Source organism: Modestobacter muralis (assembly GCF_010682105.1).
Taxonomy (GTDB): Bacteria; Actinomycetota; Actinomycetes; order Mycobacteriales; family Geodermatophilaceae; genus Modestobacter; species Modestobacter muralis.
In genome coordinates this window covers 54,886-106,389 of record NZ_JAAGWH010000052.1, presented here as the reverse complement: position 1 = coordinate 106,389, position 51,504 = coordinate 54,886, and the positions used below count along the sequence as shown (strand labels likewise).

The 51,504-nt window shown below is 74.3% G+C and carries 48 protein-coding genes (1 of these 48 only partly in view); 13 read left to right on the top strand and 35 right to left on the bottom strand.

What is annotated here, in order from left to right:
• The 10 genes from GCU67_RS17840 to GCU67_RS17795 all read right to left on the bottom strand — a co-directional run.
• The coding region (locus GCU67_RS17840) for a DEAD/DEAH box helicase (protein WP_246215297.1) at window positions 1–1,475 on the bottom strand (1,475 nt) is incomplete at its 3' end.
• Window positions 1,476–1,735: 260 nt separating this feature from the next.
• Window positions 1,736–2,812, bottom strand: coding sequence for an adenosine deaminase (locus tag GCU67_RS17835; RefSeq protein WP_163612693.1), 1,077 nt, complete (start codon window positions 2,810–2,812; stop codon window positions 1,736–1,738).
• Between the two features lie 45 nt (window positions 2,813–2,857).
• Complete coding sequence (locus GCU67_RS17830) at window positions 2,858–3,676, bottom strand: ABC transporter permease (RefSeq protein ID WP_163612692.1); 819 nt, start codon at window positions 3,674–3,676, stop codon at window positions 2,858–2,860.
• Window positions 3,673–4,575, bottom strand: a complete 903-nt coding sequence (locus tag GCU67_RS17825; RefSeq protein ID WP_338105122.1) for an ABC transporter ATP-binding protein — start codon at window positions 4,573–4,575, stop codon at window positions 3,673–3,675. The genes GCU67_RS17830 and GCU67_RS17825 overlap by 4 nt, the downstream gene beginning before the upstream one ends.
• Window positions 4,576–4,664: 89 nt before the next feature.
• Window positions 4,665–5,948 (bottom strand): thymidine phosphorylase, encoded by a 1,284-nt coding sequence (locus tag GCU67_RS17820; RefSeq protein WP_163612691.1) that lies wholly within the window; start codon window positions 5,946–5,948, stop codon window positions 4,665–4,667.
• The gene (locus GCU67_RS17815) at window positions 5,945–6,370 is read right to left on the bottom strand and encodes a cytidine deaminase (RefSeq protein WP_163612690.1); all 426 of its coding nucleotides are present in this window, start codon (window positions 6,368–6,370) and stop codon (window positions 5,945–5,947) included. Before GCU67_RS17815 ends, GCU67_RS17820 begins: the two co-directional genes overlap by 4 nt.
• Before the next feature lie 76 nt (window positions 6,371–6,446).
• A complete protein-coding gene (locus tag GCU67_RS17810; RefSeq protein ID WP_163612689.1) occupies window positions 6,447–7,724 on the bottom strand; it encodes an ABC transporter permease in 1,278 nt (425 codons plus the stop codon).
• Window positions 7,721–8,971, bottom strand: a complete 1,251-nt coding sequence (locus tag GCU67_RS17805) for an ABC transporter permease subunit (protein ID WP_163612688.1) — start codon at window positions 8,969–8,971, stop codon at window positions 7,721–7,723. The genes GCU67_RS17810 and GCU67_RS17805 overlap by 4 nt, the downstream gene beginning before the upstream one ends.
• Window positions 8,968–10,503, bottom strand: coding sequence for an ABC transporter ATP-binding protein (locus tag GCU67_RS17800; RefSeq protein WP_163612687.1), 1,536 nt, complete (start codon window positions 10,501–10,503; stop codon window positions 8,968–8,970). The genes GCU67_RS17805 and GCU67_RS17800 overlap by 4 nt, the downstream gene beginning before the upstream one ends.
• A 189-nt stretch (window positions 10,504–10,692) precedes the next feature.
• Window positions 10,693–11,775, bottom strand: a complete 1,083-nt coding sequence (locus GCU67_RS17795; RefSeq protein ID WP_246215296.1) for a BMP family lipoprotein — start codon at window positions 11,773–11,775, stop codon at window positions 10,693–10,695.
• Window positions 11,776–12,077: 302 nt separating this feature from the next.
• On the opposite strand from GCU67_RS17795, the gene GCU67_RS17790 reads away from it, so the two are divergent.
• Entirely contained in the window at window positions 12,078–13,388 is a 1,311-nt protein-coding gene (locus GCU67_RS17790; protein WP_163612686.1) for a D-alanyl-D-alanine carboxypeptidase family protein, read from the top strand.
• Here the strand turns inward: GCU67_RS17790 and GCU67_RS17785 are convergent.
• The 4 genes from GCU67_RS17785 to hisC are packed head-to-tail and all read right to left on the bottom strand — an operon-like array spanning window position 13,351 to window position 17,274.
• Entirely contained in the window at window positions 13,351–14,451 is a 1,101-nt protein-coding gene (locus GCU67_RS17785; protein WP_163612685.1) for a YhjD/YihY/BrkB family envelope integrity protein, read from the bottom strand. The two genes, GCU67_RS17790 and GCU67_RS17785, sit on opposite strands and share 38 nt — an antisense overlap.
• A gap of 58 nt (window positions 14,452–14,509) precedes the next feature.
• Window positions 14,510–15,100, bottom strand: a complete 591-nt coding sequence (locus tag GCU67_RS17780) for a 2'-5' RNA ligase family protein (RefSeq protein ID WP_163612684.1) — start codon at window positions 15,098–15,100, stop codon at window positions 14,510–14,512.
• On the bottom strand, window positions 15,097–16,122 hold the full coding sequence (gene trpS / locus GCU67_RS17775) for a tryptophan--tRNA ligase (RefSeq protein WP_163612704.1): 1,026 nt from the start codon (window positions 16,120–16,122) through the stop codon (window positions 15,097–15,099). Before trpS ends, GCU67_RS17780 begins: the two co-directional genes overlap by 4 nt.
• Window positions 16,123–16,149: 27 nt before the next feature.
• A complete protein-coding gene (hisC, locus tag GCU67_RS17770; RefSeq protein ID WP_338105120.1) occupies window positions 16,150–17,274 on the bottom strand; it encodes a histidinol-phosphate transaminase in 1,125 nt (374 codons plus the stop codon).
• A gap of 60 nt (window positions 17,275–17,334) precedes the next feature.
• On the opposite strand from hisC, the gene galE reads away from it, so the two are divergent.
• Window positions 17,335–18,288: a UDP-glucose 4-epimerase GalE gene (gene galE, locus GCU67_RS17765; RefSeq protein WP_163612682.1), complete on the top strand. Its 954-nt coding sequence runs from the start codon at window positions 17,335–17,337 to the stop codon at window positions 18,286–18,288.
• 140 nt (window positions 18,289–18,428) lie between these two features.
• Here the strand turns inward: galE and GCU67_RS17760 are convergent, their stop codons facing one another.
• On the bottom strand, window positions 18,429–19,751 hold the full coding sequence (locus tag GCU67_RS17760; protein ID WP_163612681.1) for a CNNM domain-containing protein: 1,323 nt from the start codon (window positions 19,749–19,751) through the stop codon (window positions 18,429–18,431).
• A gap of 194 nt (window positions 19,752–19,945) precedes the next feature.
• On the opposite strand from GCU67_RS17760, the gene GCU67_RS22080 reads away from it, so the two are divergent.
• Complete coding sequence (locus GCU67_RS22080) at window positions 19,946–20,731, top strand: CAP domain-containing protein (RefSeq protein ID WP_338105119.1); 786 nt, start codon at window positions 19,946–19,948, stop codon at window positions 20,729–20,731.
• A gap of 72 nt (window positions 20,732–20,803) precedes the next feature.
• Here GCU67_RS22080 and GCU67_RS17750 read toward each other — a convergent pair whose 3' ends face one another.
• The 13 genes from GCU67_RS17750 to GCU67_RS17690 form a co-directional block, all read right to left on the bottom strand.
• Window positions 20,804–21,739 carry an endonuclease domain-containing protein gene (locus GCU67_RS17750; protein WP_338105118.1) on the bottom strand — a complete coding sequence of 312 codons (936 nt, stop codon included), beginning with the start codon at window positions 21,737–21,739 and terminating at the stop codon, window positions 20,804–20,806.
• A gap of 123 nt (window positions 21,740–21,862) precedes the next feature.
• Complete coding sequence (locus tag GCU67_RS17745) at window positions 21,863–23,077, bottom strand: NADP-dependent isocitrate dehydrogenase (protein ID WP_163612680.1); 1,215 nt, start codon at window positions 23,075–23,077, stop codon at window positions 21,863–21,865.
• A gap of 83 nt (window positions 23,078–23,160) precedes the next feature.
• A complete protein-coding gene (gene mdh / locus GCU67_RS17740) occupies window positions 23,161–24,114 on the bottom strand; it encodes a malate dehydrogenase (protein ID WP_163612679.1) in 954 nt (317 codons plus the stop codon).
• Between the two features lie 47 nt (window positions 24,115–24,161).
• Window positions 24,162–24,491, bottom strand: a complete 330-nt coding sequence (locus tag GCU67_RS17735; protein WP_163612678.1) for a DUF3017 domain-containing protein — start codon at window positions 24,489–24,491, stop codon at window positions 24,162–24,164.
• Window positions 24,492–24,504: 13 nt separating this feature from the next.
• Window positions 24,505–25,374, bottom strand: coding sequence for a bifunctional methylenetetrahydrofolate dehydrogenase/methenyltetrahydrofolate cyclohydrolase (locus tag GCU67_RS17730; protein WP_163612677.1), 870 nt, complete (start codon window positions 25,372–25,374; stop codon window positions 24,505–24,507).
• A gap of 61 nt (window positions 25,375–25,435) precedes the next feature.
• Window positions 25,436–26,056, bottom strand: coding sequence for a pentapeptide repeat-containing protein (locus GCU67_RS17725; RefSeq protein ID WP_163612676.1), 621 nt, complete (start codon window positions 26,054–26,056; stop codon window positions 25,436–25,438).
• A gap of 73 nt (window positions 26,057–26,129) precedes the next feature.
• The gene (purH, locus tag GCU67_RS17720; RefSeq protein ID WP_163612675.1) at window positions 26,130–27,680 is read right to left on the bottom strand and encodes a bifunctional phosphoribosylaminoimidazolecarboxamide formyltransferase/IMP cyclohydrolase; all 1,551 of its coding nucleotides are present in this window, start codon (window positions 27,678–27,680) and stop codon (window positions 26,130–26,132) included.
• On the bottom strand, window positions 27,677–28,315 hold the full coding sequence (gene purN, locus GCU67_RS17715) for a phosphoribosylglycinamide formyltransferase (protein ID WP_163612674.1): 639 nt from the start codon (window positions 28,313–28,315) through the stop codon (window positions 27,677–27,679). Before purN ends, purH begins: the two co-directional genes overlap by 4 nt.
• 100 nt (window positions 28,316–28,415) lie before the next feature.
• Window positions 28,416–29,609, bottom strand: a complete 1,194-nt coding sequence (locus GCU67_RS17710; protein ID WP_163612673.1) for a cell division protein PerM — start codon at window positions 29,607–29,609, stop codon at window positions 28,416–28,418.
• 55 nt (window positions 29,610–29,664) lie between these two features.
• Window positions 29,665–30,213, bottom strand: coding sequence for a hypothetical protein (locus tag GCU67_RS17705; RefSeq protein WP_163612672.1), 549 nt, complete (start codon window positions 30,211–30,213; stop codon window positions 29,665–29,667).
• A gap of 228 nt (window positions 30,214–30,441) precedes the next feature.
• Complete coding sequence (gene sucD / locus GCU67_RS17700) at window positions 30,442–31,320, bottom strand: succinate--CoA ligase subunit alpha (protein WP_163612671.1); 879 nt, start codon at window positions 31,318–31,320, stop codon at window positions 30,442–30,444.
• 38 nt (window positions 31,321–31,358) lie between these two features.
• A complete protein-coding gene (gene sucC / locus GCU67_RS17695) occupies window positions 31,359–32,519 on the bottom strand; it encodes an ADP-forming succinate--CoA ligase subunit beta (protein WP_163612670.1) in 1,161 nt (386 codons plus the stop codon).
• A 97-nt stretch (window positions 32,520–32,616) separates the two neighbouring features.
• A complete protein-coding gene (locus GCU67_RS17690) occupies window positions 32,617–33,591 on the bottom strand; it encodes a hypothetical protein (RefSeq protein ID WP_338105117.1) in 975 nt (324 codons plus the stop codon).
• A gap of 411 nt (window positions 33,592–34,002) precedes the next feature.
• Here GCU67_RS17690 and GCU67_RS17685 point away from each other — a divergent pair, with 411 nt between their 5' ends.
• The 3 genes from GCU67_RS17685 to GCU67_RS17675 all read left to right on the top strand — a co-directional run bounded on the left by GCU67_RS17685 (window position 34,003) and on the right by GCU67_RS17675 (window position 36,442).
• Window positions 34,003–34,800 (top strand): esterase/lipase family protein, encoded by a 798-nt coding sequence (locus tag GCU67_RS17685; protein WP_338105116.1) that lies wholly within the window; start codon window positions 34,003–34,005, stop codon window positions 34,798–34,800.
• Between the two features lie 255 nt (window positions 34,801–35,055).
• Window positions 35,056–36,048, top strand: a complete 993-nt coding sequence (locus GCU67_RS17680; protein ID WP_246215295.1) for a M23 family metallopeptidase — start codon at window positions 35,056–35,058, stop codon at window positions 36,046–36,048.
• 37 nt (window positions 36,049–36,085) lie between these two features.
• On the top strand, window positions 36,086–36,442 hold the full coding sequence (locus tag GCU67_RS17675; RefSeq protein WP_163612668.1) for a VOC family protein: 357 nt from the start codon (window positions 36,086–36,088) through the stop codon (window positions 36,440–36,442).
• A gap of 79 nt (window positions 36,443–36,521) precedes the next feature.
• Here GCU67_RS17675 and pcrA read toward each other — a convergent pair whose 3' ends face one another.
• Window positions 36,522–38,813 (bottom strand): DNA helicase PcrA, encoded by a 2,292-nt coding sequence (pcrA, locus tag GCU67_RS17670; protein ID WP_163612667.1) that lies wholly within the window; start codon window positions 38,811–38,813, stop codon window positions 36,522–36,524.
• Between the two features lie 319 nt (window positions 38,814–39,132).
• Between pcrA and GCU67_RS17665 the strand changes: the two genes are divergently transcribed.
• The 3 genes from GCU67_RS17665 (at window position 39,133) to GCU67_RS17655 (ending at window position 41,680) form a co-directional block, all read left to right on the top strand.
• Window positions 39,133–39,393: a chorismate mutase gene (locus tag GCU67_RS17665; RefSeq protein ID WP_163612666.1), complete on the top strand. Its 261-nt coding sequence runs from the start codon at window positions 39,133–39,135 to the stop codon at window positions 39,391–39,393.
• 52 nt (window positions 39,394–39,445) lie between these two features.
• Complete coding sequence (locus tag GCU67_RS17660) at window positions 39,446–40,180, top strand: PIG-L deacetylase family protein (RefSeq protein ID WP_163612700.1); 735 nt, start codon at window positions 39,446–39,448, stop codon at window positions 40,178–40,180.
• 117 nt (window positions 40,181–40,297) lie between these two features.
• Window positions 40,298–41,680, top strand: coding sequence for an acetamidase/formamidase family protein (locus tag GCU67_RS17655; protein WP_246215294.1), 1,383 nt, complete (start codon window positions 40,298–40,300; stop codon window positions 41,678–41,680).
• Between the two features lie 39 nt (window positions 41,681–41,719).
• On the opposite strand, the gene GCU67_RS17650 is transcribed toward GCU67_RS17655, so the two are convergent.
• Both GCU67_RS17650 and GCU67_RS17645 read right to left on the bottom strand, forming a co-directional pair.
• Complete coding sequence (locus GCU67_RS17650; protein WP_163612665.1) at window positions 41,720–42,379, bottom strand: response regulator; 660 nt, start codon at window positions 42,377–42,379, stop codon at window positions 41,720–41,722.
• The gene (locus GCU67_RS17645) at window positions 42,376–43,599 is read right to left on the bottom strand and encodes an ATP-binding protein (protein ID WP_338105115.1); all 1,224 of its coding nucleotides are present in this window, start codon (window positions 43,597–43,599) and stop codon (window positions 42,376–42,378) included. The genes GCU67_RS17650 and GCU67_RS17645 overlap by 4 nt, the downstream gene beginning before the upstream one ends.
• 132 nt (window positions 43,600–43,731) lie before the next feature.
• On the opposite strand from GCU67_RS17645, the gene GCU67_RS17640 reads away from it, so the two are divergent.
• The 3 genes from GCU67_RS17640 to GCU67_RS17630 all read left to right on the top strand — a co-directional run bounded on the left by GCU67_RS17640 (window position 43,732) and on the right by GCU67_RS17630 (window position 45,421).
• Complete coding sequence (locus GCU67_RS17640) at window positions 43,732–44,022, top strand: PspC domain-containing protein (protein ID WP_163612664.1); 291 nt, start codon at window positions 43,732–43,734, stop codon at window positions 44,020–44,022.
• Between the two features lie 195 nt (window positions 44,023–44,217).
• Window positions 44,218–45,162, top strand: a complete 945-nt coding sequence (locus GCU67_RS17635) for a PspC domain-containing protein (RefSeq protein WP_163612663.1) — start codon at window positions 44,218–44,220, stop codon at window positions 45,160–45,162.
• Entirely contained in the window at window positions 45,155–45,421 is a 267-nt protein-coding gene (locus GCU67_RS17630; RefSeq protein WP_163612662.1) for a hypothetical protein, read from the top strand. Before GCU67_RS17635 ends, GCU67_RS17630 begins: the two co-directional genes overlap by 8 nt.
• A 149-nt stretch (window positions 45,422–45,570) precedes the next feature.
• Here the strand turns inward: GCU67_RS17630 and guaA are convergent, their stop codons facing one another.
• The 3 genes from guaA to guaB are packed head-to-tail and all read right to left on the bottom strand — an operon-like array spanning window position 45,571 to window position 49,838.
• A complete protein-coding gene (gene guaA, locus GCU67_RS17625) occupies window positions 45,571–47,151 on the bottom strand; it encodes a glutamine-hydrolyzing GMP synthase (protein ID WP_163612661.1) in 1,581 nt (526 codons plus the stop codon).
• Between the two features lie 5 nt (window positions 47,152–47,156).
• Window positions 47,157–48,326, bottom strand: a complete 1,170-nt coding sequence (locus GCU67_RS17620; protein ID WP_163612660.1) for a GuaB3 family IMP dehydrogenase-related protein — start codon at window positions 48,324–48,326, stop codon at window positions 47,157–47,159.
• A gap of 3 nt (window positions 48,327–48,329) precedes the next feature.
• Complete coding sequence (gene guaB, locus GCU67_RS17615; RefSeq protein ID WP_163612659.1) at window positions 48,330–49,838, bottom strand: IMP dehydrogenase; 1,509 nt, start codon at window positions 49,836–49,838, stop codon at window positions 48,330–48,332.
• A 190-nt stretch (window positions 49,839–50,028) separates the two neighbouring features.
• On the opposite strand from guaB, the gene GCU67_RS17610 reads away from it, so the two are divergent.
• Window positions 50,029–50,463 carry a DUF5319 family protein gene (locus GCU67_RS17610; protein WP_163612658.1) on the top strand — a complete coding sequence of 145 codons (435 nt, stop codon included), beginning with the start codon at window positions 50,029–50,031 and terminating at the stop codon, window positions 50,461–50,463.
• A gap of 85 nt (window positions 50,464–50,548) precedes the next feature.
• Here the strand turns inward: GCU67_RS17610 and GCU67_RS17605 are convergent, their stop codons facing one another.
• Window positions 50,549–51,504 carry the 3' portion of a type IV toxin-antitoxin system AbiEi family antitoxin domain-containing protein gene (locus GCU67_RS17605; RefSeq protein WP_338105114.1) on the bottom strand. The gene runs 58 nt beyond the window's last position, so only the last 956 of its 1,014 coding nucleotides appear in the window; the start codon falls outside the window, past its right edge; the stop codon is at window positions 50,549–50,551.

The following is a 51,504-nucleotide window of genomic DNA, read 5'->3' as shown; positions in this document are numbered from 1 at the left end:
CGATCCCGGTCGCCGTAGGAGCGCTCGCCCGAGGGGCGGTCTCCGTACGAGCGATCGCGGTCGCCGGCGGGACGACGGGGGGCACCACCGGAGCGGTACCCACCCGGACGGTCACCGGAGGGACGACGCCCACCGGAGGCACCGGCCGGACGGCTCGAGGAGCGCGCCGGACGGACGATCGGCTCGACGAACGTGCCGCCGGCCACCAGCTCGGTGATCGGCGCGTCGCCCGGACGGATCCGGGACACGGGCGGGTCGAGCTTGGCCTGGCGGAACCGGCGCTTGGCCTGTCCCACCTGGTCGGGCAGCAGCAGCGAGACGACGACACCCGCGGCACCGGCGCGCGCGGTGCGGCCGGAGCGGTGCAGGTAGGTCTTGTGGTCTGCCGGCGGGTCGTAGTGCAGGACCAGCGACACGTCGTCCACGTGGATGCCGCGGGCGGCGACGTCGGTGGCAACGAGCACCGGGCTGCGGGCGTCGGTGAAGGCCTCCAGCGCCCGACGACGGGCTGCCTGCGGCAGTCCACCGTGGATGGGCTCGGCGTTGATGCCGGCGTGCTGCAGGTTCTCCGCGAGCCGGTCCGCGCCGTGCTGGGTGCGCACGAAGATGATGATCCGGCCCGGACGGGCAGCCATCGCCTCGGCGATCTTCAGCTTGTCCGGGAAGGACACGCTGTAGGCCAGGTGCTCGGCCTGGGGACCGGAGTCCTCGGCCTTGGCGACCTCGTGGCGCGCCGGGTCCTTCAGGTAGCGGCGGACCAGGGTGTCGACCTCGCCGTCCAGCGTCGCCGAGAAGAGCAGGCGCTGGCCGTCGGGGCGGGTCTGGTCGAGGAGCTCCTTGACCACCGGCAGGAAGCCGAGGTCGGACATGAAGTCGGCCTCGTCGATGACGGAGACGACGACCTCGGCCAGGGTGGTCTCACCCTGGTTGATCAGGTCCTGCAGCCGGCCCGGGGTGGCGATGAGGACGTCGACGCCGCGGCGGAGCTGCTGGATTTGGCGGTACATCGAGGCGCCGCCGTAGACGGCCGCGAGCTGCACGCCCATCGACTGACCGAGGGGGGCCAGGTTGTCGTGCACCTGCTGGGCCAGCTCGCGGGTCGGGACCAGGATCAGCCCGCGCGGTGCGCGGCGACCCTGACCCGGCTCGGCGCCGAGGCGGGCGAGCAGCGGCAGGCCGAAGGCCAGCGTCTTGCCCGAGCCGGTGGCGGCCTTGCCCAGCACGTCGCGCCCGGCGAGGGCGTCCGGCAGGGCGGAGGTCTGGATGGCGAACGGGTGGCGGATGCCCTTGCGCTCCAGCGCGGTGACCAGCGGCTGAGGCAGGCCCAGCTGGGCGAAGGTCGGGCCGGTGGGCTCGGGGGCGACCTCGGCCTCAGGGGCCTCGATCTCGGAGACCTGGGTCTCCACGACGGCCTCGGGGGCGGTCGAGTCGTTCTGGGGGGTGTTCTGGGTGTCGACAGAGTCGAACGAGGACAAGCGGGGACTCCGATACGGATCGGTGCGCGTCCCGTGGTGATGCTGACCGCCGGGTGACCCGGCGTCCACACTGGTGATCGCGGCCGTCGTCGTCGACGCGTTGATCTGCACGGATGCGCTGTGCCCGGACAGGACCGCCCGGGAGGATGACCGGCACGCGCCGGCACACCCAGGCTAGCAGTGCGGGGCCCCAGATGATTCCCGTGTGATCAGGCTCCCTCGTGAGGGGCCCGCCGCGAGCGGGCGGACGGGGTCCTCCCTCAGGCGCGCAGCGCGTCGAAGCGGGGCCGGAGCACCTCGGTGGCGATCCGGGCCCGCACCGCGTCGTCGGCGAACCCGGCGCGCAGCGCCCGCTCGGCCACGGTCTGCACCTCGTCCCAGCCCCAGCCGAAGGTGCGCGCCACGTCGGTGAGCTCGCTGGTCGCCGACACCCCGCTCATCAGCCGGTTGTCGGTGTTCAGCGTGACGGCGAAGCCCGCCCGGTGCAGCCGGTCGACCGGGTGCTCGGCCAGCGAGGGGTACGCGCCGGTCTGCACGTTCGACGACGGCGCGACCTCGAGGGTGACCTGCTCGTCGCGCACACGCTCGGCCACCGGGCCCAGCGGGCCGTCGACGGGCACCTGGTCGGCGATCCGGACGCCGTGACCCAGCCGCTCGGCCCGGGCGCCGTCCAGGGCGGCGACGATCGAGTCGATGCCGGCGGCCTCCCCGGCGTGGATCGTGCGGTGCGCGTCGGCCCGGTCCAGGACGGCGATCGCCTCGGGGATCCGGTCCGGCGGGAACCCGTCCTCGGGTCCGGCCAGGTCGAAACCGACCACGCCCTCGCCGCGGCGCTCCACGACCTGCTCGGCGACCTCGACCCAGCGGTCGGCCTGGCGCATGGCGCACAGCAGCGTGCCGACGACGATCGGGTGCCCGGCCTCGGCGGCCTCCCGGCTGCCCTGCGCGTAGCCGTCGAGCATGGCCTCCACGACCTCGTCCAGCGACATCCCGCCGGTGGTCAGCAGCTCGGGGGCCATCCGCACCTCGGCGTAGACGACCCCGTCAGCGGCGAGGTCGAGCGCGCACTCCCGCGCCACCCGCTGCACGGCCTCGGGCCGTTGCATCACCGCGACGGTGTGCGCGAACGTCTCCAGGTAGCGCTCCAGCGACCCGGAGTCGGCGGACTCCCGGAACCAGCGCCCCAGCGCCTCCGGCTCGTCGGCCGGCAGGTCACGGTAGCCGGCCTCGTCGGCCAGCTCGATGACCGTCTGCGGGCGCAGCCCGCCGTCCAGGTGGTCGTGCAGCAGCACCTTGGGCGCGCGGGCGAGGGTCTCGGCGGTGAGCGGGAGTGCCATGCCGGAACCGTACTGACCGCCGCGCGAGGGGCCGACCACGGGCGGTCAGGTGTCGCCGCGCTCCTGCCAGCGGAACGTGCGCACGCACAGCACCAGGCCCACGACGCACCACAGGCCCAGCACGAGCGCGACCCGGCCCAGCTCGAAGGACCCGGCCGGCTCGCGCAGGGCGAGCTCGTCGGGCAGGAAGACCGAGCGCAGGCCCTGCGCCATCCACTTGAGCGGGAACAGCGAGGCGATCGTCTGCAGCCAGGTGGGCACCTGGTCGAAGGGCAGGAACACCCCGGAGATGAACTCCAGCACCAGCGCGATCGGGGTGACCGTCGCCGAGGCCGAACGGCTGTTGCGGGCCAGCGTGGAGACGGTGATGCCCAGCAGCGTGCAGGCCGCGGCCCCCAGCGCCGCGACCCAGGCGAAGGTCAGCCAGTCCCTGCCGGTGGGCAGCTCGATGCCGTACACGAAGACGCCGATGAGCAGCAGGATCACGATGGTCGCGACGGCGACCGCGAGCACCTGGACGACCTTGCCGATGAAGTAGGCGCTCTTGGGCATCGGCGTCCCGGACAGGCTCTTCAGCGTGCCGTCGGACCGCTCACCGGCGATGTGGATCGCCATGTTCTGCAGGCTGGCGCCGAAGATGCCGACGGCGATGATCCCGGCCATGAAGTACTGCGGGAAGTCGACCCCGGAGCCCAGGTCGTAGTCCAGGATCGCGCCCAGGGCCAGCAGCAGGATGACCGGGAAGAACAGCGTGAAGACGACGGACTCGCGCTGCCGGAAGAACTCCTTGAGCTCCACCCCCGCCCGGGTGCGGCAGACGCTGAGCAGCGACGGCAGCGGACGGTGCTCGGTGCTGGTGGTCATGCCGGGTCGCCGATCATGCGCAGGTAGACGTCCTCGAGGGTCGGGCGGGCCACGGCCAGGTCGGGCACCTCGCCGGGGAACCGGGCGGCCAGCGCGGCGACGAACGCAGTCGGGGTGGCAGTCTCCGCCGACCGCCGGGCGCCGTCCTCGGTCCAGTGCACGACCGCCGGCGCGGTCCCCCGCCCGCCCAGCTCGGCGGGGACGGCGACCTCGACCAGCCGGCCGCGGGCGATGACCCCGACCCGGTCGGCCAGCTCCTCGGCCTCGTCCAGGTAGTGGGTGGTCAGCAGCATCGTCGTCCCGAGCTCGCGCAGGGAGCGGATCAGCGACCAGAACTGCCGGCGCGCCTCGGGGTCGAACCCGGTGGTCGGCTCGTCCAGGAACAGCAGCCGCGGCCGCCCCACGATGCCGAGGGCGACGTCGAGCCGGCGGCGCTGGCCACCGGAGAGCGTGCGGCCCCGGGCGCCGGCCTTCTCGGTCAGCCCGACCAGGTCGAGCACCTCGGCGGGGTCGCGCGGGTCGGGGAAGTAGGCGGCCTGCGCGCGCAGCAGCTCGATGCAGCTGAGCTGGCTGTCCCCGGCGCCGGACTGCAGCACGATCCCGATGTCGGACTTCCAGCGCCGGTCACCGGTGGCCGGGTCGACGCCGAGCACCCGCACCTCGCCCCCGTCACGCCGGCGGTGACCCTCCAGGATCTCCACGATGGTGGTCTTGCCGGCGCCGTTGGGGCCCAGCAGCGCGAAGATCTCCCCGCGCCGGATGTCGAGGTCCACGCCGTCCACGGCGTTGCGGTCGCCGTAGCGGCGGACCAGGCCGCGCACCGAGATGGCGGCGTCCGGGTCCAGCGGCGTCGACGGGTGCACCGCGCCGGGAACGGTCGCAGCGGGCGTTCGGGTCACGGGGCGACAGTGTCCTCCTCGCCCCTGTGGCCCCCTCGCAGGGTCCCGCCGCGAGCCTGCGAGTGATTGGGGGGCGAGGGGGTCCTTCGTCAGGCGGTGATGCGGTCCAGGACCAGGGGCAGCGGGACGTCGTCGGTGTCGACGCCGATCGCCCCCTCCAGCGCCTCCAGGGCACGGGGGATGCGGGCCGGGTCGTCGGTCTGCAGCTCCAGCAGGGGCTGCCCGGCGGTGACCTGCTCCCCCACCCCCGCGGTCCACACGACGCCGGCCGCGGCCGACACCGGGTCCTCCTTGCGCGCCCGGCCCGCGCCCAGCCGCCAGGCGGCCACGCCCAGGGCGTAGGCGTCCAGCCGGGTGAGCGTGCCGGTCGCCGGGGCGGTGACCACGTGCCGCTCGGCCGGCTGCGGCAGCGGGGCGTCGGGGTCGCCGCCCTGGGCGCTGATCATCCGGCGCCACACGTCCATCGCGCGGCCGTCGGCCAGGGCGTCGGCGGGGTCGACGTCGGTGCGCCCGACCCCGGCGAGCATCTCCCGGGCCAGCGCCAGGGTGAGCTCGACGACGTCGGCGGGGCCGCCACCGGCGAGCACCTCGACCGACTCGGCCACCTCGACGGCGTTGCCGGCACTGCGGCCCAGCGGGCGGTCCATCGCGGTGACCAGGGCGACGGTGCGCACCCCGGCCGCCTCGCCCAGCCCGACCATCGTGCGGGCCAGGGTGCGGGCGTCGTCCGGGTCGCGCATGAAGGCACCGGAGCCGGTCTTGACGTCCAGCACCAGCGCGTCGGCGCCCTCGGCGATCTTCTTGCTCATGATCGAGCTGGCGATGAGCGGGATCGACTCGACCGTGCCGGTGACGTCGCGCAGCGCGTAGAGCAGCTTGTCGGCCGGGGCGAGGTCGTTGCCAGCGGCGCAGATGACCGCGCCCACGTCGCGCAACTGGGCCAGGTAGGCGTCCTCGTGCACGTCGGCCCGCCAACCGGGGACCGCCTCCAGCTTGTCCAGCGTGCCGCCGGTGTGGCCCAGCCCGCGGCCGGACAGCTGCGGCACCGCGACCCCGCAGGCCGCGACCAGCGGGGCGAGCGGGAGGGTGATCTTGTCGCCGACCCCGCCGGTGGAGTGCTTGTCGGCGGTCGGGCGGCCCAGCGAGGTGAGGTCCTTGCGGACGCCGGAGTCGATCATCGACTGCGTCCACACGGCCAGTTCGTCGGGGGACATGCCGCAGAAGAAGACGGCCATCAGCAGCGCGCTCATCTGCTCGTGGGGCACCTGCCCCGCGGTGTAGGCGCCGATCACCCAGCGGATCTGCTCGGCGCTCAGGCCCACGCCGTCCCGCTTGGCCCGGATGACGTCGATGGCGTCGAAGGGGGCGGTCACGCGGTCTGCCCCCGCTCGGCCGCCGCGACGAGGTCCTCGGGACCGAACGCGTCGGGCAGCACCTGGCTCATCGGCACGATGCCCAGCGACACCGTCTCGATCAGCATGTCGCGGCCGCCGTGCTCCCACAGCAGCTGACGGCACCGGCCGCAGGGCATCAGCGGCTGCCCGTCGCCGCCGACGCACGCCACCGCCACCAGCCGGCCGCCGCCGGTGCGGGCGAGATCGGAGACCATGCCGCACTCGGCGCACAGGCCCAGCCCGTACGAGGCGTTCTCGACGTTGCAGCCGGTGACCACCCGGCCGTCGTCGACCAGGCCGGCCACCCCGACCGGGAACTGCGAGTACGGGGCGTAGGCGTGCGCCATCGCCTCGCGGGCGGCACCGCGCAGGGCGTCCCAGTCGATGTCGGGCGGCGTCACGGGGTCGCTCCCACGGCTCGCTCCGCTCCTCGCTCGCTGGCGCTCGCTGCGATGCTCACGAACCGTTCCGCTCCCACTAGTGCTCTCCTCGTCGGTAGACCAGTCCGTCGGCCTTCGGTGGGCGGAGTCGCTGGGAGGCCAGCGACAGCACCAGCAGCGTGATCAGGTGCGGGGTGAAGGAGACCAGGCCCTCGGGCAGCTCGTCGATGGTCAGGTAGCCGACCAACGCGGCGACGGCGAAGACCCCGGCCACCACGGCCTGGGTGCGCTTGCCCCGGGTGGCCTGCCAGATCGCCACGCCCAGCAGCAGGACGGCGATGAGCAGGAACAGCGCGACGACGGCCGTCCGGCTGCGCAGCTGCAGGGCGTCGGAGAAGCCGAACAGGCCCGCGCCCGCGGCCAGCCCGCCCGGCCGCCAGTTGCCGAAGATCAGCGCGGCGAGGCCGATGAACCCACGGCCACCGGTCTGGCCCTCGCGGTAGATCGTGGCGATGAAGACCAGGAAGACACCGCCCAGGCCGGCCAGCGCACCGGAGATGACCACGGCGATGTACTTGAGCCGGTAGACCGGCACGCCGAGGGAGTCCGCCGCCGCCGGGTTCTCCCCGCACGAGCGCAGCCGCAGCCCGAAGGCCGTGCGCCACAGCAGCAGGTAGACCAGCGGCACGAGCAGGACGGCGAGCACGGTGAGCACCCCGACGCCGCTGGTGAACCCGCGCAGCAGCCCGGCCAGGTCCGACAGCAGGAACCAGTGCTCGTTCTCCAGGTCGCCCAGCAGGTCCGGCCCCGACGACAGCACCGGCAGCGAGAAGCTCGGTGGCGACGACGACAGCGACGGCGACTGCGTGACGCCACCGCCGGCGGGGTTGTCGGTGTAGACCAGCTCGGACAGGAAGCGGACGACGCCGTCGGCCAGGATGTTGATCGCCACGCCGGAGACCACGTGGTCCACGCCGAAGGTGACCGTGGCGATCGCGTGCAGCAGCCCGCCGGCGGCCCCGAACACGGCCCCGCCGATCAGCGCGCCGCCCCAGCCCCACTGGTAGCCGGCGTAGCCCGCGCCCCAGGTGCCCAGCACCATCATGCCCTCGAGGCCGATGTTGACCACGCCCGCGCGCTCGGAGAACAGCCCGCCCAGCGCGACCAGCACCAGCGGGACGGCGAGCAGCAGCGCGGCGGAGAACGTCGAGGACGACGTCAGCGCCTGCTCCCCGGAGACCACCCGCACCGCGGAGACCAGCACGACCAGGCCGACCAGCAGGTAGGCCAGCTTGCGCGAGCGGGACCCGCCGAACACCCGGTCGGTCAGCGTCCCGCGACCGGCGGCCGCCGGCGTCTTCATCGTGGTGCTCATGCCCCTGCTCCCTCACGGTGGTCGCTGCGGCCGCCGGCGCCGGTGGCGGTGCGCAGCCCCGGTCCGGTGCCCGAGCCCGGGCCGTCGTCCGGCGGGGGGCCGCCGTCGGGGCCCTGCCCGCCACCGGTGCTGCCGTCGCCGGCGGTCGGCGGGGCGACGGCGTTGCCGCGCTCGGCGGAGCGGCGGGTGAGCCGGCGGGACACCTCGTTGGCCACGACGACCGACAGCACGATCGTGCCCTGGATGATCGTGACCACCGAGGCCGGGATGTCGGCGAACTGCAGCGGGATGGCCGCTCGGTCGAGGAAGCCGAACAGCAGCGCGCCGAACGCGATCCCGAGAGGGGAGTTGCGGCCCAGCAGCGCGACGGCGATGCCCAGGAAGCCCAGCCCGGCGGTGAACTCGGTGCCGTAGCTGTGCTGGTCGCCCAGCAGGTCCGGCAGGCCGATCAGCCCGGCGATGGCGCCGGAGATGAGCATCGTCTTGATGACCATGCCGCGGGCGTCGACGCCGCTGGCGGTGGCCGCGGAGGGCGACAGGCCGCTGGCCCGCAGGTCGAAGCCGAAGCGGGTGCGCTTGATCAGCACCGAGACCACGATGCCGGCCACGACCGCGACGACGAGGAAGCCGTAGAGCTGGGTGCGCGGCTGGGCCAGGCCCAGGGCGCCCAGCAGCCCGTTGAGGCCGGGGAACCAGCCCGACTCCGGGATCGGCGTGGTGGTGATGATCTGCGCTCCCTCGGGGCTGCCCCGCAGCGGGCCGGTGAGCAGGAACGAGGCGATGCCCAGCGCGATGAAGTTGAGCATGATCGAGCTGATCACCTCGCTCACGCCGCGGGTCACCTTCAGCACCGCGACGATGCCGGCCCAGATCGCCCCGACGGCCATGGCGACCACGATGATCAGCAGCACGTGCAGCGGGCCGGGCAGCGCGACGGCGGCGCCCACCGCGGCGGCCATGATCGTGGCGAGCCGGTACTGGCCCTCGACCCCGATGTTGAACAGGCCCATCCGGAAGGCCACCGACACCGCGAGGCCGGCGAGGAACAGCGGCACGGCCCGGTTGAGGACCACCACGATGCCCTGCGTCTGCTGGCCCGGGGTGTCGCCGAAGTCGAACATGACCCGGACGGCGTCGAACGGGTTCTGCCCGATCAGGGAGATGACGACCCCGGAGATGAGCAGGGCCACGACGATGGCCAGCACCGGCGCGAACAGCGCCAGGCCGAGCCTGCGCAGGAGGTTCACGCCGCACCCGCCGTCGAGCCGGCGCCGGTCATGTGCGAGCCGAGCTCCTCCGGCGTCAGCGAGGCCGGGTCCAGGGTGGCGACCAGCGCCCCGCGGAGCATGACGTGCAGCGTGTCCGACAGGCCGATCAGCTCGTCGAGGTCCGCCGAGACCAGCACGATCCCCATCCCCTCAGCGCGGGCGTCCTTGAGCAGTTCCCAGATGACCGACTGGGCGCCGACGTCGACGCCGCGGGTCGGGTGGGCGGCGATGAGCAGCCGCGGTGAGGCGCTCATCTCCCGCCCGACGATCAGCTTCTGCTGGTTGCCACCGGACAGCGCCACGGCCGCGGTGTCCGGGCCGGGGGCCCGGACGTCGTACTCGCGCATGATCCGGGCGGTGTCGGCGCGGGCGCCCTTGCGGTCGATGAACGCGCCCTTCACCGCCGGCGGACGGGTCTGGTGGCCCAGGATGCGGTTCTCCCACAGCGGTGCGTCCAGCAACATGCCCTGACGGTGCCGGTCCTCCGGGATGAAGCCCAGGCCCTGCTCGCGGCGGCGGCGGGTCGACCAGGTGGCGATGTCGTCGGCGCCCAGCACGATGCTGCCGGCGGCCAGCGGGCGCAGTCCCATGACCGCGTCGACGAGCTCGGCCTGGCCGTTGCCCTCGACGCCGGCGATGCCGACGACCTCGCCCTCCCGGACGGTGAGCGAGACGTCGTCGACCAGCGCCCGGCCGCCGGGGGCGGAGACGGTCACGCCCCGCAGCTGGAGCACGGGGACGTCGCGGACGGTGGAGGTACGGGTCTGCGGCGTGGGCAGCTCGGCGCCGACCATCAGCTCGGCCAGCTGCTTGGCCGACGTCGTCGCCGGGTCGGCGGTGCCCACCGTGGTGCCGCGGCGGATGACGGTGATGGAGTCGGCGACCTTGCGGACCTCGTCCAGCTTGTGCGAGATGAAGATGACGGTGAGGCCCTCGCGCTTGAGCTCGGCGAGGTTGCCGAACAGCTCGTCGACCTCCTGCGGGACCAGGACGGCGGTCGGCTCGTCGAGGATCAGCGTGGTGGCGCCGCGGTAGAGGACCTTGGCGATCTCCACGCGCTGGCGGTCGCCGACGCCGAGGTCCTCGACCAGGGTGTCGGGGTCCAGCCCGAGGGAGTACCGGTCGGAGATGTCGCGGATGCGGCGGCGGCCCTCGGCCCGGTCCAGCCGCACGCCCCGGGTCGGCTCGCTGCCGAGCACGACGTTCTCCAGCACGGTGAAGTTGTCGGCCAGCATGAAGTGCTGGTGGACCATGCCGATCCCGGCGGCGATGGCGTCGGCCGGGCTGCGGAAGGTCACCGCGCGGCCGTCGATGAGGATCTCGCCCTCGTCGGGGCGGTGCATGCCGTAGAGGGTCTTCATCAGCGTCGACTTGCCGGCGCCGTTCTCCCCGACGATGGCGTGCACCTCGCCGCGGGCCACCCGCAGCTCGATGTCCTTGTTGGCCACCACACCGGGGAAGCGCTTGGTGATGCCGCGCAGCTCGACCGCCAGCGGTGCCGACTCGTTCAACAGGTTCTCCAGGGTGCCGGGGTGTTCGCGGGACCAGGGGCGGGCACGGCGAACGGGGACAGGACGTCCTCCGGCCGCGAGCCGGCCGGACGTCGTCCGACGCGCAGACGGTACACACGGAAAACGGCGGGCCGGGTGGCGTGTACCGCCACCCGACCCGCCGCGTCCGCGCTGATCAGCAGGAGCTGATCACGGAGCCGTGGGCACCGTGATCGCGCCGGAGGTGATCTGGGTGGCGTACTCGTCGATCTGGCCCTTGATGTCGTCGATGAAGCCGCCCGTGTAGGACAGGCCGACGCCCTCGGTGGACAGGTCGTTGACGATGTCGCTGCCGCCGGTGACCGAGCCCTCGCTGAAGTCGGTGATGAACCCCTGGACGGCGTTGTCGACCCGCTTGAGCATCGAGGTCATGATCACGGCCTTCTGGGCCGGGTCGTCGACGGTCTCGTACTGGTCGGAGTCGACACCGATCGCGCGCTTGCCGGAGGCGGCGGCGGCGGTGAAGACACCACCACCGGAGGCACCGGCGGCGTGGTAGACGATGTCGGCGCCGGCGTCGAAGATGCCCTGGGCCACGATCTGGCCGCGCGCGGGGTCGGCGAACCCGGAGAAGTCACCGGCCGGGGAGATGTACTTGACGTCGACGGTGATGCCCGGCTTGGCGGCCTCGGCACCGGCGGCGAAGCCGGCCTGGAAGCTCTGGATCAGCGGGGTCTCCACGCCACCGACGAAGCCCACGTGGTTCGCGGTGGACTTCAGCGCCGCGGCGACACCGGCCAGGAACGAGCCCTGCTCGGCGGCGAACTGCAGGCCGGTCACGTTGCCCGCACCCAGCGGCTGCCCGTCGGCGCCGACACCGCTGGAGTCGACGATCGCGAAGGTCGTGTCGGGGAACTCGCTGGCGACGTCGCCGATGATGTCGCCGTAGGCGAAGCCGACCGCGATGACGGGGTTGAAGCCCTGCTCGGCCAGCTGCGAGAGCAGCTCGGGCCGGTTGGAGGCGTCCTCGTTCGGGGTCAGGTCGCGCAGCTCGCCGCCGAGCTCGTTGACCGCGTTCTCCATGCCCAGGTAGGCGGAGTCGTTGAACGAGTTGTCGCCGCGGCCGCCGGTGTCGTAGGCCAGGCCGACCTTCAGGGCGGCGGCGCTGGCGCTGCCCCCGGCGCTGCCGCTGCTGGCGGTGCCGCCGCTGGTCTCGTCACTGGCACAGGCCGACAGGGCCATGCCACCGGCCAGCAGCAGTGCTGCGGCCTTCATCCCACGCGCTCGGCGCAAGACGCTCTCCTCTCTCAGAGGGCGCGCCCGACGGTCGTCGGTCACGCCCCGGTGCGGTGTGTGGTGCAGTTCCCCGCCGTCCGGACACCGCTGATCGAGCGGTGCGACCTGGCGACGGCGACCCAGGCACGCTAACTGCGGCCCCGGTCGACATGACCCCCGGAGAACGGATAGAGACCCGATCGTTGCCAACGGGCGACACACCGGACACACCGGGCGCCCGTCCGCGAGACGGTGCCCACACCCGGTGGGCGGACCGGTCCGTCCGGGCCGTCCCCGGCGCGGCGGGTTAGCGTCCGGTCATGCGCCTGTCCCTGCCGCTGCGCCGGCGAGCCGGCGTGCTGCTCGTGGCCGGGGCCGTGCTGCTCGGCCCGGCCGGCCCCGCCGTCGCCCAGGGCGCCGCGCCGGCGGTCGACCTGTCGGCACCCACGCCGACCGCACCCGTCGCCGGCGCCCCGCCGCAGGGGGCGGCCCCCGACGGGAGCACCGTGGGCGGTGCCGCGCTGGGCACCCGCGACCTGGTGACCGTGCCCGGTGCCCCGCCGCTGCCCGAGGGCATCGACGCCCGCGGCTGGCTGGTCGCCGACGCCGGCACCGGGCAGGTGCTCGGCGCGCGTGACCCCCACGGCCGCTACTACCCGGCGAGCACGCTCAAGACGCTGACCCTGCTCACCCTGGGGCCGGTCCTGGACCACGGGCAGGTCGTCGAGGGCACCGCCGAGGACGAGGCCGTCGAGGGCAGCCGGGTGGGCCTGGTGCGCGGCGGGCAGTACCCGGTCGACCTGCTGTTCCGGGCGCTGGTGATGCAGTCGGGCAACGACGCTGCCAACGCCCTGGCCCGCACCGCCGGCGGGGTGCCGGCGACCCTCGCCGCGATGAACCGCACGGCCGCCGAGCTGGGCGCCTTCGACACCGTCGCCGGGACGCCGTCCGGTCTCGACGTCGCCGGGCAGTCCTCCTCGCCCTACGACCTGGCGTTGATCATGCGCCGGCTGGTCGAGGACCCCTACGCCCGCGACGTCCTGCAGACCCGCGTCGCCGACATCCCCGGCGTGCCCGGGGGCGCCCTGGGCTACCAGATCCAGAACCAGGACACCCTGCTCGCCGACTACCCCGGCACGCTGGGCGGCAAGACGGGGTTCACCGACGCCGCCCGGCACACCTTCGTCGCCGCGGTCGAGCGCGACGGCCGACGGCTGGTGGTCAGCCTGATGCAGGCCGAGCGCCGTCCGGTGCACGAGCTGGAGCAGGCCGAGCGGCTGCTGGACTGGGGCTTCGCCACCCCGGCGGGTGCGGGCGGGGTGGGGCGGCTGGTCGACCCGGCGGAGGCCGCGCGGCTCACCACCCCGCCGCCGCCGGGCCCGTCACCGAGCCCGGCCCGCGCGGCCCCGACCCCGGCGGCCGCGGCACCGACCGCGCCGCCGCCGGTGGGGGGTGCGCAGGTCGCGACCCGGGCCGGCGAGAGCCCACTGGTGCCGGCCGGTCTGGCGGTCGGGGCACTGGCGGTCGTGGCCGCCACGCTGGTGGGGTGGCGCCGGGCACGGCGCCAGTCGGTCCCGGCACCCGGTGGTGCCGTCAGGCGTCCTCCGACGGACGCCGACGGCCTGCGCTGACCGCCCGCCGGTCGGACAGCCGGCCGGCCAGCCGGCTGCCCACCGCTCCCGCCACCGCCCCGGCGCCCAGCAGGCCCAGCGCCAGCCGGACCGGTGACGGGCCGGGGCCGCACTCGTGGACCCCGGCCACCTCCGGCAACGGGGTCGGCCCGGGCGGGACGGGGGTGTGCGCATGCTCGATCGAGCGGATCGTCGCCGTCCACGAGGCGGTGAAGAAGGCGAACCGCGCGACGACGTTGATCCACACGACCAGCCCGACGAAGCTGCCGAGGGTCTGCGCGGTCACGTTCTGCCCGATGCGGCTGAGGTACCAGTTGCCGACCAGCTTGAGCACCTCGAACCCGACCGCCCCGAAGAGCGCCCCGGGGAGCAGCTGCCGGAGACCGAAGGGGTTGTCGGGCACGCCCTTGAGCACCCAGAGGAAGACCAGGGTGTCCCCCACCAGCGCCAGCCCGATGGCCAGGCCGCCGGTGAGCAGGAACGAGCCGGGCTGCTCGTCCAGGCCCAGCAGGTCCAGCACCCGCGACGACGCGGCGGTGGCCCCGGCGGTCAGGGCGATGCTCAGCGCCCCGGCCGCACCCAACCCGAGCAGGGCGCCGAGGTCCTTGAGCCGGTCGCCCAGGAAGTCCGGCGGGTCGGGGCGCCCGCGCCACACGACGTCCATGCCGACCCGCAGCTTGTCCATCGCGCCCAGCCCGACGAGCAGGAAGCCGGCCAGGCCGACCAGCCCGAACGTGCCGGCGCTGTCGACCGCGCCGTTGACCTGGTCGGCGAGCTGCCGGCCGGTGTCACCGGGCACCGCGTCGCGGATGCCGGACACCAGCTGGTCCTCCAGCAGCGGGTCCCCGCGCAGCACGAAGCCGGCCACGGCGGCCACCAGCAGCAAGACCGGGAAGAGCGCCAGGAAGACGTAGTAGGTGACGCCGGCGGCCAGCACGTCGCCCTGGGCCCGGTTGTAGTGCCCGCCGGCGTGCACCAGGTGGTCCAGCCACGGACGGCGGTCCCGCTGGCGCCGCAGCAGCCTCCGGGCGGCGCCGACGACGCGGCCGATCGGGTCGCTCACCGGGCCGAGTCTGGACGGTGGTGCCCGCCCGCGCGCAGCCGGGACGGCGCCGGGAGGGTCAGCGGGGGGTGCCGGAGAGGCGGTACTCGGCGGCCACGGCCCAGGCGCCGTCGGGGAGCTGCTCGAACTCGGTGAACGACTCGACCCGGAACTCCCTGTGCAGGTCGGCCAGCCCCTCGGCGGCCATGTCGAGCATCTCCGACGGGACGTCGTGGGCCACGGTGACGTGCGGGTGGTACGGGAAGCTCAGCGACCGGGTCAGCGGGCCGGAGCGCACGGCGCCGGCCAGCAGCTCGCAGTCGACCCCGCCCCGGGCGACGGTGAGGAAGACGACCTCGGAGACCGGTCGGAAGGTGCCGGTGCCGGTCAGGTGGACGTCGAAGGGCGGGTGGGTCGCCGCGACCTGCTCCAGGTGCATCCGGATGGCCGGGCGCTCACCGATCGGCACCTCGGTCGGCGGCAGCAGCGTGACGTGCGGCGGTACCAGGCTGGCCTGCGGGTCGCCGCACTTGCCGCGCCACTCGATCATCAGCTGGGCCAGCGGCTCGGGCAGCGCCACGACCACCCCCAGCACGGAGGTGCCGGCCGAGATCGCGGTGCCCGGCCGGTGCACGAAGGTGTCGTCCGCGCGCAACGGTCGTCCGGTCACCGTGGTGCACCACCCAGTGGCGGCAGGAAGCCGACCCGCTCGTAGACGGTGGCCAGCGTGGGGGCGGCGACCCCGCGAGCCCGCGCGGCGCCGGCGGCGAGCACCCGCTCGAGCTCGGCGGTGTCGGCCAGCAGCTCGGCGGTGCGCGCCTGCACCGGCGCGAGCGCCTCGGTGACGACCGCGGCGACCTCCTTCTTGAGGTCGCCGTACCCGGAGCCGGCGAAGTGCTGCTCCAGCTCGGCGACGCTCTGCCCGGAGAAGGCGGAGTGGATCGTCAGCAGGTTGGTGACCCCGGGCTTGCCCACCGGGTCGGCGACGACCTCACGGCCGGTGTCGGTGACGGCGGATCGGATCTTCTTGGCCGTGGCCCTGGCGTCGTCGAGCAGGTTGATGCAGCCGGCGTCGGGCAGGCTCTTGCTCATCTTCTTGTCCGGCGACTGCAGGTCCAGCACCTTCGCCGTCCCCTGCGGGATGTAGGGCTCGGGCATGGTGAAGGTCGGCCCGTAGCGGCTGTTGAAGCGGGTCGCCAGGTCGCGGGTCAGCTCCAGGTGCTGGCGCTGGTCCTCGCCCACCGGCACCCGGGCCGCCTGGTACAGCAGGATGTCGGCCGCCTGCAGGACCGGGTAGGTGAACAGCCCGACCGACGTCGGCCCGGCGCCCTCCCGGGTGCTCTTGTCCTTGAACTGGGTCATCCGGCTGGCCTCGCCGAACCCGGTGAGGCACTGCATCACCCAGCCGAGCTGGGCGTGCTCGGGCACGTGGCTCTGCACGAACAGCGCGCTGCGCTCGGGGTCGACGCCCAGGGCCAGCAGCTGCGCGGCCGAGACCAGCGTGCGCCGCCGGAGCACCGCAGGGTCCTGCTCGACGGTGATCGCGTGCAGGTCCACGACGCAGTAGAAGGCCTCGTGGTCGTCCTGGAGCGCCACCCACTGCCGCAGCGCACCGAGCAGGTTGCCGAGGTGGAAGGAGTCAGCCGTCGGCTGGATGCCGGACAGCACGCGGGGAGCAGGCACGCCCACCATCGAACCACGCGCCCCAGCGGTCACCGGTCAGGCTCCGGCGACGCCGGCCGCGGTGCTGGTCAGGACGTCGTCCAGCGCGCCGAGGAAGACGTCGTCCTCGGCGGGGCTGCCCACGGTGACCCGGAGCCCCTCGCCGGGGAACGGGCGGGTGATGACCGCGCGGGCCTCCAGCGCCGCGGCGACCTCCACGGTGCGCTCGCCCAGCGGCAGCCAGACGAAGTTCGCCTGGCTGTCGGCGACGCCGATGCCGCGCCCGCGCAGCGCGGCGGTGAGCCGGGTGCGCTCGGTGGTGACCGCGGCGACCCGCTCGCGCACCTCGTCCTCGCTGGCCAGCGCGGCGACCGCGGCGGCCTGGGCGAGGCTGGAGACGCTGAAGGGCACCAGCGTCCGACGGACGGCGTCGGCCACGGCCGGGTCCTCGGCGATCAGGTAGCCCACCCGGAGCCCCGCCAGACCCCACGCCTTGGAGAAGGTGCGCAGCACGGCGACGTTGGGCCGCCCGCGCATCAGCTCGACGCCGTCGGGCACTCCCGGGTCGGTGACGAACTCGCGGTAGGCCTCGTCCAGCACGACCAGGGTGTCGGCGGGGACGGCGTCCAGGAACGTCTCCAGCTCCGCGCGGCGCACCGCCGTCCCGGTGGGGTTGTTGGGGTTGCAGACGAACACCAGCCGGGTGGTCTCGTCGACCGCGGCGGCCAGGGCAGTGAGGTCGAAGGTGTCCGCGGTCCCGCCCGGGGTGCCCGGGACGAGCGGCACCTGCTGGGTGCGCCCGCCGGCGACCTGGGCGAGCAGCGGGTACATCTCGAAGGAGCGCCACCCGAAGGCGATGGACGTGCCCGGGTCGACGAAGGCCTGGGTGAGCTGCTGGCAGACCGTCACCGCGCCGCAGCCCAGGGCCAGCTGCTGGGGGGCGACGTCGTAGCGGTCGGCCAGTGCGCGGGTGAGCACCGCGGCGCCGTTGTCGGGGTACCGGGTGGTCTCCGCCGCGGTGGCGGCGATCGCGGCCAGGACCGCGGGCAGCGGCGGGAACGGCAGCTCGTTGCTGGCCAGCTTCACCGCCGTGGGCACGCCGATCTCGCGGGCCAGGTCGGCGGCGTTGCGGCCGGGCCGGTAGGCCGGCATCGCGGCCACGGCGGGACGTGCGCTGACCACGGGGCTCCTCCTGAGCGCGGTGGGCCGCATCCCGGGCGGGGTGCTGTCTAGGCTCGCACCATGCGCGTTCTCGTCACCGGCGGAGCCGGGTACATCGGCAGCGTAGTCACCGCTGCCCTGCTGGAGTCCGGCCACGAGGTCACCGTGCTCGACGACCTGTCGACCGGACACGAGGACGCCGTCCCCGACGGTGCCCGCCTCGTGCAGGCCTCCCTGCACGACTCCGCACCCGTGCTGGCCGACGTCCGGCCCGAGGCGGTGCTGCACTTCGCGGCCAAGAGCCTCGTCGGGGAGAGCCAGGTCGCCCCGGAGCTGTACTGGGAGAACAACGTCGGGGGCTCGCTGGCGCTGCTGGAGGCCATGCGCGCCGCCGACTGCCGGCGGATCGTCTTCTCCTCCACCGCCGCCGCCTACGGCGAGCCCGAGGAGGTGCCGATCCTGGAGACGGCGCCGACCCGGCCGACCAACACCTACGGGGCCAGCAAGCTCGCCGTCGACGCGATGCTGACCTCCTACGCGACCGCGTACGGCTTCGCCGCGGTGAGCCTGCGCTACTTCAACGTCGGCGGCGCGGCCTACGGCGTCGGCGAGCGGCACGCCACCGAGACCCACCTGATCCCGATCGCCCTGCAGGTCGCCGCGGGCACCCGGGAGTCGCTGACCGTCTACGGCTCGGACTACCCGACGCCCGACGGCACCTGCATCCGCGACTACGTGCACGTCGTGGACCTCGCCGCAGCGCACCTGCTGGCGCTGCCGGCCCCGGCGGCCGGTGAGCACCGCATCTACAACCTGGGCAGCGGCACCGGGTTCTCGGTGCAGGAGATGGTCGACGCCGTCCGCACCGTCACCGGGCACGAGCTGCCGGTGGTCGTGGGCGACCGCCGGGCCGGCGACCCCGCGCGACTGGTGGCCAGCTCGGCGAAGATCCACAGCGACCTCGGCTGGGCCCCGGTGCACACCGACCTGACCGAGATCGTCTCCGACGCCTGGGCGTTCACGCAGTCCCGCTGACGGCCCTGTCGCAGGGGCCCGCCGCGAGCCTGCGAGTGGTGGGGGGCGGGGGGGTCCTTCGTCTCGGGCCCCGTCACGCGCACGCGCGGCGGGGCCCTGCGAAGGTCCCTCAGCCGCCCGGGCCGTGCCCGGGCGGCGGCCTAGCCGGCGCTGGCCTCGGCGGTGGTCTCGTCCACCGGCTGCGGTGCCGCGCCGACCGAGATGCGGGCGATCCGCCGGCCGTCGAGCTCCAGCACGGTGAGCGTGCGGCCCTCGACCGTGGCGACGTCCCCGAGGACGGGCAGCCGGCCGAGCTGGGCGAGCACGAACCCGGCCACCGTCTCGTAGGGGCCCTCGGGCAGCTGGACGCCGGTCGCCTCGGCGAAGTCGTCGAGGTTGAGCAGCCCGTCGACCTCGTGCGGGCCCTCGGCGGGGTCGTCGTTGTCGGTGGTGACGTCGTCGTCGTACTCGTCGTAGATGTCGCCGATGACCTCCTCGATGAGGTCCTCGAGGGTGACGATGCCGTCGGTGCCGCCGTACTCGTCGACCACGATCGCGAAGTGCTGGTTCTCCCGGCGCATCCCCGACAGGGCGGTGAGCACGCCGACGGTGCCCGGCAGCCGCTTGACCTCCCGGGCGAGGTCACCGACGGTCGCCGCGCGCCCGGCGGCGTGGGTGGGCAGCAGCAGGTCACGCACGTGCACGAAGCCCACCACGTCGTCCTCGCTGCGACCGGCGACCGGGTACCGCGACCAGCTGGAGTCCGCGACCTGCCTGGCCGCGCGACTGGCGGTCATCGAGGCGTCCAGGAAGTGGACCTCGGTGCGCGGGGTCATCACCTCGCGGACCTCGCGGTCGCCGGCGCGGAAGACCTCGTCGATCAGCCGGCGCTCGTCGCTGGACAGCGACTCGTGCGCGGCGACCAGGTCGCGCAGCTCCTCCTGGCTGATCGACTCACCACTGGCCTCGGGGTCCCCGCCCAGCAGCCGGACGAGCACGTTGGTCGAGCTGGACAGGAACCAGATGATGGGCCGGAACAGCTTGGCGATCGCGTTCAGCGGGGCGGCGACGACCAGCGAGAAGCCCTCGGCGCGCTGCAGGGCCAGCCGCTTGGGGGTCAGCTCGCCGACCACCAGCGACAGGTAGCTGATCATGATCGTGACCAGCACGAAGGCCAGCGGCTCGGCCAGGCCCGGGCCGACGCCCCGGGCGATGAGGAACTCGCCCAGCGGGCCCGACAGCGTGCTGGCACCGAACGCGGCCGAGAAGAACCCGGCCAGCGTGACGCCGACCTGGACGGCGGCGAGGAACTGGTTCGGGTCACCCAACAGCTTGTTGAGCGCCTGCCCGCGCCGGCCGGTCTCGGCCAGGGCGCGGACCTGGGACTCGCGGAGGGACACCAGGGCAATCTCGGCGCCGGAGAAGGCGCCGCCGATCAGCACGAAGGCGAAGACCATGACGATGTTGAGCCAGACGTCGCTCACGAGCGGCGTGCTCCTCCAAGGGTGGGGTGTGCCGGGGACGTCCCCGGCCGCTCCACGGTAGTGGCTGCGCCGATGCGCGGTCCTCGCTCACCAACGGCGGGCACCCGCCCGGGTGTTCCCCGGCCTCCCCCATCCGGGGCCGCCGGCCGCCTGGCCTCGCCCGGTACCGACCTGCCCGAGGCGAGGACGACACCGTGCGCACCCTGCTGACCGCGCTCCCCCGGCGGGTGTGGCTGCCCGTGCTGATCGCCCTCGCCGTGGCCGCGGTCGCGGTGGGGGCCCTGCTGACCAGCCGGGACGACGCGGTCCCCCGCCCCGCCGCCGCGCCGGCCTCCCCCACGTCCTCGCCGACGTCGTCGCCCGCGGTCTCCCCCGCGCCGTCGTCGGTCGCCGTCCCGCCGTCCGCTGCGCCGCCGTCGTCCTCCGCTCCGCCGCCGTCCAGCTCGGCCGCGCCGGTGACCACCGCCGCCCGGACCTCCAGCACCCCGACGCCGCGGAGCACCAGCCGCCCGCCGACACCGGCCACCTCGACCCCGCCCGCGCCTCCCCCGCCGCCGGCCCCGGCCCCGCCCCCGCCGCCTCCGCCGGCACCGGCACCGGCCGCGCCCGGACCCGAGGGGCAGGTGCTCGCGCTGGTCAACGCCGCGCGTGCGGACGCCGGGTGCGGCGTCGTGGCCGCGGACGGCGGGCTCGCCGGTGTGGCCCGGGCGCACAGCGCCGACATGCGCGACCGCGGCTTCTTCTCCCACACCGACCCCGAGGGCCGCTCACCGTTCGACCGCGCCGCGCAGGCGGGGGTGGACGACGCGCGGGCGGAGAACATCGCCCGTGGCCAGCCCGACGCCGATGCCGTCGTCCGTGCGTGGCTGGACAGTCCCGGTCACCGGCAGAACGTCCTGGACTGCTCGTACCGCACGATGGGCCTCGGCCTGGCCACCGGCGCCGGCGGCCCCTGGTGGACCCAGCTCTTCGGCGTCTGACGCCCCTCGGGTTGATCACCTCGGGCTGGTGGCGGTCATCCGCCGCCGATGACCACCGCCAGCCCGTGCTGATCACCGCAGCTCGGCACGCAGCAGGCGGAGGAGCCGATCCGGGCGGTGCAGGTCGGCCGCGGTGGCGAAGACGACGCGCCAGCCGGCGGCCGTCAGCCGGTTGAGGCGCTCGCGGTCGCGCCGGAACTGGGCTGGGTCGGCGTGCCAGAGCCCGTCGTACTCCAGCGCGACCTTCTGCGCGGGCCACGCGAAGTCCACCCGCGCGACGAAGGCCCCGGCGTCCCGCACCTCGAACTGCGCGACCGGACCGGGCAGGTCGCTGGCCGCCAGGAGCAACCGCACCCTGGTCTCCTGCGGGGACTGCGCCAAGCCGTCGGCGCGGGCCACGACCTCCCGCGCGGTCCGGCTCCCCCGACACCGGGGCAGCGCGGCGACTGCTGCCCGCACCGCGGCCAGCTCGACGACCCGCGCCTGGACCAGCTGGTCCAGGAGCACGACCGCCGCCGGCACAGGCCCTCGGCGAGCGAGGTCGACCGCGGTGCGCACCGGCGCAGTCCAGCGCAGGAAGGGGCCGAGCCCGACGACGTCGCCGTCCAGCTCGGCCGCTCGCACGAACACGCCCGGCGGGTCCCACCGGACGGTGGTCGGCAGCACCACCTCGACCGGGTCGTCGGGTCCGGCGGCGTCCGGCAGGCCGCTGAGCACGGCTGCCGTGCGGCCCCCCAGCGCCGCACCCGGTGGCATGACGAGGCTGACGGCGCGGGCGTGCAGGCGGTGGGTGTCGGGCTCGGCGGCGTCGGCGTAGACGTCCTCCCGGATGCGGCGCCAGGCGCTGCTGCGCAGCTGGGCACGGGTGAGCACCCCACTGTTCGTGGCCCACGAACCGCGGAACACGCGCCCGTGCAGCACCTGGGGGCGGTGGGGCGGCCGGGACACGACCGGCAGCCTCCCCGAGGACGCCGGCACCGCGCTGGCGCCGTCCACAGGTGTGATCACCTCGGGTTGCTGGCGGTCACCCGCCGTCCGTGGCCACCACCAGCCCGAGGTGATCACGACCCGGACGCGGGACGGCCCCCTCACCCGAGGGGTGAGGGGGCCGTCCGTGCTACGCCGCTGTCGTCAGGCCATGGCCTTCTGCAGGTTGCTGTCGATGGCCGCCAGGAAGTCCTGGGTGGTCAGCCACGGGGCGTCCTTGCTGATCAGCAGGGCGAGGTCCTTGGTCATCTGGCCGCTCTCGACGGTCTCGATGCAGACCCGCTCGAGGGTCTCGGCGAACCGGGTGACCTCGGGGGTGCCGTCGAGCACGCCGCGGTGGGCCAGGCCCCGGGTCCAGGCGAAGATCGACGCGATCGGGTTCGTCGAGGTCTCCTTGCCCTGCTGGTGCTGGCGGTAGTGCCGGGTGACCGTGCCGTGGGCGGCCTCGGCCTCGACGGTCTTGCCGTCCGGGGTGGCCAGCACGGAGGTCATCAGGCCGAGCGAGCCGAAGCCCTGGGCCACGGTGTCGGACTGCACGTCACCGTCGTAGTTCTTGCAGGCCCAGACGTAGCCGCCCTCCCACTTGAGCGAGGCGGCGACCATGTCGTCGATCAGCCGGTGCTCGTAGGTGATGCCGGCAGCGTCGAAGCGCTCCTTGAACTCGGCCTGGAAGACCTCCTCGAAGATGTCCTTGAAGCGGCCGTCGTAGGCCTTGAGGATCGTGTTCTTCGTGGACAGGTAGACCGGGTAGCCGCGGTTGAGGCCGTAGTTGAGCGAGGCCCGCGCGAAGTCGTAGATCGACGCGTCGAGGTTGTACATGGACAGCGAGACACCGGCACCGGGGGCCTGGAAGACCTCGCGCTCGATCGGCTCGCCGCCGTCCTCGGGGGTGAAGACGACCTTCAGCGTGCCCGCGGTCGGGAACGTGAAGTCGGTGGCGCGGTACTGGTCGCCGTAGGCGTGGCGGCCGATGATGATCGGCTTGGTCCAGCCCGGCACCAGACGCGGCACGTTCTGCATGATGATCGGCTCACGGAAGATGACGCCGCCGAGGATGTTGCGGATCGTCCCGTTCGGGGAGCGCCACATCTTCTTGAGGCCGAACTCCTCGACCCGCGCCTCGTCCGGGGTGATCGTGGCGCACTTGACGCCCACACCGTGCTTCTTGATGGCGTTGGCCGCGTCGATGGTGACCTGGTCGTCGGTGGCGTCCCGGTTCTCCATGCCCAGGTCGTAGTACTCGAGGTCGACGTCGAGGTACGGGAGGATCAGCTGGTCCTTGATGAACTGCCAGATGATCCGGGTCATCTCGTCGCCGTCGAGCTCGACGACCTTGCCCTCGACCTTGATCTTGCTCACGCGGTTCTCCTTTGTGCTGGTATGGCCCCGCTGCAGGGCCCCGCCGCGAGCCTGCGAGCGGTGGGGGGCAGCGGGGTCCTTCTTCAGAGGTCGGCTACGTCGGCCTGCTTGGAGCGCACGGCGTCCGCCGCCTCGCGCAGGCCTGCCAGCTCACTGTCGGACAGGTCGCCCTCGACGACCCTCCGGACACCCTCGCGGCCGATCTCGGCCTCGACTCCCAGGTAGACCCCGGAGATCCCGTACTCGCCGTCGACCCACGTGCACACCGGCATGACCGCACCGGAGTCCTCGATGACCGCGCGCGCCATGCGGGCAGCAGCGGCCGAGGGGGCGAAGTAGGCCGAACCGGTCTTCAGCAGCGCGACCACCTCGGCGCCGCCGTTGCGGGTGCGCTCCACCAGGTGCGCGATCCGGTCAGGGGGCAGCACGTCGGCCAGCGGGCGGCCGTCGACGGTGCAGCGCGAGGGGACGGGGACCATCGTGTCGCCGTGCGAGCCCAGCGTCAGGGTGCGCACCGAGGCGACCGGGACGCCGAGCTCCTCGGCCACGTTGTTCGTGAACCGGGCGGTGTCGAGCATCCCGGCCTGGCCCATCACCCGGGCGTGCGGGAAACCGGTGGCCAGCTGGGCCAGCGCGGTCATCTCGTCCAGCGGGTTGGAGACCACGATGACCACGGCGTCGGGCGAGGTACGGGCGATGGCCTCCGCGACCGAGCGCACGATCCCGGCGTTGGTCTCGAGGAGGTCCATCCGGCTCATGCCGGGCTTGCGCGGCAGGCCGGCGGTCACGACGACGACGTCGGAGTCCTCGGTGCCGGCGTAGGAGCCGCCGCCGACGCCCACGACCCGGGTGCCGAAGCCCTCGATCGCGCGCGACTGGTTGATGTCCAGCGCCAGCCCCTCGGGGCGGCCCTCGACGATGTCGGTGAGCACGACCGTGTCGAACACGTCGTACTCAGCCAGCCGCAGTGCGGTCGTCGAGCCGTAGAAACCGGCACCGACGACGGTCACCTTGCCGTTCCGGGCCCGATCCGCCATGCCCGTCAACCTAGCCCCGAGCACGGTCGGGGGGCCATGCGGCCCGGTCAGGTGCGCGGGATGGTCAGCACGCTGAGGACCAGGACGGCGCCCGCGCCCAGCATCAGGGCGATGTCGGCGGGCCGGCTGCGGACGGCGAGGAAGCCGATCCGGCGGACCGGCAGCAGCAGCCGGAACAGCCCGGCCAGCACCAGCGCCAGGCCCATCAGGACCAGCCCGGCGCGCCACCGCTCGGCGGCGACCAGCAGCAGCCCGGCGGCCACCACCACGATGCAGGCCAGCAACGGCCACTGCCGCAGGAACCCGGCCAGCAGCGGGCGCCGCAGGTACAGCGGCGGCCGGGCGCCGGGGCGGGTCGCGGGCCGGGGGCGGGTCATGCCGACAGGGCCGTCATGCCGAGAGCACCTGGGCCCCGGCCGCCTGCTCCGCGGCCAGGACGACGTTGGCCAGCAGCATCGCCCGGGTCATCGGGCCGACACCGCCGGGGTTGGGGGCCACGTGGCCGGCCACCTCGCGCACGTCGGCGGCGACGTCCCCGGCGATCTTGCCGTCGACCCGGCTGACGCCGACGTCCAGGACGGCGGCACCGGGCTTGACCATGTCGGCGGTGATCAGGTCGGGCACCCCGGCCGCGGCCACGATGACGTCGGCGGTGCGGGTGTGCGCCGCCAGGTCGCGGGTGCCGGTGTGGCAGAGGGTCACGGTGGCGTTCTCGGTGCGCCGGGTGAGCAGCAGGCCCAGCGGGCGGCCCACGGTGATGCCGCGGCCGACGACCACGACCTCGGCGCCGGCCAGCGGGACGTCGTAGCGGCGCAGCAGCTCGACGATGCCGACGGGGGTGCAGGGCAGCGCACCGGGGACCCCGAGCACCAGCCGGCCCAGGTTCACCGGGTGCAGCCCGTCGGCGTCCTTGGCCGGGTCGATCCGCTCCAGGACGGCGCTGTCGTCGATCCCCTCGGGCAGCGGGAGCTGGACGATGTAGCCGGTGCAGGCCGGGTCGGCGTTCAGCTCGTCGACGACGGCCAGGACCTCCTCGAGGCTGGCGGTGGCGGGCAGCTCGCGCTGGATGCTGGCGATGCCGACCTGCGCGCAGTCGGAGTGCTTGGCGTTGACGTACCAGCGGCTGCCCGGGTCGTCGCCGACCAGCAGGGTGCCCAGCCCGGGGCGCCGTCCCATCGCGGCCAGGGCGGCCACCCGCTCGGTGAGCTCGCCCCGGATCGCCGCCGCGGTCGCCTTGCCGTCGAGAGTCGTCGCTGCCACGTCGTCCAGTCTGCCCGACAGGTGCACCGGCCCGGGACCGGCGGCACCGGCGGCCGCGGGGTCAGTCGACGAGGGCGCCGTGGGCGGCGGTGAACTGCACCGCCTGGCTGAGGTCCACCCGCACCCCGGTCAGGTCCAGGGCCTGCCAGTTGAGCCCCTCGGTGAGGGCACCGCGCAGGTCCGCGCCGCGCAGCTGCGTCGTCTGCACGCGGGCGTGCCGCAGGTCGGCCTGGCGCAGGTCCGCCTCCCGCAGGTCGGCGTCGGTGAGGTCGGCCTCGGTGAGCCGCTGCCCGGAGAAGTCGGTGCCCGACAGGTCCGCGCCCCGCAGCGAGGCGTAGGACCAGTCGGACTCGACCGTCGTCATCGGCCGCATCGTGACGTTGGGGAACTGCGAGCCGGTGAGCTTGCACCCCGTCAGGGAGACGTCGAAGAGCTTCGCCCGGTCGAACCGGCACGAGAGGAACGCCGTCCCCTCGTGCCGGGAGCCCGACAGGTTGACCCCGGTGAGGACACAGCGCTCGAACACGCAGCGCCGGGTCACCAGCTCGGCGAGCTGGGCGTCGTCGAACCGGCAGTCGAGGAACGTGACCTGGTCCAGGACGGCGGAGTCCCAGTCGACCCGGGCGAGGTCCTCGTCCTCCCAGACCGACCCCGGCTCGGGCGGTTGGACACTGCGGTTCACGAGGCGCCCCTCCGGCCCCGCTGCAGGGCCCCGCCGCGAGCTCGCGAGTGGTGGGGGGCAGCGGGGTCCTTCATCAGTGGGCGAAGTGGCGGGTGCCGGTCAGGTACAGCGTCACGCCGGCGGCCTCGGCCGCGGCGACCACCTCGGCATCGCGCACCGACCCGCCCGGCTGGACGACGGCCTTCACGCCCGCGTCGAGCAGCACCTGCAGGCCGTCTGCGAAGGGGAAGAACGCGTCGGAGGCCGCGACCGAACCCGCGGCCCGCTCGCCGGCCCGGGTGACCGCGAGCCGGGCGGAGTCGACCCGGTTGACCTGCCCCATGCCGACGCCGACGGTGGCCTTGTCGGCGGCGAGCAGGATGGCGTTGCTCTTCACCGCGCGCACCGCCCGCCAGGCGAAGACCAGGTCGTCCAGCCCGGCGGCGTCCAGCGGAGTGCCGGTGGCCAGGGTCCAGCTGGTCGGGTCGTCGCCGGGGGCGTCGATCCGGTCGGCGGTCTGCAGCAGCAGGCCGCCGCTGACCGGACGCAGCTCGATCGACAGCCGGGGTGCGGTGGGCATCTGCAGCAGCCGGATGTTCTTCTTCTGGGCCAGTACGCCCAGCGCGTCCTCGGTGAACGACGGTGCGACGACGACCTCGGTGAACACCTCGGCGATCTGCTCGGCCAGGGTCAGGTCGACCTCGCGGTTGGCGGCGATGACCCCGCCGAAGGCCGAGACCGGGTCGCAGGCGTGCGCCTTGCGGTGCGCGGCGGCGATGTCGGCGCCGACGGCGATCCCGCAGGGGTTGGCGTGCTTGATGATCGCCACGCAGGGGTCGGCGTGGTCGTGCGCGGCCCGCCAGGCGGCGTCGGTGTCGACGTAGTTGTTGTACGACATCTGCTTGCCGTGCAGCTGTTCGGCGTCGGCGAGCCCGGGCTGGCCGCTGCGGTACAGCGCGGCGCCCTGGTGCGGGTTCTCCCCGTACCGCAGGACGTCGGCGCGCTCCCAGCTGCCCCCGACCCAGGCCGGGAAGCCGCTCTCGTCGTCGGGGGCGAGCACGTTGCCCATCCACGAGGCCACGGCGACGTCGTAGGCCGCGGTGTGCCGGAACGCCTCGGCGGCCAGGCCCTGCCGCTGCGCGAGGGTGAAGCCGCCGGCGGTGACGGCCTCGACGACCTCGTCGTAGCGGCCCGGGTCGACCACGACGGCGACCGACGGGTGGTTCTTGGCGGCCGCGCGCACCATCGCCGGGCCGCCGATGTCGATCTGCTCGATGCACTCGTCGGGGGTCGCACCCGAGGCCACCGTGTCGCTGAACGGGTAGAGGTTCACCACGACCAGGTCGAAGGCGGCGATGCCGAGCGCCTCGAGCTGCGCGACGTGCTCGGGCTTGCGGCGGTCGGCCAGGATGCCGGCGTGCACGGCCGGGTGCAGGGTCTTGACGCGCCCGTCGAGGGTCTCGGGGAAGCCGGTGACCTGCTCGACCGGGGTGACCGGCAGGCCGGCCTCGGCGATCCGGGCGGCGGTCGCGCCGGTGCTGACCAGCTCGACGCCGGCCGCGACGAGCCCGCGGGCGAGCTCCTCGACGCCGTTCTTGTCGTAGACCCCGAGCAGTGCACGGCGGACGGGGATGCGGTCGCTCATCGGGTGCTCTCCTGAGGTCGGTCGTGGGTCGTGTCGGCCGGCACCTGGGTCACCAGGTCGGCCAGGGTGTGCACCAGGAGCTCGCGCTCCACGGTCTTGATCCGTTCGTGCAGCCGCGCCTCGTCGTCCCCGGGGAGCACGGGGACGACGCGCTGGGCGACCACCGGCCCGGTGTCGAGACCGGCGTCGACGAGGTGGACGGTGGCACCGGTCGTGGCCACCCCGGCAGCCAGGGCGTCCCGGACGGCGTGCGCGCCGGGGAACGCCGGCAGCAGCGCCGGGTGGGTGTTGAGGACCCGGCCGCCGAAGGCGTCGAGGACGGCGGGGCCCAGCAGCTTCATGAAACCCGCGCTGACCACCCAGTCCGGACGCCGGGCGGACAGCTCCGCGGCCAGCGCCCGGTCCCAGGCCGCCCGATCGGGGTGGTCGCGCAGCGGGGTCACGAAGGTGTCGATCCCTCGGGCGCGGGCGGTGGCCAGCCCGGCAGCGTCCGGGCGGTCGGCACCGACGGCGACGACCTCGGCCGGGTAGCCGGCGTCGTCGGTGGCGACCAGCAGCGCGGCGCACAGGGTGCCGGCCCCGGAGAGGAGGACGACGACCCGGGACCGCGGTGCGGCGGGCGCGGCGGCGGGCACGAGCAGACCCTAGCCGGGCGGCAGGAGGACCTCCCTGCCCCCCGCCACTCGCACGCTCGCGGCGGGACCCTGCAGGAGGCCGGGGCGAGGAGGCCCTCGGTCAGCCCCGGGAGCGCCAGCGGCTGACCGGGGCCGCCAACGTGGCGGCGATGCCCGCCTGGGCCGCGATCGCCAGCCCGGTGGCCAGGGCGGGAGCCCCGACCTCGGCCAGGGCGCCGTCGCCGAGCTGTGCGCCGGCCACGAGCACGACCAGCCCGGAGGTGACGCCGACGCCCACGCCGGCCACCACGCCCCAGAGCGCGGCCGTGACGCTGCCGCCGTCGTCGTCGCCCAGCCGCCGGCCGAGGACCACCCCGGCGGCCAGCCCGGCGACGGCGGGCAGCGCCTGGGAGAGGAAGGCCAACAGCGGCACGGCCTGGGTGTCGGGCAGGGCGGCCATCAGCGGCAGCGCCGGCACCGCGGCCAGGCTCACCCCGCTCGCGGAGACGAGGGTGCCGGCGCCGACGAGGAAGCCCGGCCCGGCGGCCAGCCCCATCACCGCGGCGGTCGCATTCGGCAGCAGGAGCATGCTCAGCCCGACCTGGCCGGCGGCGCCGGCACTGGCCCCACCGAGGCCGGTGGCCAGCCGGCCCACCGCGGCGATGTCGTCGACCAGCGCGACGGCGAGGACGGCCGTGCAGCAGGCGGCGAGCACGAGGGTGCCGGCGGCGACGGCCTGCCAGAGCGCCCGGCCGGGGCCGGGGAAGCGGTCGGCGACCGTGGCGCTGAGGCCGGAGTCGCGCAGCACGCCGAGGCCGCCGGCGACGAGGGCGAGCACCAGACCGCCCAGGACCGGCCGGAGCAGACCGACCGACGCCGCGGGGCCGTCGGCGAGCAGCGCGAGACCGGCGGTGGCGGCGACGTGGACGGCGACGACCACGCCGAGCACCCGCGCCGCTCCGCCCACGGTCTGCACGGCGCGCACCGAGGCCACCGACCCGGCCGCGCGGCTCAGGCCCCAGGCGATGAGCAGGGTGAGCAGCAGCGGCGCCACCCGCAGCGGGCCGGAGGACAGCTCGAGCTGGGCGCCCTGGGCGAGCAGCCACAGCTGGGTGGCCAGCCGCGCCGAGGAGCCCACGGGCATGCCGCCGTCGGGGTCGAGGGTCTGGACGACGACGAGCGCCAGGCCCAGCCCGAGCAGGCCCAGCACCTGGACGGCGAGGGCGGCGGCAGCGGCCAGCCACGCGGTGGTGGAGCTGCGCGACTCCCCGTCTCCGGGCCCCAGCGAGGGCAGACGGGCGAGCAGGGACGTCACTCCCCCACTGTCCCAAGGCGCGCCGCCGGAGGCGCGGTGCACGCGCCGGGGCGAGTCACGTCACGTTCGGAGGGCGCTCGGCGGCGACCCACGCCCGCGCCTGCGGGACCAGCGCCCGGACGGCGACGGCGAACACGACGGCCGCGGTGAGCACGGCCAGCAGTCCGGGCACGCTGAGGCCGATGTCCAGGGTGGTGAGCCACTCCAGCAGCGTCAGCAGGAGGGCCAGGGCCGTGAGCCCGGCGGTGACCAGCTCCCGCGGGAACGGCGGGCGGACGTCGGCGACCGCCGGGAGCAGCCCCCAGCAGCTGGCCAGCACGAGCAGCACCAGCGCGGTGACGAGCAGGCCGGAGTCCAGGCCGTCGGCGGTGGCGGCCTCGACCCGGTGGCCGAAACCGAGGTCGCGGGCCTCGGTGCGGAACCACGGGGCGAGCAGGAGGAGCGCGAACAGCACGGTGCCCGCGGCGACCAGGACGTCGGCCAGGTGCAGCCGTCCCGAGCGCACCCACGGGGGGCGTGCGGGGACGTCCGGGCTCGACAGCTCAGGACTGGACCGTGTCGGCTCGGGATCGACCCCGGCCGGGTCAGGTGCCGTGGACGTCATCGGGGCTCCTCTCCGCCGGCGGTTCCTCCGCACAGTCTCCCGCGCCCGCCCGTCCCCCGGCACGCCGCTGCCCGGCACCCCCCGTGGAGGCTGCCGGGCAGCGGTGACGTCCCGTCAGGCCCTCGCACGGGTCGCGCCGCGAGCGTGCGAGCGGCGGGGGCGAGGCCAGGCCCCCGTGCAGGTCCCTGCCCTGAGCTGGCGAAGGGTGGGGGGCACGGGGGTCCTTCGTCAGGCGCCGACGATCTCCCGCATGAGGCGCGCGGCCTCCGAGGGGGTCTTGCCGACGCGCACGCCGGCGGCCTCGAGGGCCCCCTGCTTGGCGGCGGCGGTACCGGCGGAGCCGGAGACGATGGCACCGGCGTGGCCCATGGTCTTGCCCTCGGGGGCGGTGAAGCCGGCCACGTAGCCCACGACGGGCTTGGTGACGTTGGCCTTGATGAAGTCCGCGGCGCGCTCCTCGGCGTCGCCACCGATCTCGCCGATCATCACGATGGCCTCGGTCTCCGGGTCGTCCTGGAAGGCCTTGAGGCAGTCGATGTGCGTCGTCCCGATGACCGGGTCGCCGCCGATGCCGACGGCGGTGGAGAAGCCGATGTCACGCAGCTCGTACATCATCTGGTAGGTCAGCGTGCCGGACTTGCTGACCAGCCCGATCTTGCCGGCCTGGGTGATGTCGGCCGGGATGATGCCGGCGTTGGAGCGCCCGGGGCTGATCAGGCCGGGGCAGTTCGGGCCGATGATCCGGGTGGCGCCGCCCTGGGCGTGGGCCCAGAAGTAGGTCGAGTCGTGCACCGGGATGCCCTCGGTGATGACGACGGCCAGCCCGATGTGGGCGTCGACGGCCTCGATGACGGCGTCCTTGGCGAACTTCGGCGGCACGAAGACGACGGTGACGTCGGCCCCGGTCTCCTTCATCGCCTCGGCGACCGAGCCGTAGACCGGGACGGACGTGCCGTCGAAGTCCACGGTCTGGCCGGCCTTGCTCGGGTTGACGCCACCGACCACGGCGGTGCCGGAGGCGAGCATGCGCGCGGTGTGCTTGCGCCCCTCGGACCCGGTGATGCCCTGGACGATGACCTTGCTGTTCTCGGTGAGGAAGATCGACATCTCGTTGAGTCCTGTTCAGGCTGAGGTGGGGGCGGCGATCAGGCGGCGAGTTCGGCGGCGCGGCGGGCGGCGCCGTCCATGGTGTCGACCACGGTCACCAGGGGGTGGGCGGCCTCGGCGAGGATCCGCCGGCCCTCCTCAACGTTGTTGCCGTCCAGCCGGACGACCAGCGGCTTGGTGGCCTCGTCGCCGAGCTGGCCGAGCGCGGCCACGATGCCCTTGGCGACCTCGTCGCAGGCGGTGATGCCACCGAAGACGTTGACGAAGACGCTCTTCACGTCGGGGTCGGACAGGATGATGCCCAGGCCGTTGGCCATGACCTCGGCCGAGGCACCGCCACCGATGTCGAGGAAGTTGGCCGGCCGGACGCCGCCGAACTCCTCACCGGCGTAGGCGACGACGTCCAGGGTGCTCATGACCAGGCCCGCACCGTTGCCGATGATCCCGACCTGGCCCTGCAGCTTGACGTAGTTGAGGTCCTTGGCCTTCGCCGCGGCCTCGAGCGGGTCGGCGGCGGCGGCGTCCTCGAGGGCGGCGTGCTCGGGGTGCCGGAAGCCGGCGTTCTCGTCGAGGGTGACCTTGGCGTCGAGTGCGAGGACCCGGCCGGCGGGGTCCTTGGCCAGCGGGTTGATCTCGACCAGGGTGGCGTCCTCCTTGGTGAAGACGTCCCACAGCTGGACGGCGATGGCGATCACCTGGTCGCGGACCTCGGCGGGGAACCCGGCGGCGTCGACGATCTCGGCGGCCTTCGCAGCGTCGACGCCGACGGAGGCGTCGACGGGGATGCGGGCGAGGGCCTCGGGGCGCTCGACGGCGAGCTGCTCGATCTCCATGCCACCCTCCTTGCTGGCCATGGCCAGGAAGGTGCGGTTGGAGCGGTCGAGGAGGTAGGAGAAGTAGTACTCCTCGGCGATGTCGCTGGCCTGGGCGACCATGACCTGGCGGGTCACGTGGCCCTTGATGTCCAGGCCGAGGATGTCCTCGGCGCGGGCGCGGGCGGTCTCGGGGTCGTCGGCGAGCTTGACGCCGCCGGCCTTGCCGCGGCCGCCCACCTTCACCTGGGCCTTCACCACGACCGGCGCGGCGATCTCCCGCGCGATCGCCTCTGCCTGCTCGGGTGTCTCGGCTACGCCGCCGGGCAGCACGGGCACACCGTGCGCGGCCAACAGGTCACGGGCCTGGTACTCGAAGAGATCCACGAGCAGGGACCGTAGCCCGCCTGGCGCCGGTCCGCGTCACGCGCCTCCGGGACCGGCCCGTGTCAGCGCTCCCACGGCACGGGACGGGCGCGGCGGGTCAGTCCTCGGACGTGCTGCCGAACCGCTCGGCGTCGGTCACCGCGGCGGGCGCGGCCGCGTGCGCGCGCCAGGCGACCACGGTCAGCGCGACCAGCCCCAGTCCGAGCACCAGCAGCCCGGCGCCGGTCACCGTCCAGTCCAGGTCGGGGCCGTGCAGGGCGTCGCGCAGGCCGCTGAGCCCGGCCGCCAGCACGAAGACCGCGACCCCCAGCAGCCCGCCGACGGCGCCCAGCCGCGGCCGAAGCGACGGCGCGGTGACCGCGCACAGCAGCAGCGCCCCGGCCAGCAGCAGCCCGCCGAGCAGGGCCAGGCCGGGGCGTTCCAGCAGCGCCGGCGGACCCTGGGCGGTGACGACCGTCTCCAGGCCGGTGACCGGGTCGACCACCACCCGGTCCGGGACGTCGGCGGCCGGCGACGCCAGGCACAGCACCGCGCCGACGCCCAGCAGTACCGAGGCACCGGCGAGCACCGGCCGCAGCGGGTCCAGCGAGCCGCCGTCCTCCATGACCGTGCGTCCCCAGGCGACCAGCGCCATCAGCCCGGCGAGGACGGTCAGGACCAGGGCGACCACCCCGAGCACCCAGCCGGCGCCGAGGTCGACGGAGCTGGTCACGACCCTCTCCCCGGCCAGCACCTCGACGGCCGGGCGGGTCGTCGAGCCACGGCCCTGGTAGAGCTCGATGAGCAGCCGGCCCACCGCCAGCGCACCGCAGACCGAGGCGTAGGCCAGGCCCAGCCGCGGCACCCGGCCGAGCGCCAGCCCGGCGCCCACGGCGACGGCGGCCACCGGCGCCACCAGCGCCACGAGCGCGGAGACCGGCCCGGTGACCGGGTCGACGGCCTGCCCGCCCACGACGAGGTAGGTGGGGAAGACGGCGACGGCGCCGACCAGGCCGGCCAGCAGCAGGAGCGCCCCGGCGGCCCGGGCGAGCAGCGGGACGGTGCCGACGACCAGCCGGTCGGGACCCTGCACACCGGCGGCGCCCGAGGGGCGTCCGGGGCCGGACGCGGCCGGGCCACCCGGGCGCGGAGTGGTCCGGCGGGCGGCACCGGGGCGGCCGGACGCCGACGCACCCCCCTGGCCGGGGCGGGCGGGAACGCGGTCACGGGCGGGCACTGGTCGGCTCCTCGAGGTCGGCGGTCAGGACGCGGGCGCGTGTCGGACGACGGTGTGTGATGCCTGGCACATCAGGGCACTACGGTCCCCCGAGTCCGGCGCAGCACGTGCGCGGCACCGCCCAGCGCGGTGCCGGAGCGGACAGGGAGGGAGACCGGCGTGCACTCGACCGACCCCCCCTCCTCCCCAGCCTGGCACGCCCCGGGCGCCGGAGCCGGGAGCGACCCGGCAGCCCCGGGAGGTCCGCCCCGTGGCGGGCTGCGCTCGGTGGTCTCCCCGGTGGTCCTCGCCGGCACGCTGACCGAGCTCGCCTGGGTCGGGGCGCACGCGCTGCTCTACCCGCTGGGCGCCCGGGCCGAACGGCTGCGGCCCGATCCCGGCTACCGCCCTGCCGACCGGTCACCGGCGGTCCGCGCGCTCTTCGCCGACGACCCGCTGGCCGCCCGCGTCCCCGTCGTCCTGGTACACGGGCTGGTCGACAACCGGTCGGTGTTCTCGGTGACCCGGCGCGCGCTGCGCCGGCGGGGGTTCACCCAGGTCTGCTCCTGGAACTACAGCCCACTGCTGCGCGACGTCGAGACCGCCGCGGTGGCGCTGGGCCGGCACCTGGAGCAGGTGTGCCAGGACACCGGGCACGAGCGGGTCCACGTGGTCGGGCACAGCCTCGGTGGACTGGTGGCCCGCTACCTGGTACAGCGGCTGGGCGGGGACGCCCTGGTCGACTCCCTGGTCACCCTCGGGACGCCGCACGGTGGCAGCCGCTGGGCGCACGTGCTGCCGACCCCGCTGGTCCGGCAGCTGCGGCCGGGCTCGCCGCTGCTGCAGGAGCTGGCCACCCCGGCGCCGGGCTGCCGCACCCGGGTGACCGCGGTCTACAGCGACCTGGACCAGATGGTCGTGCCCTCGACGTCCGGGCGGTGCGAGCACCCCGACCTGAGCGTCCGCAACGTGCTGGTGCGCGGCGTGGGGCACATGTCCCTGCCGATCCACCGGTCGGTGCTCGACGAGATCGCCGCCACCCTGGCCGCGCCCCGGCCGGCGACGGAGCGACTGCCCACCGCCTGAGCACCCTGCGCCGGCTGGGGTCGGTGTGACTCCGGAGGGGGCTGGTGGGACGGATGGGGTCACTGTGCGTCGAGGGGAGCGACACGCGGCGTGAGGTGATGGTCCCTCTCCGTAGCTCTCCGTAGCGTCCGGGGACGACAGCAGCAGGATCTGCCACCCGGTGGTCCCACTGCTCCGCGCACCTGCCGATCACTTGACCGTCTGGTGCACGTCAGGCCCACGGCTCCCCCCGTGGCGTCCCCGGGAAGGTGCCTGTTGTCCCGTCTCCGTGAGCTCGTCGGCCGCACGCGGCCCGAGGACGGCCTCGATGCCGTCCTGTCCGTCGAACCGGCCGGCCCCGGCTGGGCCGAGGCCCTGGTCGCCGACGTCGACTGGGACGGCGAGTGGGCCGCGACCCAGGGCGCCACCGGCACCGACACCCCACCGGCCCCCGCCGCAGCGGCCCCCGGGACCACCGAGTCCCCCGCTCCCCTCCCCCCGACGCCGGCCCCGGCCATCGCCCCGGCCGGTGCCATCGCCCCGGCCCCGGCCCCGGTCGCCGGCCCGGCCACGGCACCCACCGCCCTCGCTGCTGTCGCCGCCACCGCTCCAGCCCACCGGGGTGTGCGCCCTCCGGCCCGTCGCGCGCCGCTGCTGCTGGCCGCCGCCGTCGTGGGCGCCATCGCCGCCGCGCTGCTCGGCAGCGGCACGGCGGCACCGGTGTCGGTCGTCTCCGGCCAGGACTACGGGCTGGGACTGGGCGACGCCAGCTTCGCCGGTGGCGTGGACGTCGAGGGCGCCCGCGGTGAGATCAGCCAGGCGGAGGCCCAGGCCCGGCTCAGCGAGATCGCCGCCTCCCGGGCCGCCCGCGAGCCCGACTTCGTCGTTCCCACCGACGGCTGGCTCAGCACCTGCTTCTGCCAGCGCTGGGGCACCATGCACTGGGGCATCGACCTCGCCGCCCCGCTGGGCACGCCGATCTTCGCGGCCGCCGACGGTGTCGTGCTGCGGGCCGGCGCGGCCTCGGGCTACGGGTACGCCGTCTACGTCCAGGACGCCGACGGCAACGTCCACATCTACGGGCACATGCGCTACTACAGCGTGAAGGCCGGGGACGTCGTCTCCGCAGGCCAGCAGATCGCCAAGGTCGGCAACGAGGGCCAGTCGACCGGGCCGCACGTGCACTACGAGATCCACAGCGGCGGCATGAAGGGCAAGCCGATCGACCCGGAGGAGTGGCTGGGCGAGCGGGGCCTCACCGTCAGCTGAGGCGGCGCCGGCGCCGGCGCCCCTGCGCTGCGGGCGCATGACCGCCCCGACGCCGTACCTGCACCTGCCCGGCACCGCGCGCGCAGCGCTGCCCTCCTACGCGGAGGTCGTCGGCTGCGGGTTCGCGGTGCACTCCTTCGCCGACCTCGGGCGCGAGGACGGCCCGGCCGACGCGGTGGGCCACGGGTACCTGGTCGACGGCCCGGTCGCGCTGTTCGCCGCCGACGTGGCCGGGGACGAGCCGGTCTTCACGTCCGCGGGCCTGGTGTGGGCACTGCTGGGCGCCGCCGATCCGGCCACCCTGCGCGCCTGGTTCACCGACCTCGCGGCCGGCGGCCGGGTGGTCGACCGCTTCGGCGTCCACTGGCTCATCGGCTTCGAGGGCGACGGATGAGAGGACCCCGCTGCCCCCGGCCCCGGCGCAGGGGCCCGCGCCGCGCGCAGCGTGGCGTGGGGGGCGCCGAGGTCCTTCTTCAGAGCTTGACGAGGGGGGCGTAGCGCAGCACGAGCCGCTTTGTGCCGCCGGAGCCGAAGTCGACCGTGGCCTGCGCCTTGTCACCGGCGCCGTTGATCTCCACGACGGTGCCCAGCCCGAACGCGTCGTGGCTGACCCGGTCGCCGATCTCGACGTTGATCACCGGGCGGTTGCCCGCCCCGCCGCGCAGCCCGCCGGTGGACAGGCCCGTGGCCGCCACCCGCGACTGCGCCGAGCTCATCGGCGAGCTGCTCACCGGCTGCGAGCCGGTCCACTGGACGGCGTCGGTCGGCAGCTCGTCGAGGAACCGGGACGGCGGGTTGTAGGCCGGCTGCCCCCAGCTGGTGCGGATGGTGGCCCGGGACAGGAACAGCCGCTGGCGGGCCCGGGTGATGCCGACGTAGGCCAGCCGCCGCTCCTCCTCCAGCTCCCGCGGGTCGCCGAGGGCACGCAGGTGCGGGAAGACGCCGTCCTCCAGCGCGGTGAGGAAGACGACCGGGAACTCCAGGCCCTTGGCGGTGTGCAGCGTCATCAGGGTGACGACACCGGCCTCGTCGCCGGTGACCGGGATCTGGTCGGCGTCGGCGACCAGGGAGACCTGCTCGAGGAAGTCGGTGACCGTGCCGTTGGGGTTGGCCGCCTCGAACTCCGCGGCCACCGAGACCAGCTCGTTGAGGTTGTCGACCCGGCCCTCGTCCTGCGGGTCGGTGCTGACCGCCAGCTCGGTGAGGTAGCCGGTGCGCTCGAGGATGCTCTCCAGCAGGGCGGCCGGGCCGGAGCCGGTGGCGACGAGGTGCTCGAACTCCTCCAGCAGGGACACGAACTCCGCGATGGCCTTCGCCGAGCGGGTGGCCAGCTCGCCGATCTCCGACGTCCGGCGCAGGGCCGAGGCGAACGGGATGCGCTCCCGGTCGGCGAACCGCTCGACGGCGGACTCGGCCCGCTCGCCGATGCCGCGCTTGGGCGTGTTGAGCACCCGGCGCAGGCTGACGACGTCGTCGGGGTTCGCGACCACCTTGAGGTAGGCCACGGCGTCCCGGACCTCGCGGCGCTCGTAGAAGCGCACCCCGCCGACGACCTTGTAGGGCATGCCGACCCGGATGAACACCTCCTCGAAGACGCGGGAGGCGTTGTTGGTGCGGTAGAAGACCGCGATGTCCTTGGGCTGGGCCAGCCCCTCGTCGGTGAGCGCGTCGATCTGCTCGGCGACCCAGGCGGCCTCGTCGTGCTCGTTCTCGGCGACGTAGCCCTGGATCATCTCGCCGTCGCCGGCCTCCGACCACAGGTTCTTCGGCCGGCGGGCGGTGTTGCGGGCGATGACCTGGTTGGCCGCACGCAGGATCCGCTGGGTGGAGCGGTAGTTCTGCTCCAGCACGATCGTGGTGGCCTCGGGGTAGTCGCGCTCGAACTCGTCGATGTTGCGGATCGTGGCGCCGCGGAAGGCGTAGATCGACTGGTCGGCGTCACCGACCACGCACAGCTCGGCCGGCGGGACCGGGCCGCCGGCGGTGCCGACCAGCTCGCGGACCAGCACGTACTGCGCGTGGTTGGTGTCCTGGTACTCGTCGACCAGCACGTGCCGGAACCGGCGCCGGTAGTGCTCGGCGACGTCGGGGAAGGCCTGGAGCAGGTGGACCGTGGTCATGATCAGGTCGTCGAAGTCCATCGCGTGGGCCTCGCGCAGGCGGCGCTGGTAGAGCGTGTACGCCTCCTTGAGCACCTTCTCCGGCGCCGTCTCCGGGGCGTAGGACTCCTCGTCGATGAGCTCGTTCTTCAGGTTCGACACCTGGTTGGCCAGGCTGCGGCCGGGATACCGCTTGCTGTCCAGGTCCAGGTCGCGGGCCACCATCGTCATCAGCCGGACCGAGTCGCCCTGGTCGTAGATGGTGAACGAGGTCTTCATGCCGAGCTTGGCGGCCTCGGCGCGCAGGATCCGCACGCACATCGAGTGGAACGTCGAGACCCACATCGCCCGGGCACGCGGGCCGACGAGAGAGGCGACACGCTCCTTCATCTCGCCGGCGGCCTTGTTGGTGAAGGTGATCGCCATGATCTCGCCGGGCTGCACGCCGCGGGCGCCCAGCAGGTAGGCGATCCGGTGGGTGAGCACCCGGGTCTTGCCCGACCCCGCACCCGCGACGATGAGCAGCGGGCTGCCCTCGTGCACGGTCGCCTGGCGCTGCGGGCCGTTGAGGCCGGCGAGCATCCGGTCCAGCTCGCGACCGATCTGGCCGGACGCCTGACGGTGGACGGTCTCGGTGCCGGGGAGAGAGATCTGCGAGCTGCTCATCTCGGGGCCCCCGCGACAACGCGGAGCGCCAGCGGAGCGTCTTCGTGGGGTGAGTTCATGACCCCGCCACTGTAAGCCGAGGGGCCGACGTTCCCCGCCCCTGTGGAACGGGTGCGACGGGCGTGACCGGTGGCGCGCCGGACGCCGTCCGTGCCAGACTGCCGACGTGCTCAGCCAGCGACGCTTTTCCTACGGCCACCGGTCCCCGGTGTCCGTGACCGCTGGCTGACCAGCCACCGCACACGACGCCCCGGGCCGACGGCCCCGGGGCGTTCCTCGTCTCCGGGTTCCGACGGCCACCACCGCCCCGGAGGACCTGATGACCACCAGCACCGACCCGGCCGCCCAGATCGACGCGCTGCGCGGCGAGATCGACTCCTGCGACGCCCAGATCATCGAGCTCGTGCAGCGCCGGCTGGCCGTCTCCCAGCAGATCGGCGCCCTGCGCTCGGCCAGTGGTGGCACCCGGTTGTCGCTGTCGCGCGAGCAGCGGGTGCTGGACCGCTTCCGCACCGCGCTGGGCCCGGACGGCGTCGCGCTGGGGATGATGCTGCTGCGCCTGGGCCGCGGCCGCCTGTGACGGCGGACCCCGTCCCGGGGTGCCCGGACGGCTGCTTAGGCTCGCGGGCGTGATGCCGCTGCCGACCGCCCCTGCCGAGCACGTCGAGCGGGCCCTGTGCGTGCTCGCCCACCCCGACGACGTCGACTTCGGCAGCGCCGGCACCGTGGCCCAGTGGACCGCAGCCGGCACCCAGGTCAGCTACTGCCTGGTCACCGACGGGGACGCCGGCGGGTTCGACGAGACCCCGCGCGACCAGATGCCGGTGCTGCGCCGGGCCGAGCAGACCGCCGCGGCCGCCGCGGTGGGCGTGACCGACCTCCACTGGCTCGGCTACCCCGACGGCCGGCTGGAGCCCACGCTCGGACTGCGCCGCGACATCAGCCGGGTCATCCGGCAGGTGCGCCCGCAGCGGGTGCTGACCAGCTCGCCGGAGCGGTTCTACGAGCGGATCGGCGCCAGCCACCCCGACCACATGACCGCCGGGGAGTCGACGCTGCGCGCCGTCTACCCCGACGCCCGCAACCCCTTCGCCCACCCCGAGCTGCTGGCCGACGAGGGCCTGGAGGCGTGGACGGTCTCCGAGGTGTGGCTCGGCGGCGGCCCGCACCCGAACCACGTCGTCGACGTCACCGACGTGGTCGAGCGCAAGTGGGCCGCGCTGATGTCCCACGTCACCCAGGTCAGCCACCTGCCCGAGGGCCAACTGCAGGAGTTCGTCGGCGGCTGGATGCGGCAGACCGCGAAGGACCACGGCCTGCCCGAGGGCCGGTTCGCCGAGGCCTTCCAGGTCGTCCACACCGGCTGACGGACCGCGCGGCGTCCGTGCGTGGCGTGTGACGGAACGTCTCGCCACCGACTCCCAGCGGCAACACAGCGTCCGTAGACATCTCCCGACCGCCAGGACCAGGCACCGGGAGAGACGTTGACCGACCGCTCGCACGACCTGCCCACCGACCAGCCCGACCCGGCCACCGCAGCCAGCGTGCTCGAGCGGGGGCTGGGTCGGCGCTCCTTCGTCCGGGCCGCCCTGGCCACCGGCGCCGTCATGGCGGCCGGTGTCGCCAGCGCGTCACCGGCCGCAGCCACCCCCAAGCCCCGCACCCGGCTGCCCGGGCAGGTCCTCCAGCCGGACACCGGCCCGATCGACGGCGACGTCTACCTGCCCTCCCGACCCGAGGAGGTGCTGTGGGGCTACCTGCCGCGCACCACGGACCTACCGGTCGTCCGGATGCGCTCCGGACAGACGATCACCATCGACACGGTGAGCCACGAGGGCCTGCTGGAGGACCAGGGCCGGGACCCGGCCGCCTGGTTCGCCGGCAAGGGCGTGCCGCGCGACCAGGTGCTCGACGATGCCGTTGCCATCGCCGCGGGGTACGCCCGGCACAAGCGGGACTTCGACGCCGACGGGCCGCACGTCATCACCGGACCGGTGTACGTCGAGGGCGCCCGCCCCGGGGACGTGCTGAAGATCGAGCCCCTCTCGGCGATGCCCCGGGTCCCCTACGGCGTCATCTCCAGCCGGCACGGCAAGGGGGCGCTGGCCGTCCAGTTCTCCCCCGACCAGGGCATCAGCGCGGCCGAGACGATGCCGCGGACGAAGGACGGCCGGAGCACGAAGGACCCGCTCCGCTACGGCAACGTCTCCGTCTTCACCCCGGTCCGGCGTGCCCGTGGCGGCGTCCCGACCGCCCACCTGCCGGTGGGCACCAGCGGCGAGGTCGCCTGGCCGCTGGACCCCTTCGCCGGGCTCATGGCGGTCGCCACCGTCGGCGACGCCGCGAAGCTCAACGACCCGCTGGTGAACTCGATCCCGCCGACGCTCGGTGGCGGCAACATCGACGTGAAGCACCTCAACGTCGGCTCGGCCTTCTACGTGCCGGTGGTCGCCGAGGGGGCGCTGTTCTCCACCGGCGACCCGCACATGTCGATGGGCAACGGCGAGGTGGCCCTCACCGCGATGGAGGGGTCGCTGCGGATCACCTACCGGCTCACCGTCTGCAAGCCCGGCTCGGGCGACGCACCGTCGGTGGCCTACCGGTACCCGTTCGGCGAGACGCCGGACGCGTGGGTGCCGATCGGGCTGTCGGACCCCGACGGGTCCCGCAACGGCCAGGGCAGCGACCTGGACACCGCCAGCCGGCGGGCCGTGGTCAACGCGCTGGACTTCCTGGAGACCGACCTCGGCATGGACCGGCAGGTGGCCTACGCCTACCTCTCGGCCGCAGCGGACTTCGAGGTCTCCCAGGTGGTCGACCGCACGGTGGGCGTGCACGGCGTCATCCCCAAGAGCCACTTCAGCTGATCCCGGCCCCCTCACCGGTCGAGCCCCGGGGAGGGGGTCTCACAGCAGTCGGTTCGTGGCCGCCCAGCGGGTGAGCTCGTTGCGGTTGGACAGCTGCAGCTTGCGCAGCACGTTGGAGGCGTGAGACTCCACGGTCTTGACCGAGATGAACAGCCGGCCGCCGATCTCGCGGTAGGTGTAGCCGCGGGCCAGCAGCTGCATGACCTCCCGCTCGCGGGCCGACAGCAGGTCCAGCCCCGGGTCGACCGCGGGGTCCTCCGCCGGTGCCGCGGGGGCCGAGGAGGCGGCGAACGCGTCGAGCACGAAGCCGGCCAGTCGCGGGCTGAACACGACGTCGCCCTCGGCCACCCGGCGCACGGCGTCGCGCAGGTCGGGCCCGGAGATCGTCTTGGTGACGTAGCCGCGGGCGCCGGCCCGGATGACGGCGATGACGTCCTCGGCGGCGTCGGAGACCGACAGCGCCAGCCACCGGGTCGCCGGGAGCTCGGCGCGCAGCGTCTCCAGCACGGCACGCCCGCCGCCGTCGGGCAGGTGCACGTCGAGCAGGACGACGTCCGGTGCGGTGGCCCGGATGCCCGCCACCGCCCCGGCGACGTCGGCGGCCTCGCCCACCACCTGGACGTCGTCCCCGAGCTCGGAGCGGACCCCGGCGCGGACCATCGCGTGGTCGTCGACGAGGAAGACCCGGGGCCCGGTCACGCCGCGACCTCCTCGGTGCGTGGGAGGCAGAGCTCCACCTCGGTCCCCTCTCCTGGTGCCGAACGCACCGTCGCCGTGCCGCCCAGCCGGGTGAGCCGGCCGATCACGGAGTCCCGCAGGCCGCGCCGGTCGCCGGGTACCGCGTCGGGGTCGAACCCGGTGCCGCGGTCCCGGACGTAGACGGTGACCGTGGTCGGGCTGATCTCGCTGTAGAGGGAGACGGTGGGGGCGCCCGAGTGCTTGGCGGCGTTGACCACCGCCTCCCTGGCGGCCTGGCCCAGGGTCGCCACCGCCTCGTCGACCTGGACGTCGCCGACGACGACCGGGTCGACGGTGACGGCGTGGTCGGCCTCCACCTCGGCGACCAGCCGGGCGACCAGCCCCGCCCAGGTGCCGCCGGTGACGACGGTGGGCTCGTACAGCCAGGCGCGCAGCTCGCGCTCCTGGCTGCGGGCCAGCCGGCCGACGACGGTGGGGTCGGCGGCGTGCCGCTGGATCAGCGCCAGGGTCTGCAGCACCGAGTCGTGCAGGTGGGCGGCGAGCGCGGTGCGCTCCTCCGACCGGATGCGCGCGGCGCGCTCGGCGGCCCGGGAGTCCAGCAGCCGGCGCCACAGCGGTGCCGTGGCCAGCGTGATGCCGACCAGGATGACGACGGTGGCGGTGAAGCCGTTGCGGGCGTTGGCGAGCTGACCGGTGGTGGCCAGCAGCAGGACCACGCCGGCGACACCCAGCACGGCACCGCCGAGCAGCCCCCAGCGTGCGCTGCCGCGGTCGAGGTCGTCGGCGGCCTCCAGCTGACGCCAGATGACCGCCAGGCCCGCACCGGCCAGCACCAGCGGCAGGACGACGGCCAGGCCGCCCGCGTTCGCCAGCCGGGTCACCGCCCCGGTCGCGACCACGGCCAGCAGCCCGAGGCCGAGCAGCTGCCGGCGACTGGGCCGGGCGGTCGCCACGGCCGGGTCGGTCGGGTCGCCGTCCGCGGAGGCCACCGGCATGGTCAGCCAGAGCAGGGCGTAGGCGACCACCCCGACACCGGTCAGCGCCAGTGCCAGGTAGACGACCCGGACGACGACGGCGTCCACCCGCAGGTGTGCCGCGGTCCCGGTGGCGACACCGGCGAGCAGCCGGCCGTCGCGGGGACGGACCAGCGGTGGTCGCTGCGTCATCCGCCGGACGGCGGGCACCGGCGGGGTGCCGGGCGCCGGCGCGGTGGTGGTCACCCGGTGATCGTGTCACCGCGCCGGGCCGGTGCGCATCGGTGATCACCCGGAGTGCGCAGGTCGGCCAGGTCCAGGGTCGTCTCCGGGGACTCACCGATGTGCCGGGGCGACTGGACGCGGCAGCGTGGTGGCATGACCTCGACGGAGCACCTGACGACCTCCATCCCGACCACCTCGACCTCGACCGCCTCCGCCCCGACCGGTCCCTCGTGGACCGCACCCACCCGTCCGCGGCTGGCCCGCAGCCGCACCGAGAAGATGGTGTCCGGCGTCTCCGGCGGGCTGGCCGTGCACACCGGCATCGACCCGCTGCTGTGGCGGTTGCTCTTCATCACCCTCACCGTGCTGGGCGCCGGCGCCGGTGCGCTGCTGTACGGCCTGCTCTGGCTGCTGATGCCCCTCGAGGACGCCCCGGCCCGCTGAGCCCCGGCGGGCCCGGCCCGCCGACCACCGACCCGGAACGGGGACGGACGCCACCACGGCGTCCGTCCCCGTTCGGCGTCCGGCCTCGCTTCCGGCGTCCGGGACCGCGTCCCGTCCGGACCGGTCCTGAGGATCAGGGTCGGCTCAGGTGGTTCCCGGATACCGCCGGACCGCGCCGGTCGGCAGGCTCAGCTCATGACCTCACCGCTCCCACCCCTCTCCCCTCCCCCGGCCGCCGGACCGCCGGCCGCCCAGCCTCCGCAGAGCTCGTGGCCCCCGCCCCCGCCGCCGGGACCGGCACCCCGCGGCCAGCTGCGGCGCAGCCGGGACGACCGGGTGATCGGTGGTGTGGCCGGCGGGCTGGCCGAGTACACCGGCATCGACGCCCTGCTGTGGCGGGTGGGTGCGATCGCGCTGACCGTGGTCGGTGGCAGCGGCGTCATCGTGTACGCGCTGCTCTGGCTGCTCATGCCGAGCGCGCCGTCGGGTCCGCCCGGCACGGCACCGGTCCGGGCGCCGCGCGGGCCGCGCTCCGCGGTCCCGGGGGTGACCCTCGCCGTCGCGCTGATCGTGCTGGGCATCGCGGCCCTGGTCGACCAGCTCACCAGCGCCGACCTGGGTCCCCGCACGTACCTCGGCGGGGCACTGCTGGTGGTGGGCGCGGGCCTGGTGGTCGGTGCGCTCACCGGCGTCGGTCGCGGCGCGAAGACCGGGCTCGTCGTGCTGGGGGTGCTGCTGACGGCGGCCCTCGCACTGGCCTCCACCGTGAACCTGTCCTCCGGTGACGTCGGCGACCGCACCTACCGTCCGCTCACCGCCGCCGCCGTGCAGCCGCGCTACGAGACCGGGCTCGGTGACCTCACCGTGGACCTGCGGGCCGTCGACCTGTCCGACCGGACCGCTCCCCTGTCGATCGCGATCGAGACCGGGGCCGGGGACATCGACGTGCTCGTGCCCCTGTCCGCCGACGTCCAGGTGACCGTGGACACCGGGCTGGGCGAGGCCGAGCTGTTCGGGCAGGAGGAGTCCGAGGGCGGCTTCTACCCCGGCTCCGGCACGACCTCCCGGTCCGGCGGCAACGCCGACCTGCTCCTCACGATCGAGTCCGGTCTGGGCGACGTGGAGGTGTCCCGTGGCTGAGCACACCGACCGTCAGGACACCGACGTGTTCCCCGGCGACCTGCCGATCACCAAGGACCCGACCCCACCGACCGGACGGCGCCTGGACGTCGGCGCCCTCGTCGCCGGCACCGTCTTCATCGTCCTGGCCATCGTCCTGATGTCCGGCGTGGACGTCTCCCTGGACTGGTTCGACCACGGCCTCGTCTGGATCGCCCTGGTCGCCGCCGGCATCGCCCTCCTGGTCAACGAACTCCGCAAGGCCCGCACCAGGCGGTGAACGCCCGAGCAGCCGGGTGGAGCGGGAGACGGGAGGTCCTCCCACGACACCACCCGGCACTCGTGCCCGGACCGAGCGTCAGCGAGGGCCGGCCAGGCCCTGTCCCGGGCCCCGCCGCGAGCGTGCTCGTGGTGGGGAGAAGGGGGTCCTCACTCCCACTCGATGGTGCCCGGGGGCTTGCTCGTGACGTCGAGGACGACCCGGTTGACCTCGGCCACCTCGTTGGTGATCCGGGTCGAGATCTTGGCCAGCACGTCGTAGGGCAGCCGGGTCCAGTCCGCGGTCATCGCGTCCTCACTCGACACCGGGCGCAGCACGACGGGGTGGCCGTAGGTGCGGCCGTCGCCCTGGACGCCGACGGAGCGCACGTCGGCCAGCAGCACCACCGGGCACTGCCAGATCTCGGTGTCCAGCTGCGCCGCCGAGAGCTCCTCGCGGGCGATCGCGTCGGCCTGGCGGAGGACGTCGAGCCGCTCGCGGGTGACCTCGCCGATGATCCGGATCCCGAGGCCCGGTCCGGGGAACGGCTGGCGCTGCACGAGGGTGTCGGGCAGGCCGAGCTGGCGGCCCACCTCGCGCACCTCGTCCTTGAACAGGGTGCGCAGCGGCTCGACGAGGGTGAACATCAGGTCCTCGGGCAGCCCACCGACGTTGTGGTGGCTCTTGATGTTCGCCGTCCCGGTGCCGCCACCGGACTCGACGACGTCGGGGTAGAGCGTGCCCTGCACCAGGAAGTCGACGGTCTCGCCGTGCTCCTTGGCGTCGGCGATGACGTCGAGGGCGGCCTGCTCGAAGACCCGGATGAACTCCCGGCCGATGATCTTCCGTTTGGTCTCGGGGTCGGTGACCCCGGCCAGCGCGGTGAGGAACTGCTCGCTGGCGTCGACGACCCGCAGGTCGGCACCGGTGACGGCGACGAAGTCCCGCTCGATCTGCTCGGTCTCGCCCTCGCGCATCAGCCCGTGGTCGACGTAGACGCAGGTGAGGCGGTCGCCGATGGCCCGCTGCACGAGGGCGGCGGCCACCGCGGAGTCCACACCACCGGACAGCCCGCAGATGGCCCGCCGGTCACCGATCTGCGCAGCGATCGCGGCGACCTGCTCCTCGACGACGTTCGCCATCGTCCAGCTGGGCTCCAGGCCCGCGATGTCGAACAGGAAGTGCTCGAGCACCGTCTGCCCGTGCGGGGTGTTCTTCACCTCGGGGTGGAACTGCACCCCGGCCAGCCGCCGGTCGACGTCCTCGAAGGCCGCGACCGGGGCGCCGGTGGAGGTGGCGGTGACGGTGAACCCGGGCGGGGCGGCGCTGACGGCGTCGCCGTGGCTCATCCACACCGACTGCTCGTTCGGCAGGTCACCGAACATCCGCGACTGCGTGGTGACGGTCAGCGGGGTGCCGCCGTACTCGCGGTCCCCGGTGTGCGCGACGGTGCCGCCGAGGCTCTGCGCCATGGCCTGGAAGCCGTAGCAGATGCCGAACGCCGGGACGCCGGACTCGAAGACCGCCGGGTCGACCTGCGGGGCGCCCTCGGCGTAGACGCTGGAGGGCCCGCCGGACAGCACGATCGCCGCGGGCTTGCGGGCCAGCAGCTCCTCGACCGCGACGTCGGAGCCGACCAGCTCGGAGTAGACGCCGGCCTCCCGGATCCGCCGGGCGATCAGTTGCGCGTACTGGGCGCCGAAGTCGACGACCAGCACGGTCGGGAAGTCCCTGTGCGCAGGGGTGCTCATCGTGCTCAGCCCACCAGGTGGCCCGGGCCGGCGACGGCTGCGCCGTTCCCGCCCAGGACCAGGTCGACCCGCTGGAACTCCTTGAGGTTCTGGTAGCCGGTCTTGGCCATGGTGCGGCGCAGGGCACCGAAGAGGTTGGTGCGCCCGTCGGCGGACTCGGCTGAGCCGTTGAGCACGTCGGCCAGCGACCCGCGCGGCTCCACCGGGGCCGACGTCCCGCCGCGCGGCAGCCGCGGGTGCGCCGCGACCGAGTCCCACCACACCCCGCCACCGGGGGCCTCGGCGGCCACGCGCAGCGGCTCGCCGAGCTGGACGGCGTCGGCGCCGCAGGCCAGGGCCCGGGCGATGGCGCCGCTGGTCTCGATCCGGCCGTTGGCGATGACGTGGACGTAGCGGCCACCGGTCTCGTCCAGGTAGTCGCGGCGCGCGGCCGCGGCGTCGGCGATGGCACTGGCCAGCGGCACCCGGATGCCCATGACGGCGTCGGCGGTCGACCAGCTGTCGGCGCCCACGCCGACGATGACGCCGGCCGCACCGGTGCGCATCAGGTGCAGCGCGGTCTGGTAGTCCGCCGCCCCACCGACGATCACCGGGACGTCGAGGTCGGCGATGAACTCCTTGAGGTTCAGCGCCTCACCGGTGGTCGTCACGTGCTCGGCGGAGACGATGGTGCCCTGGATGACCAGCAGGTCGACCCCGGCGGCCAGCACGGTCGGGGCGAGGGAGACGGTGTGCTGCGGGGACACCCGCACCGCCGTCGTCACCCCGGACTCGCGCATCTCCTTGATCCGGGCGGCGATCAGGTCGGCCTTCACCGGCTCGGCGTAGACCTCCTGCAGCAGCGCGGTCGGCGGGCCGCTGTCGGGGCCGGCGGCCTGACGCAGCCGGCGCAGCACGTCGGTCGGGTCGTCGTAGCGGGCCCACAGCCCCTCGGCGTTGAGCACGCCCAGGCCACCGGCCTGCCCGACGGCGACCGCGGTGGCCGGGCTGACCACGGCGTCGCTGGGGCTGGTGACCAGCGGGATGTCGAACCGGAAGGCGTCGATCTGCCAGGCGGTGGAGACGTCGTCGTGGTCACGGGTGCGGCGGGAGGGGACGATCGACACCTCGTCGAGGTCGTATCCCCGGCGGGCGAACCGGTTGAGGCCGATCTCGACGTTGTCACGAACTGGCATGGGTCAGCGGCCTCGGTAGTTGGGGGCTTCGGTGGTCACCTGGACGTCGTGCGGGTGGCTCTCGGTGAGCCCGGCGGAGGTGATCCGGGTCAGCTGGCCGCGCTCCTGCAGGTCGGCGATCGTGGCCGCACCCGCGTAGCCCATGCCGGCGCGCAGGCCGCCGACGAGCTGGTGGGCGACCCCGGCCAGCTTGCCGCGGTAGGGCACCTGGCCCTCGATGCCCTCGGGCACGAGCTTGTCGTCGGACAGGACGTCGTCGGCGAAGTAGCGGTCGCGGCTGAAGGACTGGTTGCCCCCGCGCTTCTGCATCGCGCCGAGGGAGCCCATGCCGCGGTAGGACTTGTACTGCTTGCCGTTGGTGAAGACGAGCTCGCCCGGCGACTCGTCGACGCCGGCGAACAGGCTGCCCAGCATCACGCTGTCCGCGCCGGCCACGATGGCCTTGGCGATGTCGCCGGAGTACTGCAGGCCGCCGTCGCCGATGACCGGCACGCCGGCCGGGCGGCAGGCGAGGCTGGCCTCGTAGATGGCGGTGACCTGCGGGACGCCGACCCCGGCGACCACGCGGGTGGTGCAGATCGAGCCGGGTCCGACGCCGACCTTGACCGCGTCGGCACCGGCGTCGACCAGCGCCTGGGCGCCGGCGCGGGTGGCGACGTTCCCGCCGATGACCTGGACGGGGAAGTCGGCCTTGACCCGGCCGACCATGTCCAGCACCGCGCGCTGGTGGCCGTGTGCGGTGTCGACGACGAGCACGTCGACACCGGCGTCCACGAGCAGCCCGGCGCGCTTGTAGGCGTCCTCACCGACCCCGAGGGCAGCCGCCACGAGCAGCCGGCCGTCGGCGTCCTTGGTGGCGTTCGGGAACTGGTCGCGCTTGACGTAGTCCTTGACGGTGATCAGCCCGCGGAGCCGGCCGGCCTCGTCGACCAGCGGCAGCTTCTCGATCTTGCGCGAGCGCAGCAGGGACAGCGCGGTGTCCGGGTCGACCCCCACCGGGGCGGTGACCAGCGGCATCGGCGTCATCACGTCACGCACGAGGCGGTTCGTGTCGGTCTCGAAGCGCATGTCGCGGTTGGTGATGATGCCGACCAGGACGCCGTCGGCGTCGACCACGGGCGCACCGGAGATGCGGTACCGGGCGCTGAGCGCGTCGACCTCGGCCAGGGTGTTGTCCGGGGAGCAGGTGACCGGGTTGGTGACCATGCCGGACTCCGACCGCTTCACCAGGTCGACCTGCCCGGCCTGGTCCTCGGCGGAGAGGTTGCGGTGCAGCACGCCCACACCACCGGCCCGGGCCATGGCGATCGCCATCCGCGCCTCGGTGACGGTGTCCATCGCCGAGGACAGCAGCGGGATGGCCAGCCGGATGCCACGGGTGAGCCGGGTGCTGGTGTCGACCTCGGTCGGCACGATGTCCGACGCGCCGGGGATGAGCAGGACGTCGTCGTAGGTCAGCCCCAGCGGGGCGAACTTCGCCGGCAGTTCAGGGGTGCGCTCGTCGGGCTGCACGTGCCGCCACCTCTCGTGTGTGGTTGGTGGGAGCGCCTCCGAGGCGCGCGGGAACCCCCTCCATGCTAGGCGGAGACCACCGAGGGGCCCTCCCCCCGTTACCGTGGTCCGGTGGACGGGCCAGCCCGACCACCTGCCGGCCCGCCGGCAGCGCCCTGACAGGCCGGCCCGGTGCCGGCGAGGAGGACACGTGGACGCGTGGGACGACGCATTCGGCGCGACCCCGGATCGCGACCCGGACTTCGGGGGCGACCTGGGCCCGGGCGACCACTCCGGTCAGCCCCCGCTGACGATCGAAGAGCGCGCCGGGGTCCTCGACGACCTCGCCGAGCTCGAGGTGTTCCGCACGCTGCTGGAACCCACCGGGGTCAAGGGCATCGTCGTGGACTGCCCGGACTGCGAGGAGGAGCACCACGTCGACTGGGCGCTGATGCAGGCCAACCTGCGCCAGCTGCTCGACGAGGGGCAGACCGGCCGGCACGAGCCGCCCTTCGACCCCGACCCCGACGACTACGTCAGCTGGGACTACGCCAGCGGGTACGCCGACGGGGTGGCCGCCCTGGCCGAGCGTGAGGAGCCCACCGGCCGCCACGGCAGCGGCGGCCGGCACGCCCGCGAGGACTGACGGAGGACGCCGTCCTCGGTGAGGTCCAGCCACCTCGCCGACCCTGCAGCCGGGTCGCACTGCGGCCGAGCGGTCGGCCAGTGGCTCAACCCACCGCTCGGCGACGCCCGACCGACCGCGGGACCGCGCGGAAGGGACGGACCGCCGGCCCGGGGACCAGCAGCTCCCGGCGCACCCGGTGCTCGACCGGGGCCCATCCCGGGCCCAGGTCCTCGTCGACCAGCCGGACGAACCGGACGCCGAGAGCCCGTAGGGCGTCCTCCGTGCGCTTCTCGTCGAACAGGACGTCCTCGGGGCGGCCGCCGTAAGCCGGACGGACGTACTTCACCCTGCCGTCGAACTCGACGGCGACGGCTGCGTCGTCGTACCACCCGTCGGCCACCTTGAGCAGCCGCTCCCCGACCCAGAGCTCGACCTGCGGCACGAAGGGCGGCAGACCCGCAGCCCGGAAGCGCAGCCTCCCCCTGGTCTCCAGCCAGGTCTCGGCACGACCGTCGGCGGCCGCGACCGCGCGCACCGCCCGCGGGTTCCTCGGCGCGAAGCGGTGCCGGCCGAGGGTGGCCTGCAGCTCCTCCTCCGTGACCAGCCCCCGCAGCAGGGCTGCGTCCATCGCGGCCACCGCGGGCAGCTCGCGCGACTCGCGCGCGTTGTCGACCAGGGTCCGGGAGACCGTGGTCAGTCGGTGCTGCCCGTGGGTGGTGACCTCCTCGGCCGGCAGGTCGGCGTGGGCGATCACGTACCCGGGCCCGGTCCGCCAGCGTCCGGGGTCGGTCAGCCGCACGTCCGTCGACAGCCCCGCCGGCACGGGCAGTCCCCAGATGCGCGCGGCGGTGGCGTGGCTGAGGACCGCCGTCGGCCTGGCCAGTGCCCCGGTCACGGCCAGGGCATCGACCTCGTGTCGCCGACCGGTCTCCTCCGCCACGGCCAGGGCGCCGGCGTCGATGAACCACCCACGGCGGAGCCGGACCCAGTCACCGGCCCGGACGGCGCTCCGCACCTCGCGCTCGGTCACCCCCGCTGCCGTGAGCTCGGCGAGTGAGA

Coding starts and splice junctions, on each gene's coding strand:
- GCU67_RS17835 (WP_163612693.1), bottom strand. CDS start 2,812: ATGGCACTCCCGCTCACCGCCGAGACCCTCGCCCGCGCGCCCAAGGTG.
- GCU67_RS17830 (WP_163612692.1), bottom strand. CDS start 3,676: ATGACCACCAGCACCGAGCACCGTCCGCTGCCGTCGCTGCTCAGCGTC.
- GCU67_RS17810 (WP_163612689.1), bottom strand. CDS start 7,724: ATGAGCACCACGATGAAGACGCCGGCGGCCGCCGGTCGCGGGACGCTG.
- GCU67_RS17790 (WP_163612686.1), top strand. CDS start 12,078: ATGCGCCTGTCCCTGCCGCTGCGCCGGCGAGCCGGCGTGCTGCTCGTG.
- trpS (WP_163612704.1), bottom strand. CDS start 16,122: ATGGTGGGCGTGCCTGCTCCCCGCGTGCTGTCCGGCATCCAGCCGACG.
- galE (WP_163612682.1), top strand. CDS start 17,335: ATGCGCGTTCTCGTCACCGGCGGAGCCGGGTACATCGGCAGCGTAGTC.
- mdh (WP_163612679.1), bottom strand. CDS start 24,114: ATGGCGGATCGGGCCCGGAACGGCAAGGTGACCGTCGTCGGTGCCGGT.
- GCU67_RS17735 (WP_163612678.1), bottom strand. CDS start 24,491: ATGACCCGCCCCCGGCCCGCGACCCGCCCCGGCGCCCGGCCGCCGCTG.
- purH (WP_163612675.1), bottom strand. CDS start 27,680: ATGAGCGACCGCATCCCCGTCCGCCGTGCACTGCTCGGGGTCTACGAC.
- GCU67_RS17705 (WP_163612672.1), bottom strand. CDS start 30,213: ATGACGTCCACGGCACCTGACCCGGCCGGGGTCGATCCCGAGCCGACA.
- sucD (WP_163612671.1), bottom strand. CDS start 31,320: ATGTCGATCTTCCTCACCGAGAACAGCAAGGTCATCGTCCAGGGCATC.
- GCU67_RS17675 (WP_163612668.1), top strand. CDS start 36,086: ATGACCGCCCCGACGCCGTACCTGCACCTGCCCGGCACCGCGCGCGCA.
- pcrA (WP_163612667.1), bottom strand. CDS start 38,813: ATGAGCAGCTCGCAGATCTCTCTCCCCGGCACCGAGACCGTCCACCGT.
- GCU67_RS17665 (WP_163612666.1), top strand. CDS start 39,133: ATGACCACCAGCACCGACCCGGCCGCCCAGATCGACGCGCTGCGCGGC.
- GCU67_RS17660 (WP_163612700.1), top strand. CDS start 39,446: ATGCCGCTGCCGACCGCCCCTGCCGAGCACGTCGAGCGGGCCCTGTGC.
- GCU67_RS17640 (WP_163612664.1), top strand. CDS start 43,732: ATGACCTCGACGGAGCACCTGACGACCTCCATCCCGACCACCTCGACC.
- GCU67_RS17635 (WP_163612663.1), top strand. CDS start 44,218: ATGACCTCACCGCTCCCACCCCTCTCCCCTCCCCCGGCCGCCGGACCG.
- guaA (WP_163612661.1), bottom strand. CDS start 47,151: ATGAGCACCCCTGCGCACAGGGACTTCCCGACCGTGCTGGTCGTCGAC.
- GCU67_RS17620 (WP_163612660.1), bottom strand. CDS start 48,326: ATGCCAGTTCGTGACAACGTCGAGATCGGCCTCAACCGGTTCGCCCGC.